Source organism: Kineococcus auxinigenes, from assembly GCF_050871525.1.
Taxonomy (GTDB): Bacteria; Actinomycetota; Actinomycetes; order Actinomycetales; family Kineococcaceae; genus Kineococcus.
Genome location: NZ_JBKBCT010000007.1, coordinates 1 through 56,839, shown reverse-complemented (window position 1 = coordinate 56,839; position 56,839 = coordinate 1). Strand labels below are relative to the sequence as shown.

Sequence of the window (56,839 nt, the reverse complement as noted above, 5' to 3'; positions counted from 1 at the left end):
CGTCCCGTGACCACCGTCCCGTGACGGTGCGCTGAGACGCTCTGACGTGCGAGGGGCGGCCCCCGGTGGGGGCCGCCCCTCGTCGTGCTCACGCGGGCAGCCGCTGCGCGAGCAGGTCCAGGAAGGCGCGGGCCGCGGCGGAGGAAGCCGCACCGGCGTGCACGGCGCACACCCGGCGCACCGGCGCGTCCACCACCGGGACCGCCCGCACCCCGCCGGCCGCGCGCGCCGTCGCGGCCGGCAGCAGCGCGACCCCCACCCCGGCGCGCACGAGGTCCAGCAGGAAGGCGGCCGAGGAGCTCTCCACGGCGACCTCGCGCGCCAGGCCGGCCGCCGCGAACGCCTCGTCGCTCTGCCGGCGCCCGCTGGTGCCGGCGGGGAAGTCCACGCCCGCCCGCCCGGCGAGGTCCCGCAGGCGCAGCCGGTGCCGGGCCGCCCACGGGTCGCCCTCGGCGACGACGGCCGCCAGCGGCTCGGTGGCGATGACCTGCACCTGCACGCCGGTCAGGGGCTCGCTGAGCGCGGTGCCGGTGAACCCCACGTCCAGGGTGCCGTCGGCGACGGCGGCCAGGGTGCGGCTGGAGGTCTGCTCCACGACGGTGGCGCGCACCCCGGGGTGCCGTTCGCGCAGCAGCGCCAGCAACCCCGCCAGGTCCACGTCGGCGAGGGTGGGGATGGTGCCGATGCGCAACGGCCCCTCGACGGCCCCGGTGACCGCGGCCACGTCCGTGCGCAGCCGGTCCAGCTCGGCCAGCACCGCGCGGGCGCGCGGCAGCAGCGCCTCGCCGGCCGCGGTGAGCCGCACGCTGCGGCTGGTGCGCTCGAACAGCGTCGTGCCGAGCTCGTCCTCCAGCCGGGCGACGTGGGCGCTGAGCGCCGACTGGGTGGTGCCCACCTCGTGCGCGGCGCGGGTGAAGTGCAGGGCGTCGGCCACGGCCAGCGCGCACCGCAGCTGCAGGGGCGTCACCGGCGCTCGGCCGTGCCCCGCCCGGCGGGGCGCTCGCGGCGCACCGTCGCCCGCCTGCCGCGCAGGGTCGCCGCGCGCAGGCCGCGGATGACCTCCTCGGCGCTGTCCGCGGGCACCTCGACCAGCGAGAACCGCTCCGTGATCTCGATGGCGCCCACGTCCCGCCCGGTCAGGGAGGACTCCCCGGCGATCGCCCCCACGAGGTCCTGCGGGCGGATGCCGGCGCTGCGCCCCGCCCCCACGTACAGGCGCGTCATCGGCTGCCCGCTCCCGCCGGGTCCCCGGCCCCCGCCGCGCTGGGGCCGGCCGCCCCGCCCGGTGGGCCCGGTGGCCCCGGCGGGCGCCGGCCGCTCGGCCGGGATGTCGGCCTCGTCGTCGTCGCGGCCGCCGGTGGCCTCGTGGGCGAGCTTGACCGCGGCCAGGGCGACCTGGACGAGGTCGAACTCGTCGCCGAGCGGCTCCACCACGCTGCGGAAGCGGTCGAGGTCGTCGGTGAGCAGGCTCTCGCGCAGCGCGGCGCGGGTCAGCTCCAGGCGCCGGGCGTGCAGGTCGGCGACCGTCGGCAGCGACTCGACGGCGATGCGCTGGCCGGTGACCCGCTCGATCGTCTTCAGCATCCGGTGCTCGCGGGAGTCGGCCAGGGTGATGGCCACGCCCTCCCGCCCGGCGCGCCCGACCCGGCCGATGCGGTGCACGTAGGACTCCGGCGCGCTGGGCACGTCGTAGTTCACGACGTGGGTCAGGTGCTCCACGTCCAGCCCGCGCGCGGCGACGTCGGTGGCCACCAGCAGGTCCGCGGTCTCCGCCCGCAGCCGGCCCATCACCTTCTCGCGCTGGTCCTGGCTCATGCCGCCGTGCAGGGCCTCGGCCCGGTAGCCGCGCCCGTTCAGGCTCTCGGTGACGGTGTCCACCTGCTCGCGCGTGCGGCAGAAGACGATGGCCGCGCCGGGCGCCTCCACGTCCAGCACCCGGCCCAGCGCGGCCGTCTTGTGGGCGCGGGGGACCAGGTAGGCGCTCTGGCGGACCTTCGGCACCTGCCCGGCGGGGACGGCGGCCCGCTCGATGCGCACCCGCACCGGCTCGCGCAGGTGCCGGCGGGCCAGCGCCGCCGTGCGGGCGGGCATGGTCGCGGAGAAGAGCACCGTCTGGCGCTCCTCGGGCGTGGCGGACAGCAGCGCCTCGATGTCCTCGCTGAAGCCCATGTCGAGCATCTCGTCGGCCTCGTCGAGCACGACGGTGCGCAGCGCCTCGAAGTTCAGCGCCCCGCGCCCGAGCAGGTCCAGCGCCCGGCCGGGGGTGGCCACGACGACGTCCACGCCGCGCGAGAGCGCCCGCAGCTGCTGGCCGACGGGGGTGCCGCCGTACACGGGCAGCACCCGGGCGCCGAGCTCGCGGCCGTACTTGTACATCGCCTCCGAGACCTGCACCGCCAGTTCCCGGGTGGGGGCCAGCACCAGGGCGGTGGGGGTGCCCGGCCGTTCGGGCAGCGGCGCGAGGACGTGCAGCAGGGGCAGCGCGTACGCCGCGGTCTTGCCGGTGCCGGTCGCCGCGACCCCGAGGACGTCGTGGCCGGCCAGCAGCGGCGGCACGGCCTCCCGCTGCACGGGCGTGGGTTCCTCGTAACCGAGCGCGGTCAGGGCCCGCAGCAGCTCCTCCCGCAGGCCGAGGCCGGCGAAGGCGGTGTCGACGGTGTCGGGGGTGTCGGCGGAGCCGGGGGTGTCTGCGGAGTCGGGGCCCTCGGGTGCGCTCATGCCCCGAGTCTGCCCCGTTGCGCGGAACCCCTCACGTCCCGTCCCCGTCCCCGTCGCCGGTCCCCGTGGCCCCGGCGCTCGGGGAGCTCCCGGCCTCGTGCAGGGCGGCGTCGGCGTCGGCGAGGAACTGCTCGACCCCGCGGGAGGGGACGTAGGTCGCGGTGCCGGTGGTGACGGTGACCGCCAGGCCGGCGACGGGGCGCTCCCGGACGGCGCGGCGCACGCGCTGCGCCGACCGGTCGGCGGCGGTGGCGTCGGCGTCCGGCAGGAGCACGGCGAACTCGGCACCCCCCAGGCGGGCGACGAGGTCCGTGCGGCGCAGCACGGCCCGCGCGCGGGCGGCGACCTCGGCCAGGACCGCGTCACCGGCCCGGTGCCCGGCGGTGCGCCCGGCGGTGCCGTCGACCTCCTCGAACCGGTCGACGTCGACGAGGACCAGCGACAGGGGAGCGGGTTGCCGCTGCAGGCGGGCGACCTCCTCGGCCAGGCGCTCGTCGAAGCGGCGGCGGTTGGCCACGCCCGTCAGGGGGTCGGTGCGCGACTGCTCGCGCAGTTCCGCGACCTGCCCGCGCAGCTGCGCGTGCGAGTCCTGCAGCTCCTGCAGCGCGATGCGCAGGCCCAGCTCCCCGGACACCGCGGCGGCGAGGTCCTCCAGCAGCTGCAGGTCGCCGGCGGACCACTGGCGCGGGACGAAGTCGGCCGCGCAGAAGGCCCCCAGCGTGTGCCCGCCGTGGCGCAGCGGGTAGCCGGCGTAGGCGCCGGCGCCCATCTCCACCACCGCCGCGTGCTCCCGGTAGGTGGGGTGCGTGCGGGCGTCGAACAGGACGACGGGACCGTCCAGGCGGACGACCTGGGCGCACAGGGAGTGGCTCAGCGGGGTGGAGCGCAGCGAGGCCCACGGCTCCGGCAGGCCGACCGCGGCCTCGATGATCTCGCGGTCCGCGGCGACGAAGGAGACCATCACCACCGGCACGTGCAGGACGCGCGCGGCCGTGCGCACCAGCCGCTGCAGCTGCTCGCTGTCCTCACCGGCCCGCACCGCCCGCGCCACGGCCGCGCTGCGCGTCGTCGCGAGCGGCTGCGCCGACGGCTCTGCTGACGGCTCGGAGGCCGGTGACATGCCGACATGCTCCCCACGGCGCCCCGGGAGGACAACCCGGGCCCCGGTCGACCGCGCGGTGCCGCAGGTGGCAGACCCATCGCGTTCCGCGATCGGTGCCCCCCTCCCGATCGCTTGGACGGCGGGTGGGGCGCCGGAGCACGCTGGGCACGTGCTCACCCGGTCCCTGCTGCTACTCATGGCCGTCGCGACCGGCTTGACCGTCGGCGGCAACTACGTCAACCAGCCGCTGCTGGACACCATCGCCGCCGACCTGGCGGTGCGGCAGGGCAGCGCCGCCACCCTGGTCACCACCGCGCAGGTCTCCTACGGCCTGGGCCTGCTGCTCGTGGTGCCGCTGGGCGACCTGCTGGAGCGCCGCCGGCTGCTCACCGCCCTGGCGCTGCTGGCCGCGGCCGGGCACGCCGTGTGCGCGGTGGCGACGTCGTTCCCCGTGCTGCTGGTGGGCACCGCGGTGGCGGGGCTGTTCTCGGTGGCCGCGCAGGTCCTGGTGCCCTTCGCCGCCGAGCTGGCCGAACCGGGCCGGGCCGGGCGCGCGGTGGGCACGGTGATGAGCGGCCTGCTCGTCGGCGCGCTGCTGGCGCGCAGCGCGTCGGGGGCGCTGGCCGACGTGGCCGGCTGGCACGCGCCGTACGCCGTGGTCGCCGCCGGGCTGGTGCTCCTGGCGCTGGTGCTGCGCCGCCGCCTGCCGGTGAGCGTGCCGCGGCGGGTGGGCGGCTACCGCGCCACGCTGGCCTCCACGGCGGCGCTGGTGCGCGCCGAGCCGCGGCTGCGCACCCGCGCGCTGCTGGGCGCGGCGGGCTTCGCGGGCGTCTCGGTCCTGTTCAGCACCATGACGTTCCTGCTGGCGGGGGAGCGCTTCGGCCTCAGCGACGGCGCCATCGGCCTGATCGCCCTGGTGGGGGCGGGCGCCGCGCTGGCCGCGTCGCTGGCGGGCCGGATGGCCGACGCGGGCCGCACCCAGCTGGCCACGGGAGCCGGCGCGCTGCTGCTGGTGGCGTCCTGGGCGGCCCTGGGCCTGTCCGCCTCGGACGCGCTGACCTCGCTGGTGCTGTTCGTGGCCGGCTTCGCGGTGGCCGACCTGGGCCTGCAGATGGTCCACGTGTCCAACCAGAACGTGATCTACCCGCTGCGCCCGGACGCCCGCGCCCGGCTGAACTCCGCCTACATGACCACGTACTTCACCGGCGGTGCGCTCGGCTCGGCCGCCGGGTCGGCGGCCTGGATCGCCGGCGGCTGGGGCGCGGTGACGGTGGTGGGCGCGGCGTTCGCGCTGCTGACGACCGCGCTGTGGCTGGTGGACGTGCGCGCCGGGCGCCGGGCGCGCACGGCGGCGGGGGAGGTCAGCCCCGCCGGCGCCGCCGCGCCACGATGACGCCGATCCCGGCGAGCACCGCCAGGACGGCCACCACCACGGCGACGACCACCCCGGTGCTCGTCCCGTCGTCGTCCGCGAGCGCGTCCGCGTCCCCGTCCGCGGCGGGGGAGCTCTCCGTGGCCGGGGCCGCCTCCGTCGCCGGGGACGAGGTCACCACGTCCGGCGTGGGGGCGGTGGTGGCGGCACCGGCCGCAGCGGCGGCCGCCTCGGCGGTGAAGGTGAAGGTGCCGGAGATCGGGTGCCCGTCGGAGGACGTCACCCGGTACTGCACCTCGTAGCTGCCCGCGGGGCGCTCGCCGCCCAGCGCCTGGGTGACCGTCTCGTCGACGACCTGCGCCTCGCCGGTGGACACGACACCGGTGGGGCCGGTGACCTGCACCTGCGTCCCGAGGCCCAGGGGCGCCGCCGACATCGTCAGCACCACCTGCTCGGGCGCCTGCTCCAGCACGGCGTCGGCGGCCGGGTCGCTGGAGACGAGGCGGTCGTGCGCGGAGGCGGCCGGGGCGGTGGCCAGCGCACCGCCGAGGCCGGCGCTCAGGCCGAGGACGAGCGCCGCGGCACCGCGCACGGTGCGGCGGGTGGCGGGTCGGGGGGCGGCCGGGCGGCGGGTGGCGGTGGCGGTGGCGGGCACGCGCCCACCCTACGGAGCGCGGGGTGAGCGGGCCCGGGCGCCCGATCCACGGCACCCACCCGCGGCACCGGTCCGATGGCACCGGGCCGCGGCGGTCGGTGCGCGCGGCGGCTGGCACAGTGGGCGGGTGGCTCAGCGCAGGAACCCCCGCCCCCGGCAGGCACCGCCGGTGCCTCCCCGCGAGCCCGAGGTGGCCGACCCCTCCACCGGGGCGATCGGCGCCACGATCGCAGCGGGGCTGTCGGTCCTGTGCTCGCTGGCCTACTTCCCCCTGGCGATCGCGGTCGCGCTGGTGGTGCTGGTGCTGTCGGTGCGGGCGCTGGTGCGCCGGGCCCCGCACCGCGCCTGGTGGGTGGCGGCCACCGCGCTGTCCGCCCTCTCCCTGGCGCTCTCCGCCCTGGGCATCGCGCTGCTGCTCGCCGAGCGGTGAGCGGACCCGGCGCGCAGCCCGGGGAACCCGACCCGCTGGTGCTGGCCCTGGCGCTGGACCCCGGCGACCAGCAGCACCTCGACGAGCTGCGGCGCCGGCACTTCCCGCCCGAGCGGCTGAAGGTCGGCGCCCACGTCACCCTGTTCCACGCCTTGCCCGGCGAACAGCTGCCGCTGGTGCTGGGCGAGGTGGCCGAGGCGTGCCGCCGTCCCCCCTTCGACGTGGAGGTCAGCGGGGTGCGCTCGCTGGGCCGCGGTGCGGCGCTGGTGCTGCGCTCGGCGCCGCTGGACGCGCTGCGCGCCGACCTCGCCGCCCGGTTCGCGCCGTGGCTGACCCGCCAGGACGCGCAGCGGTTCTCCGCGCACGTCACCGTGCAGAACTTCGTGCCCCCCGCGCAGGCGCGAGAGCTGGTGGCCGAGATGTCGGCGGGTTTCGTCCCCTGGACGGTGCACGCCGTCGGCGTGGAGGTGCACCGCTACGCCGGCGGCCCTTGGGAACTGCTGGAGACCGTGCCGCTGGGTTGAGCGCGCGCCACCCCGCGCCCGGTGCCGACCGGTCCCACGACCCACGAGGTCGAGCGCACGAGCGCCTGCCCGTGCGGGCCTACCCCGCGAACCGGTGCTGCACCCGGCGGACCTGCCACAGCGCGGTGGCGGCGCACACGGCCACCCAGCTCACTCGCGATCCCGGGGGCGCCACGCCCTTGAAGATCACGGGCCGCACCCCGAGGCTGCCGGCGGTGACCAGAGCCGCGGCCAGTGCGCCGACGGCAGCGACCCACCACGCCCCAGCAGCGCCGACGCGTTGCGCCGACCGGTGGACCACCGCTGTGACGGCACCGCACAGAGCCCCGGCGAGCGAACCGGTGAGGGCCCCCTGGTCCACGCGACGAGGGTGGCACGGGACCGGGCGACGGGGAAGAGGCGTCGCTGCGCCTGAAACCGCGGAGGGCGGTGGGAGGGTGGGTCCGTGAGCACCGCGGGGACCACGCCACGGGAACGTGCCGCCACCCGGCGCCGGGCGCGCCTGAGCGTCGTGGTGCGGCCCCACTGGGTGAACGCCTGGTTGCTGAGGACCGCCGCCAGGCCGTACCTGCGCCTGGACGGCACCGAGCACCTCCTGGAGTGGAACCGCGCCGGCACGTTCTCCCTCGAGCCGGGACCGCACGAACTCGAAGCGTTCTGGCGCTACCGAGGCACCCGGGTTCCCCTGGGGGCCGGCACCTCGCAGGTGCAGCTCCAGGAGGGTGAGGAGGCCCTCGTCGAGGCCCGCAACGGCCCGCTGAACCACCAGCCGCTGCAGTTGCGCCAGCGGCCGGCCCCCTGAGCCGACCCCCTCACCCGGCAACGGTCGTGCACCGCCACTCGGTCGGTTCTCGCCACTCGGTCGGTTCTCGCCCCGCGCTCGGCTCCCGCGAGCGATGATGGAACTCTCACGCACCTGAACGCGTCCTCGACGTGGTCCGGTTCCGTCGGCGGAGCGCGATCGCCCCCCCGCGGGGGGGCAGTGAAACTCGCGACCGCGACGCTCACCACTTCTCGAAGCGTGATCTGCATCACAGTCGACACGTCGATCGGCGAATCACCGCTTCTGCCACCCCGCCGCGTGGTCCTGTGTTCCCGGCACCTGGCCACCCGCGGGGGAGTGTCGTGCGCGCACGATGGTCACGCCCTCCCCGCGGGTCGCCCCGGTCCTCAGCGAGGCAGCTCACGAAGGAGACCGTCATGCACCGTGGAACCCGCCGCGTCCTCCTGGCCGCACCCCTGCTGGCGGCCGGTGTGCTGACCGCGTGCTCCGGCTCGCCCGCCGAGGCCGAGACCGAGTCCCAGCGGATCGGCCCCCTGGGTGCCTACTTCGAGTCCTTCTACGGCGGCGACCTCAGCGAGGCCGAGCAGCAGGCCCGGTTCGAGGAGCAGAACGAGCGCACGGAGGAGCTCATCGCCCAGTGCATGAGCGAGCAGGGTTTCGAGTACCGGCCCAACACCGGCAACGCGTCGTTCTCGGTCGGCAGCGGCGAGGAGTGGGACGTCGAGTCCCGTGACTGGGTGGCCCAGTACGGGTACGGCATGGTCACCTCGCCCGGGATGGAGGAGGCCGAGCAGGCTCCGGCCGAGGAGTACGCCGACCCCAACGCCGACTACGTCGCCAGCCTGACCGAGTCCGAGCAGATCGCCTACGGCGAGGCGCTGTCCGGCCCGATGCCCTCCGAGGAGGAGATGGCGGCCATGGAGGACGGTTCCTACGAGTGGGACTGGACCAAGAGCGGCTGCCAGGGCGAGGCCCAGCACGAGACGATGGGCGAGGACCCGTTGCAGGGCGACGAGTTCAAGGGGCTGCAGGAGGACATCAGCGCCTTCTACGAGGGGCAGCCGTCCTGGCCCGGGATGGCCGAGGTGGACACGGCCTGGTCGGAGTGCATGGCGGCGGCCGGGCACTCCGGTCTCGCCGTCCAGGCCGACGCGCAGAACTCCATCATCGAGGAGATGAACGGGGTCTACGAGACGATGGACCCCGAGGGCGAGGTCGACCAGACCGCCCTCGACGCCATCGGGGAGAAGGAGGTCGAGCTGGCGCTGGCCGACCTCGACTGCCGCGAGCAGACCGACTACCGCTCGAAGGTCGAGGACATCACCTTCGAGCAGGAGCAGCGGTTCGTCGACGACCACGAGGCCGAGCTGGACGCCATGAAGGCCGCCGCTGAGCAGGGGAACTGACCCGTGACGCTGCAGCAGGGGCCGCCGCAGATCGACCCCGGTGCGGACGACTCCCCCCTCGAACCCGCTGGGCCCGTCGAACCCGGTCCGGTGCGGCGTCGCGCGGTGTCGCGGGGGGCGGGCCCGAAGGGTTCCGGCCGCCGGGCCGTCCAGCAGAACCGGTTGTCCGCGGTGCTGCGGCGCAACCGCGTCCTGCTCGTCGTGGCCGCCGCGGCAGCGGTGAGCCTGGTGGTCGGCCTGCTGCTGGGCCGGTTCGTCCTGGCCGGCGACGACGAGGCGAGCGTTCCCGAGCCCGGTCTCATCACCGCCCCCGTGGGTTTCGGGGAGCTGAGCAACGACGTCACCATCCGCGGTGAGGTCGCCTACTCCGACTCGGTGGAGGTCCGCATCGACACCTCGGGCACCCCGGGTCCGGCCGTGGTGACCGGGCGAGTGCCCGCCGTGGGTGAGGAGTTCACCGGGCTCGCGGTCGCCCTCGAGGTCGCGGGCCGTCCCGTCATCGTCCTGCCCGGTGAGCTGCCGGCCTACCGCACGCTGCAGGTCGGGGTGTCCGGGCCGGACGTCGTGCAGTTCAAGCAGGCGCTACGCGCCGTCGGTCTGGACGGCGGCAACCCCGAGGACGACGAGTTCGACGCCCGGACGGCGAACGCTGTGACGGCCCTGTACGACCAGGCCGGCTACCCCGCACCGGCGGCGCCGGAGGGGAGCGCCGACGGCGTGCGCGCGGCCCAGGACGCGGTGCGCGGCGCCGAGCAGGCGCTGGCCGCGGCCCGCACCGAACTGGACCTGGCGCGCGGTGGCGCCGGAGCCGTCGAGGTCCGCGAGGCGGACAACGCCGTGGCCAGCGCCCGGCGCGAACTGGACGCCGCCCGGGCCCAGGACCCGGCCGACGCGAACCTCGTCGCCGACCTGCAGGACGCGCTCGGCCTGGCCGAGCTGCGCCGGCAGCAGCTGGACGCCCCCGCCGACACCAGCGCCCAGCGCGCCGCGGTCACCGGCGCCGAGCAGCAGCTGCGCGACGCCCGGTCCGGGCTCGCCACGGCGCGGGAGCAGGCCCTGCCGAACCTGCCCGCCGGGGAGGTCCTCTACCTCGCGGACCTGCCCCGCCGGGTGGACGCGGTGACCGCCACCCGCGGCAGCGTCCTGGAGGGCCCGGCCATGACGGTCTCCGGGGCGACGCTGCAGGTCTCCGGGTCGGCGGCCGAGGCCGACGCGCGCCTGCTCGCCGTCGGCGGCGAGGCGTTCCTGGACCTGCCCGACGGTTCCCGCCACCGCGCCGTCATCGCGGCCCTGGCCCCCGGCGAGGGCGACTCCTCCCGCTGGACGGTCAGCCTCACCCCCGACCCGCTGAGCCCCGAGCAGGTCACCGAGCTGCGCGGTGCGAACCTGCGGGTGTCCATCCCGGTCGGTGCCACCCAGGGTCCGGTGCTGGCGGTACCGCTCGCCGCGCTGTCCGCCGGGCCCGGCGGGCAGGACCGGGTCCAGGTCGTCGACGGCGACCCCCGCGACGGTGAGGACGCCGAGACCCGGATCGTGGTGGTGGAGACGGGGCTGGCCGCCGACGGAGCCGTGGAGGTCCGTCCCCTCGAGGGGGAGCTGGCCGAGGGCGACCTCGTCGTGGTGGGCCGCTGAGTGGGCGATCCGCTCGTCGAACTGCTCGACGTGACCCGCTCCTTCCCCGGCCCCCCGGAGGTGCAGGCGCTGAAGTCGGTGAACCTCGCGGTCCACGCCGGCGACTACGTCTCCATCGTCGGCCCCAGCGGGTCGGGGAAGTCGACGATGATGAACATCCTCGGCCTGGTGGACCGCCCCAGCGTCGGGGAGTACCGGCTGGACGGGGTGCTGACCGGGAACCTCGACGAAGCGGGCCGCTCGGCGCTGCGGGCCTCGCGGATCGGGTTCGTGTTCCAGGCCTTCCACCTGCTGCCGCGCCGGACGGTCCTCGAGAACGTCATGCTGCCGATGTTGTACAGCGGAACCCCGCGCGAGCACCGCGAGGAGCGTGCGCTGGCCGCCCTGGACCGGGTGGGGATGTCGCACCGGCTGGGTTTCAGCCCGGCGACCCTGTCGGGCGGTGAGCGCCAGCGGGTCGCCGTCGCCCGGGCCGTGGCTACCCGCCCGGGCCTGCTGCTGGCCGACGAGCCGACCGGGAACCTCGACGAGAGGACGACGGCCGACGTGATGGGTCTGCTGGAGGACCTGCACGACGACGGCATCGCCGTCGTCGTCATCACCCACGACGCCGACGTGGCCGACCGGGCCGAGCGCGCGCTGCGGATCGCCGACGGCCGGCTGAGCGAGGTGCGGTGAGCGCCGCGCCGGGGACCGGGACGAGGACGAGGGTGAGGCGCAGGGCCCGCGTCGCGCCGCCCGTGCCCGCCGTCGTCCGCGCCGACAGGTTCTCCGCGGGGGACCTGCTGTTCGAGGCGACCGCCGACCTCAGCAGCCGCCCGGGCAGGCTGGTGATGACGTTGCTGGGCACGGTGATCGGCGTCGCCGCGCTGGTGCTGACCCTGGGTTTCGCGCACACCACCGCCGCGCAGCTGGCCCGCCAGTTCAACGCGTTCGCCGCGACCCAGCTCGTCGCCGTCCCGGCGCAGGCGCAGACCGGCACCGACCGCAGCGTCGCCGCGGGCCCGTTGCCGTGGGACGCCGTGGAACGCGTGGAGCGCCTGGCGGGGGTGCAGGCGGCGGCCGTGGTCGCCGAGGTGGCGCTGCCGGAGGGGGCGACGATCACCGCGGTCACGGTCAACGACCCTTCGCAGGCGCAGGCGGCCCCGCCGCGCCTGTTCGCCGCCTCGGCGCAGCTGCTGGACACCGTGGAGGGCACCGTCACGGCGGGCCGGGTGTTCGACGCCGGGCACGACCGGCGCGGGGACCGCGTCGCGGTCCTCGGCGCCCGGGCCGCCCAGCGGCTCGCGGTGAGCGGGGTGGACACCCAGCCGTCCATCTTCGTCGACGGCGTCGCCTACGCGGTCGTGGGGATCGTCGACGACGTCGCGGCCAGGGCGGAACTCCTCGACGGCGTCGTGATCCCGACGGGCACCGCCCGCCGCGACTTCCGGCTGAGCGCCCCGGGGGAGGTGCAGGCCCGCATCGTGGTCGGTTCCGGTGCGCAGGTCGGCGCTCAGGCGGCGCTGGCCCTGGCCCCGGACGACCCCGGCAGCGTCGAGGTCCGCGCACCGGCCGCGCGTTCGGACCTGGCCCGGAACGTGCAGGCCGACGTGAACGTCGTCTTCCTCGTCGTGTCCGGGATCGTGCTGCTGGCCGGTGTGGTCGGCATCGCCAGCGTCACCACGCTGTCGGTGATGGAGCGCACGAGCGAGATCGGGTTGCGCCGTGCCCTGGGGGCGACCCCGCGCCAGATCGCCGGCCAGTTCATGGCCGAGTCGGTCGTCGTCGGGCTGCTGGGAGGTCTGGTCGGGGCCGCGGCGGGGCTCCTCGTCCTGCTGGCGGTGTGCCTGGTGCAGGGGTGGGCCCCCGTGGTCAACCCGCTCGTCGCCCTCGGCGGGGTGCTCCTCGGCGGGGTGGTCGGGGTGCTGGCCGGGGGGTTCCCCGCCCGCCGCGCCTCCCGCATCGAACCCGTGGCCGCCCTGCGCGGTTCCTGACGCGCGCAGGAACCACGCACGGCACCACGCACGGCGCCGGGGGCGGCACCGGGAGGGACAGGGACGCCGGCGCCGGGGCGACCACGTGCCGGGCACCCGCCCGCCACCGGCCGGTGGTCCGCTCGCGGGTCAGCCCGTCAGTGAGCGTCCTGCGGGGCCGGGGTGAGCGTGCGCAGCAGCGAGCCGGTGAACCGGTGCGCCGCCGCGCGCCGCGCCGCCTCCAGGGTGAGCACGTCGTCGCCCGCCGCACGCGCGCGCGGCAGCAGCTCCTGCGTAGCGTCCAGCACCGCGGCGCGCAGTTCGGTGTTGACGTTGACCTTCCCCAGCCCGGCGGCACCGGCGCGGGCGAGGTCGCCCTCGGGCAGGCCGGAGGCCCCGTGCAGGGCCAGGGGGACCGGGCAGCGCTCGCGGACCGCGGCCACCAGCGGCCAGTCCAGCCGCGGCTCGCCCGCGTAGCGGCCGTGGACGTTGCCGACGGAGACCGCCAGCAGCTGGGCCCCGGACGCCGCGACGAAGCCGGCGACCAGCTCGGGGTCCGTCCCGCCGGCCGCGTGCACGCTCAGGGCGCGGTCCTCGTCCCCGGCGATGTCGCCCAGCTCGGCCTCCACGACGGTGCCGGAGCCGGCGGTGAGCTCGCGCACGCGCGCCACGAGGGCGGCGTTGTCCTCCAGCGGGAGCTTCGAGCCGTCGGCGAGGACCGCGTCGGCGCCCGCGGCGACCGCCTCCAGCACCAGGCCCACGTCGGTGGCGTGGTCGAGCTGGACGCTGACGGGGACGCTCGCGCCGTCGGCCAGGGTGCGCAGGGCCGCGATCAGCCGGGAGCCGTCCCGGCCGCGGGCCGCGGCCGGCGGGACGAGCAGCGCCACGGGGACGCCGGCGTCCTCGGCGGCCGCGACGACGGCCAGGGCGGTGCCGAACTCGTAGCAGCTCAGCGCCGGCAGCGCGGCTCCCACCGCGAGACGGCCGGCGACGAGCTCGTCCAGCCGCGCCCTCACCCGGCGGCCCCGCCCGCGGTGCTCCCGCGCCGGGGGGCGACGACCTCGATCACCGAGGAGTCGTCGGCGGCGCCGCGCCCCTGCGCGGCTCCCAGCAGGTACAGCTGCTCGGCGGCCGAGGCCACCGGGGTCGGCAGACCCGCGGCGCGGGCGGCGCGGGTGACGATGCCCATGTCCTTGACGAAGATGTCCAGGCGGCTGAGGACCTCGGCGTCCTCGTCCTGCAGCGCCTGCAGCATGCGCGGGCCGCGGTTGGCGAGCATGAAGGAGCCCGCGGCACCGGCGGAGAGGGTCTCCAGGGTGGCGGCCGGGTCCAGCCCGAGGCGCTCGGCCAGCGCGAGCGCCTCGGCGCCGGCGGCGATGTGCACCCCGCACAGCAGCTGGTTGACGGTCTTGAAGGCCTGCCCCTGGCCGGGCTCGTCGCCGATGACGCTGAGGGTGGAGGCGAGCAGGTCCAGCACCGGCGCCGCCTTCTCACGGGCGTGCGGGGCGGCACCCACCACGATGAGCAGGTCGCCGGCGCCGGCGCGGGCGGGGCCGCCGCTGAGGGGGGCGTCGACGAGGTGGACGTCGTGCTCGGCCAGGCGCCGGGCGACGTCCACGACGTCGTCGATGCCGACGGTGCTGGTCATGACGACCACCGCGCCGGGGGCCAGGACGGCGGCGACGCCCTGCTCGCCGAACAGCACCTCGCGCAGCTGCGCGCCGTCGCGCACGGCGAGCAGCACCGCGTCGGCCCCCGAGGCGGCCTCGGGGGCGGAGGGGAAGGTCCGCACCCCGGCGCCGGCGGCCAGCTCGAGCCGCTCGGCGGAGATGTCGAAGCCGTGGACGGTCAGCCCCTCGGTGAGGCGGGTGGCCATGGGCAGGCCCATGGCGCCCAGGCCGAGGACGGCGACGGTGTAGCCGGGGGTGGTGGGCACGGGGTGCTCCTCGGGGGTGGTGGCTGGGTCGGGGGCGCTGGCGGGGCCGGTCACGGGGCGGTGAGGGTGCGCACGACGGCGGCCAGGGAGCCGTCGTCGCCGACGTTGCCGGCGAACACCACGTAGGGGGTGCCCACCGCGGGGCCGTCGACGGGCTCCCACAGCGAGACGATGCCCGGCAGCATCGGCCCGCGCACCAGGGCGCGGCGGATGCCGAGGCCGTGGGCGGCCACGTCGCTGGAGGTGATGCCGCCCTTGGCGATGACGAAGCGCGGCGGGTGGGCGGCGAGCACGCGCTGCACGACCTCGACGACGGCCGCGGAGACGCGACGGGAGATGTCCAGGCTCTCGGCGGGGTCGTCGGTGCGCCGCAGGTCGCGGCTGGTGTGCACGACGACGTCGCCGTCGGCGAGCAGGCGCACGGCCTCGGCGGCGACCTCGGCGACGTGCTCCCCGGCGCGCGCGGGGTCCAGGACCTGCGGCACCTCGACGACCAGGGAGCGCACGTCGGGGCGCTCGGCCTGCAGCACCGCCAGCTGGCGGCTGGTCAGGCCCACGTGCGAGCCGACGACGACGAGCCCGCCGCCGCTGCGGGCCGGGCGCTCGCCGAACACCTCCGCCGCGGTCAGCGGGGGGTGGACCTCCTGACCGGTGCGGGCGCGCACGAACGGCGGGCCCACCCGGTACAGCAGCTCCTTGCCGGCCTCCTCGGCCCGCTCCAGGCCCAGGGCGAGCAGGCGCATGTCGTCCTCGGTGACGACGTCGGCCACGACCGGGGCGCCGCCGGCGACGGGGGCCAGGGCCGCGGCGACGGCGGCGGGGCCGGCGCGCACGGTGCCGAGGTCGAGCACCACGACGTCCTCGGCGCGCACCCGGCCGGCGGTCTTCTCCGCCACCCACTCGCGCAGGTCGGAGCTGCGGTACCCGAACGTGGCGTCGCGGGCGAACTCGGTCTCGCCCGCCGGGACGAGCCCGTCGGGGGTGCGCAGGTAGTGCACGCCGCCGACGGTGATGCGCCCGGCGTCGGGGAACGCCGGCACGAGCACGACGCCGTCGACGGCCCGTCCGCCGTGCTCGGCGAGGGTGGCGGCGATGACGTCCGTCTCCAGCGGGAAGTGCCCGCGCAGGGTGGAGTCGCTGCGGCTGACGAAGCGGACCCGGGTCCCGGTGCGCCCGGCGGCGGCGAGCGCGGCGGTGACGACCTGCCGGTTGCGCTCGGCGGCCTGCGCGGGGTCCAGGCTGCGGGTGTTGGTGAGCACGTAGACCGCGGGCGCGCCCGAGCCGAGGGCCCAGGCGAGGTCGTCCTCGGTCCACGCGGTGAGCACGGGCAGCCCGGCGACGGACTGGGTGCCGGTGGGGTCGTCGTCGAGGACCACCAGGACGGTGCCGGTGCGCTCGACGGCCTCGGCGACGCGGGTGGCGGGCACCGCGACGGGGGAGGGGTGCTGCTGGAGGAGGCTGTCCTCGTCCACCATGAGAACTCCTTCGTTGTCAGATGTCAGACATCTTACGTCACGAGAGCCGTTCGTCGGGGTGCGCTCACCCGGGAGGGGTGGGCCCGGGCGGGGTGAGCACGTAGCGCCGCAGGTCGTCGGCCGTCTGCTGCAGGTGCGCGTCCATCGCCCGGCGGGCCCGTTCCGGGTCGCCCGAGCGCACGCCCTCCAGCACCAGGGCGTGCTGCTCGACGGCGTGGGCCTGGATCTGCGGGACCGCGGAGGTCTGCTCGCGCTTCTCGCGCAGCACGCGGGAGAGCGGCTCCAGCAGCACGGCCACGAACGGGTTGCGCGAGGCGCGCAGCAGCACGTCGTGGAAGGCGATGTCGGCGGCCACGAACCCCGGCACGTCCGCGCGCTCGTGGGCGCCGCGCATCCGCTCCAGCAGCTCCTGGAGCTGCTCCAGGTCGGCGGCGTCGTGGTGCGTCGCGGCCAGCGCGGCCGCCCCGGTCTCGATCATGCGGCGCACCTCGACGAGGTGCACGGGGGTCAGGTCCTCCCCGGCCCCGGCGGAGGTCGCCCGCAGCACCGCCTCCAGGCCGGTCCACTCCCCGACGGGGTTGACGTAGCTGCCCACGCCGGGGGCCGCGCGCACGACGTTCTGCGCCTGCAGCGTCTTCAGCGCCTCGCGCAGCGTCACCCGGCTCACGCCGTGGGCCTCGCACAGCTCCGCCTCGGTGGGCAGCGGGCCCCCCACGGGCAGCTCGCCCCGCACGATCTGGTCCAGGACCGTCTCGGCGACCTGGCTGACCAGCGACTTGCGCGGCAACGGAACCGCCCCTCCCACCCGGCATCGCGACCCCGGCGACCGGGCGCCGCCCGACTCTAGCGGCGCGCGCCCGTGCGGGCCGGGGTGCGCACCACGGCTCACCGGTCGGCGGCCAGGCCGTGCTCCAGGCGCTCCAGCAGCGCCCGGGCCTCGCGGGCGCCGGCGGGGTCCCCGCCCAGGGCGCGGTGCAGGCGCTCGGCCCAGTGGGCGCGCAGCAGGCCGAGGTTCCGGGCGGCCAGGGCGGTCGGGTGCAGCACCACCGCGCGCCCGTCGAGGTCGCCGTGGCCGCGCTCGACGAGGCCCTTGGCCTCCAGCGCCCGCAGGGCGGTGCTGAGGTTGCTGCGCTGCAGGCCGGTGGCGGCGGCCGCGGCGCTGGGGGAGGTGCCGGGGTGGCGGTCGAGGTGGCGCATGACGGTCGTCTCGGTCGCGGTGAGGGGGACCACGCCCTCGACGGCGGCGTGCCGGCCCTGCAGGTCCCGGGCGACGGTCATGAGCAGGTCCGCCAGGTCGGCGAGCTCGTCGTCGCGGGGCGGGGGCGGGGTGGTTGCCACGGGGGGGAGAGTACCGGTGGTTCTGTGGTTATAGTTATGCAGACATTATTTTCTGACGAGGAGCACCGTGCCCACCCCCGCCCCCGCCGACACCGTCGGCGCCACCTCCCTCCCGCCCGTGCAGGGCCACCGCGGCCTGACCCGCGGGCTGCTGCTCGTGCTGGCCCTGCTGTTCGCGATCGCCCCCTTCGCCACCGACCTGTACCTGGCGGCCTTCCCCCGGATGACCGCCGACCTCGGCACCGACGAGACCGGCGTGCAGCTGACGCTGACGGCGTTCCTCGTCGGCGCCGCCGCCGGCCAGCTCGTCTTCGGCCCCCTCTCCGACCGCTTCGGCCGCGTCCGCCCGCTGATCGCCGGCGCCGTGCTGTGCGTCCTGGCCAGCGCCCTGGCCGCCTTCGCCCCGACGGTGGGCGTGCTCGTCGCCGCCCGCGTGGCGCAGGGCCTGGGCGGGGCGGCCGGCATGGTCATCGGCCGCGCCGTCGTCGCCGACCTCGCCACCGGGGCCGCCGCCGCGCGCGCCCTGAGCCTGCTGATGATCGTCGGTGGTCTCGCGCCCGTCGTCGCACCGCTGGCCGGCAGCCTGCTCGTCGAGCCGATCGGCTGGCGCGGCATCCTCGGCGTCGTCCTCGCCCTGGCCGTCGTCATGCTGGTCGCGGTGCTGGCCGTGGTGCGCGAGTCGCACCCGCCCGCCCGCCGGGCCGCCGCGCGCGAGCTGCGCGCCCGCTCCGGCTCCACCGCCCGCGACCTGCGCTCGCGCACCTACGTCGGCAACACCCTGGCCTTCGCCTTCGGGTTCGCCGTGATGATGGCCTACATCTCCGCCTCGCCGTTCCTCTACCAGGAGCTCATGGGGCTGGGCGAGGTCCAGTACGGCCTGCTGTTCGGGGTCAACGCCCTGCTGCTCGCCGTGGTCAGCGGCGTCTCCGCCCGCCTGGCCGGCAGGTTCCCCCTGCACCGCCTGCTCTTCGCCGGCCTGGGCACCACCCTGGTGGCGTCGGTGGCGCTGCTCGCCCTCGTGCTGGCCGACGTGCCCGTCGGCTGGTTCGCCGTGCCGATCGCCGTGGCGGTCGCCGCCCTCGGCCTGGTCATGGGCAACGGCACCGCCCTGGCGCTGAGCGCGGTGCCCCGCGCCGCCGGCTCCGCCTCGGCGCTGCTGGGCGCCCTGCAGTTCGCCCTCGCCGCCCTGGTCTCCCCGCTGGTCAGCCTCGGCGGCGGCACGAGCCCGCTCAACCTCGCGGTCGTCATGGTGGCCTCGGCCGTCGTGGCGCTGGGCGGGGCGGCGTTCGGGAACAGCGTCCGCCGCACCGGCACCGGGGTGCCCGCGCAGCGCCGGCACGGCTGAACCCCGTTCGCACCGGGACCCGCGGGTCGCTCTAGGAAGCGGCCCCCAGATCCCGGTGCCCGCGCGCGGACCCGCCGCGGTTGCGCTGCTTGTCGGCGTACATGGCCCGGTCGGCGCGCTCCCACGCCTCGGCCAGGCCCCCGCCGGGGGCACGCACACCCACCCCGGCCGACGCCGCGATGCCGCGGGCGCGCAGCGCGGTGAGCACCCGCCGCACCACATCCTCGGCCTGCGCGCCCGAGGTGGCGGGGAGCAGGACGCCGAACTCGTCCCCGCCCAGCCGGGCCGGCACGTCCTGCTCGCGCAGGTGGGCGCTCAGCACCTCGGCGGTGCGGCGCAGCAGGTCGTCGCCGGCGGCGTGGCCGAGGGTGTCGTTGGCCAGCTTCAAGCCGTCCAGGTCGACGACGGCCACGCAGGCCGGGGTGCGCGCTCGCCGATCCGCCTCCTCCAGCAGCCGCTGCCAGCCCCGCCGGTTCGCCAGCCCGGTCAGCGCGTCGGTCTCGGCCTCGCGCAACGCCTCGCCGGCCGCGCGGTGCAGCCGCGCGGCGAGCTGCTCGCGCTGCAGCAGCGCGCTCAACAACGTGCCCACCAGCTGCAGCAGGGGGGCGTGCCGGGTCAGCGAGGCGTCCCGCACGGCGGGGTCCAGCCCGCAGACGGTGCCGAACAGGCGCCCGTCGGCACCCAGCAGCGGAACGGCCACGTAGGAGCCGATCGGCAGCAGCCGGCTCACCCCGGCCCCGGCGTAGGCGGGCACCGCCATCGCGTCCGGGGCGATGGCCGGTGCGCCGGCGAGCATCCGCTTGCAGAACGACGCGTCCCAGTCGTGCCCGTCGCCGGGCCGCGTCCCGTACACCTCGTCGCGCACGTGCACGGACACCTGGCGGTGCCCGTCGTAGCGGGTGATGGCCCAGAAGCCCATGGGCACCGTCTCCTGCAGGTGGTCCAGCACCGCCCCGCACGCCTGCCCGAACGTCACCGCCCCGCCCAGCAGCGCGCCCAGTCCCGGCGGCGTGCGCCCGGCCGGCGCGAGCGGGGCCGTGAGGACCGGCGCGGCGCCGGGGTGCTGCGGCGCCGGTGGTTCGCCGTCCGCGTCCAGCTCGCACCACAGGGTGGTTCCCCGGCCGTCGTCGCCGGCGTCCACGCCGTGGCGGTCGGACAGGGCGACGATCAGCGCCCACCGCCACGCGCCCGCACGACCCGGTGCGCCGGCGCGCTCGCGGGAGCGGTCCGAGCCGTCGTGGACGACCAGGCGCACCGTCGTGGCGGTGACGGCGACGCGCAGCAGGACCCGCGCGCCGGGGGCGGCCGGGTGCTGCAGCACGAGGTCGCCGACGAGCTCGGTGACCACCTGCTCGGCGCGCTCGCGCAGCGCCTCGTCCAGGCCGGGGACGTGCCGGCGCACGTACCGGCGCGCGCGCGGGGCGCTGTCGGCGCGTGCGGGCAGCTCGACCGAGACGTCCACGTGCACGCCCGTCGCGTCCAGTGCGGTCACTGTTCCCGCCGATGTCTGTTCATCACCATTTCAACTACGAAGTGTAGCTCCGCGTGACCGAGCGTCCTTTCCGGCCACGACCCGCGCAGCTCGGCCCTGCGGTGCACCGAGCGGGCGCGCCGAACCGTTCCTCCCTACTGTCGAGGCGTCGGCACCACCGGTCCGTGGAGGCGCCGGGACGTCGAGGAGGTGCGGTCGTGCGGTCGCGAGGGCTCAGCCGGTGCGGCGCGACGGGCTGCCCCGGGGGCTCCCGGTGAGACCCGCCACCGCGCTGCGCGTCGTCCACCAGCCGATCGTGGACCTGCGCACCCGTGAGGTCGTCGCCGTCGAGGGCCTGGTCCGCGGCACCCGGCGGACCGGTCCACCGGGGGGCGCCGACGCCGCCGACGTCCCTCCCCAGGAGCTCTTCGCCGCCGCCCGCGCCCAGGGCGCGGACGCCCTCGTGCGGCTGGACGAGGCGTGCGTCCGCGCGACCCTGGGCACCGCCGCCGGGCTCGCGCACCCGGCGACCCTGTTCGTCAACGTCGAGCCCGTCACCCTGGCCCGGCTCTCGCGCCCGGTGCTCGCCGAGCTCGCCGCCCTGCTCCCGCCCCACGTGCGGGTGGTGGTGGAGGTGACCGAGCGCGAGCTGCTCCGGCAACCGGCGCAGCTGCTGGCCGGGGTGGGACGGGTGCGGGAGGTGGGCTGGGCGGTGGCCCTCGACGACGTCGGTGCCGAGCCGGCCGCGCTGGCGCTGATGCCGTTCCTGCAGCCGGAGGTCATCAAGCTGGACCTGGAGCTGGTGCGCACCCGGCCGACGCTGCAGGTCGCGGCCATCGTCAACGCCGTCAACGCCCAGGCCGAGCGGACCGGCGCCCGCGTCCTGGCCGAGGGCATCGAGACGCAGGAGCACCTGCAGCGCGCCCTCGGCCTGGGGGCCGTGCTGGGGCAGGGCTGGCACTTCGGGCGTCCCGGCCCGCTGCCCGGGCGGTGGGGCACCCCCCTGCGGGTGGCGGCCGCGGCGCCCGGGACCGTCGAGAGCGGTGCCACCGCCTTCGGCCTGCTGGCCGGCACCGCTCCCGTCCAGCGCGCGGGCGTGGCGCTGCTGTCGGCCGTGACCCGGCAGGTCGAGCGCCAGGCGATGCTCCTGGACGAGATGACGGTCGTGCTGGCCTGCTTCCAGGACGTGGCGGCGCTGAGCGCGGGGACGCTGCGCCGCTACGAGGCGCTGGCGGCGACGACGGGCCTGACCGTCGTCCTCGGCCCGGGCGTGAGCACCAGCCCGGGCACCGGCGTGCACGGAGCCCCGCTGCACCCCGAGGACCCCCAGGCGCGCGAGTGGGTCGTCACCGTCGTCTCGCCCCACTTCGCCGCCGCCGTCGCCGCCCGCGACACCGCCCCCGCCGTCCGGGGCACGCCCCGGGTCCTGGAGTACGTGCTCACCTACGACCGCGAACGGGTGGTCGCCGCGGCCGGGCTGCTCATGACCCGGGTGGACGCCGGGCCCCGCCCCGTGACCGCCCGTCCCGGCCCACCGGTCGTCGCGGGCGGTGGGGTCGCGGCGCAGGTCGCCCCGCACGAGCTGCCCGACCTGCTGATCCGCGCGATCGCCACCGCGCAGAACGGCATCACCATCGCCGACGCCCGGTTGCCGGACACGCCCCTGGTGCACGTCAACGCCGCGTTCGAGCGCCTCACCGGGTACGCCGCCCACGAGGTGCTGGGGCGCAACTGCCGCTTCCTCCAGGGGCCGGGCACGGACCGGGACCAGGTGGCGGTGATCGCCCGGCGGTTGCGGGCCGGGCGCCCGGTGCGGGTCACGCTGCTGAACCACCGTCGCGACGGCAGCACCTTCTGGAACGAGGTCAGCATCAGCCCCGTCACGGCGCCGGACGGCACCGTCACCCACTTCATCGGCAACCAGGTCGACGTCAGCGACCACGTCGAGCGCCGGCACCGCGCCGGACCCGCGGCGCACCACGACCCCCTGACCGGGCTGGCGGGCAGGGCGCGCGCCCTGGAGCACCTGGACCTCGCACTGCGCCACCGGGCGCGCGGCGCCGCGGACCTGGCCGTGGTCCTCGTCGACCTGGAGGGGTTCGGCGCCGTCAACGACAGGCTCGGCCGCGCCGGCGGGGACCACGTCCTGATCGCCGCGTCCCAGCGACTGCGCTCGCTGCTGCGCGACGGCGACCTGCTGGCGCGCGTGGGCGGTGACGAGTTCCTCCTCGTGCTGCCCGGCCTGCCGCCCGGCGAGGACGCCGTGCAGCGGGTGCTGCGGGACCTGCACGGCGCGCTGAGCGGTCCCGTGCAGGTCGACGGGAGCGCCGTCGACCTGCGGGCCGGCACCGGGTGCGCCACGGCGCCCCGCGACGCCGGCGACGCCGCCACCCTCGTGGACCTGGCGCACTCGCGCGTGGTGCGCGGTGCGGGCAGGCGCGGGGACTGACCCGTGCGCCGGGCCGCCGGTTCAGGCCCCGGCAGCCGCCCGCACCGCCGCGGGCAGCACCCGCAGCACCTCCTCGACGTCCTGGGCGGTCGTCCCCGGGCCCATCGAGAAGCGCACCGCGGTGCGCGCGGCGTCGGCGTCCAGGCCGGTGGCCAGCAGCACGTGGGAGGCGTCCTCCGAGCCGGCCGAGCACGCCGACCCGCTGGAGCACACCACCCCGGCCGCCTCCAGCTCCGCCAGCACCGTCTCCCCGCCCACGCCGGGGAAGCAGAACGAGGCGTGGTGCGCCAGGCGCTGCACCGGGTGGCCGGTCAGCCGGGCGCCGGCCACCGCGGCCAGGACCCCGCTGACCAGCCGGTCGCGCAACGCGCCCAGCCGTGCGGTCTCCTCCTCGCGCGCCGCCTCGGCCAGGCCCAGGGCGACGGCGGTGCCGACGGCGCCGGCCACGTCCACGGTCCCGGAGCGGCGGCCGAGCTCCTGCCCGCCGCCGTGCATCAGGGGTTCCAGCGGCACCGAGCCGCGCACGAACAGCGCCCCGCACCCGCGCAGGCCGCCGAACTTGTGCGCCGACAGGGACAGGGCGTCCACGCCCAGCGCGTCCACGTCCAGGCTCAGGTGACCGGCGGCCTGCACGGCGTCGGTGTGCAGCGGCACGCCGTGCGCGCGGCAGAGGCGGGAGACCTCCGCCAGCGGCTGCACGGTGCCGATCTCGTTGTTCGCGAGCATCACCGACACCAGCGCGGTGCCGTCGTCGACCAGGCGCTCCAGCTGCTCCAGGTCCACGACGCCGAACTCGTCGACCCCCACCTCGTCGACGCGGAAACCCTGACGGGCCAGCGCCCGGGCGGTCTCCAGCACCGCCGGGTGCTCGATCGCCGAGACCACCACGTGCCGTCCGCGCGGGGCCGCGGTGGCGATGCCGGTGACGGCGAGGTTGTCGGCCTCGGTGCCGCCGCCGGTGAGCACGACCTCCCCGGGCCGGCAGCCGAGGACCTGCGCGATGCCGGCGCGGGCGGAGTCCAGGCCGGACTTCGCGGCACGGCCGGCCTCGTGCGCGCTGGAGGGGTTGCCGGTGACCTGCGTCAGGTACGGCCAGACGGCCTCCAGCACCTCCCGGCGCGGCGGGGAGGTGGCGGCGTGGTCCAGGTAGATCACGGCGCCACCCCCGCGGCGACCGCGACGTCCAGGCCGAGGTCCAGCGTGCGGGCGTTCTGCGTCAGCGCGCCCACCGAGACCAGGTCCACGCCCGTGGCGGCGATGGCCGCGACGGTGTCCAGCCGCACCCCTCCGCTGGCCTCGACCAGGGCGCGCGAGCCGGCGCGGACCCGCCGCACGCCCTCGGCGAGGTCGGCCGGGGAGAAGTTGTCCAGCAGCACCACGTCGACGTCGGCGGCCAGCACCGCCTCCAGCTGGTCCAGGCGGTCCACCTCCACCTCGATGCTCGTGGTGTGCGGGACCCGCTCGCGCACCCGGCGCAGGGCGGTCGTCACGTCCACGCCCTCGGCGAGCAGCACGGCCAGGTGGTTGTCCTTGACCAGGACCGCGTCCGACAGCGACCAGCGGTGGTTGCGCCCGCCGCCGGCGCGCACCGCGGCGCGCTCCAGCACCCGCAGGCCGGGGGTGGTCTTGCGGGTGTCCACCACGCGCGCGCCGGTCCCGGCGACGGCGGCGACGAACTGCGCGGTGAGGGTGGCGATCCCGGACAGGTGCTGCAGCAGGTTCAGGGCGACGCGCTCGGCGCGCAGCACGCCGCGGGCGGTGCCGCTGACGCGCCCCAGCACGTCACCGGCGGCGAACCGGGTGCCGTCCGCGGAGAACTCGCAGCGCAGCAGCGCACCACCGCTGAGGGCGGCGGCCTGCTCGAAAGCAGCGAGGGCGCAGGCGGTGCCGGCCAGCACGCCGGCTTCGCGGGCGCGCAGCTCGGCGTGCGCGACGGCACCGGGCGGCAGCAGGGCCTCGCTGGTGACGTCCCCCCAGGGAGCGTCCTCGGCGAGGGCGGCGGCGACGACCGCCGCGGGGTCTGACGGGTGGTTCACGCGGTCCTCCGCAGGGTGCGACGGCGCGGTGCGCCGGGGGTCTCGGGGTGGTCCTGGCGGTGGTGCGCGCCGAGGCTCTCCGCGCGCAGCGTCGCCGCCGTCACGAGCAGGCGGGCCACCAGCAGCAGGTTGGCGTCCTCGTGGGCGCGGCGGTCCGCGCCGGGCGCGTCCGCCAGGTCCAGGGGGTGCTCCTCGGGCGTGAGCAGCTTCGCGGCGACCTGCAGGCCGACCGCGTCGCGGAACAGCCCGGCGTGCTCCCACACCGCCGCCCGCAGGTCGCGGCGGGCCACGTGCGAGGCGGGCAGGCCGGCCCCGCCGGGCAGTTCCACCACCTCGTCGGCGGCGAACGGCGGCGGTGCGGCGTCCGCCCCGGCGCCGACCGCCGCGACGTCGGCGGCCACCCGGGAACCGGTGACCAGCGCTTCCAGCAGGGAGTTCGACGCCAGCCGGTTCGCGCCGTGCACGCCCGTGCACGCGACCTCCCCGGCCGCCCACAGCCCCGGCACCCCCGTGCGGCCGCGGGCGTCCGTGCGCACCCCGCCCATCAGGTAGTGCGCGGCGGGGGTCACGGGCACCGGTTCGCGGTCCGGGTCGATCCCGGCCGCCGCGCAGAGCGCGGCGATCCCGGGGAAGCGCCCGGCGAAACCCCGCGCGGTGCGCGCGCGCAGCCCGGTGGCGTCCAGCAGGGCCGGGCTCCCGCCGTGCGCGGCCACCGCCCGGGCCGTGGCGCGGGCCACGACGTCGCGGGGGGCGAGTTCCGCGCGCGGGTCGATCGCTGGCATGAACCGGTGCCCGGCCGCGTCGAGCAGCACCGCGCCGTCACCGCGCACGGCCTCCGAGACGAGGAACGGCTCGCCGACGGCCGCGACCGTGGGGTGGAACTGCACCATCTCCAGGTCCGCCAGGCCGGCGCCCGCGCGCCACGCGGCGGCCAGGCCGTCACCGGTCGCGACGGCGGGGTTCGTGGTGCGGCTGAACAACTGCCCCGCCCCGCCGGTGGCGAGCACCACCGCGCCCGCTTCGACCCGGTGCGGCACGTCCGCACCGCGGGCGTCGCGCAGCAGCAGGTCCGCGCCCACCACCCGGCCGCCGCGCACCACCAGGCCGGCGAGGAACGCCTCCTCGTGCACGGCGACGCCGCTGCGGCGCACGGCCGCGGCGAGCGCCGCCGTCACCGCCGCACCGGTGCGGTCCCCGCCGGCGTGCAGGATCCGCGGCCGCGAGTGCGCCGCCTCCAGGCCGAGGGAGAAGCCCCCGCCGGCGTCGCGGTCGAACTGCGCCCCGCGCCCCAGGAGCGCGCGCAGCGCCGCCGGCCCCGCCGCGCACACCGCCTGCACCGCACCCGGGTCGCACAGCCCGGCGCCGGCGGCCAGGGTGTCGGCCACGTGCGCGGCGACGTCGTCCGCGTCCGCGGCCACGGCGATGCCGCCCTGCGCCCACCGACTGCTGCCGTCGCCGAGGCTCGTCTTGGTCGCCAGCACGACCGACCCCGAGCGTGCGGCGTCCAGCGCCGCGGTCATCCCCGCGATGCCGGCACCGACGACGAGGACGTCGCAGGAGGTGACCGCGGGGCTCACGGCCGGACGGCCAGCATGCGCTCCAGCGCGGTGCGGGCGTCTGCCGCCACCTGCGCCGGGACGCTCACCCGGTTCACGACCTCGCCGCGCACCAGCGACTCCAGCACCCACGCGAGGTAGGCGGGGTGGATGCGGTACATCGTCGAGCACGGGCACACCACCGGGTCCAGGCAGGTGATGGTGAGGTCCGGGCGGGTGTCGGCCAGGCGGCGCACCATGTTGACCTCGGTGCCGATCGCGAACGCCGTGCCGGCGGGCGCCGCGTCCACGACCCGCTGGATGTACTGCGTGGAACCGCTCTCGTCGGCGGCGTCGACGACCTCCACCGGGCACTCCGGGTGCACCACGACCCGCACGTCCGGGTTCGCGGCGCGGGCCGCCTCGATCTGCTCCACCGTGAACCGCTGGTGCACCGAGCACCAGCCCCGCCACAGCACCACGCGGGCGCCGGTCAGCGCCTCGGGGGAGTTCCCGCCGCGCGGTTTGCGCGGGTCCCACAGCGGCATCGCCTCCAGCGGCACGCCCATCGCCTTGGCGGTGTTGCGCCCCAGGTGCTGGTCGGGGAAGAACAGCACCCGCTGCGCGCGCTCGAACGCCCACTCCAGCACCTCGCGGGCGTTGGAGGAGGTGCAGACGATCCCGCCGTGCGCGCCGCAGAAGGCCTTCAGCGCGGCGGCGGAGTTCATGTAGGTGACGGGCAGCACCGGAACCCTGCCGTCGGCGTCGGGTTCGCTGCCGTACAGCGCGGTGAGCTGCTCCCAGCAGGCGTTCACCGCGTCGATGTCGGCCATGTCGGCCATCGAGCACCCCGCCGCCAGGTTCGGCAGGATCACCGGCTGCTCGTCCGTGGTGAGCAGGTCGGCGGTCTCGGCCATGAAGTGCACGCCGCAGAACACCACCGACTCCGCCTCGGGGTGGCGCTGGGACTGCTGCGCCAGCTGGAAGGAGTCGCCGACGAAGTCCGCGTACCGCACGATCTCGTCGCGCTGGTAGGCGTGCCCGAGGATCGTCACCCGGCTGCCCAGTTCCGCCTTCGCGGCGCGGATGCGCCGGTCCAGCTCCTCCGGGCCGAGCAGCCGGTACTCGGCCGGGATCTGCTGCTGCACCGGTGTGGTGGCCGGGGCGGGGTCCTGCCGGGAGGCGCCCGCGCCGTACGTCGGCGCGGGCAGCGGCAGGCCGGGGACCGCGTCGAACTGCCAGGGGCCGCTGGGCAGGTCGGGGTCGCACGTCTCGTCGCCCGCGCCCTGCGGGGCGCGGGCGAGCAGGGCGATCTGCGTGGGGACGGACGCCATGGCGAGCTCTCTCTCGGGTTCGGCTCCCGCCGGGAGGGGAGCCGGCGGACGGGTGGGAAGGGTTTCAGGCCAGGGGGCCGGCGGTCTGCAGCGGACCGGCCGAACCCTCCGGGAGGACGGCCCGGTACAGCTTCGGCGGGCGGTGCCGCCCGCCGGTCTGCCGCTCCCCGGTGGGCACGATGGTTCCGGAGTGCTCCACCTGGCGGCGGAAGTTCGCCGGGTCCAGGGCGCGCTGCAGGATCGCCTCGTGCACCTCTCGCAGTTCCGCGAGGGAGAACCGCTCGGGCAGCAGGTGCAGCGCGACGTGGGCGTGCTGCACCTTGGTCCGCAACCGCCACAGGGCGTACCGGACGATCTCGTCGTGGTCGAAGGCCAGGCCGGTGCAGTCGTCGGCCGCGGTCCAGCGCACGTTCTCGCCCTCGACGGCCGCGGCCGCCAGGTGGCTGCGCACCAGCGCGGAGTAGACCACCGAGACCACGCGCCGGCCGGGCGAGCGGTCGGGCCGGCCGAACGTGTACAGCTGCTCCAGGTAGCTGGGGCGCAGGCCGGTGGTCTCGGCCAGGGTGCGCCGGCCCGCGTCGCTGAGGCTCTCGTCGTGGCGGACCCACCCGCCCGGCAGCGCCCACTGCCCGCCGAACGGGTCGCGCGTCCGCCGCACCAGGGGCAGGTGCACCCGCAGGTCCCCGCCGCGGTCGGGCAGCAGGGCGAAGATCACCGTGGAGACGGCGACGAGGATCGCCTGCTCGGACCGCACCACCGGAACCCCGCCACCCTCCGCGCGCACCCGGTCCGCCGCGGCGGGAGTAAGGGTGGTTCTGACATCAACTGCGGGGGAGAGTAGGGCAGGGCCGTGCGGGCTGGCAAGCGTCCTCTGCTCGGGGCGCCGTAGCTCGGTGCCGTGGTCGGGGGCCGTGTCCGGGTGCCGGGGCGTGCTGGTGCCCGGGCTCTCCGCCCGCTGCCGGGAGCACCGTCCCGCCGGTGCGCTGCGGGCGGGCTCCGGACGCCCGGGCACCAGCACGCCCCGGCACCCTCCGTCCTCACCCGCGCACGGGGTTCCGCGGCCTGCTGACCGGGTGCTCGATCCGCGGAGAGCCGGCCGGAGCACCCGCCGGCACCCGCCACCCGGCCACCGCGCAGCCGCACCGTGGTGGGACAACCGCCTCGTCGGTCCGCACCCGGGGCCCGCGCTCGCCCACGGCGAAACCGGGGTGACAACTCCCGGGGGGCGGACGTACCGTCGAGGTACACGGGAGAGGAGGTGGTCCGGTACATGAGTTCTCATCGGACGCGTGAGGTGGCTGCCCGCTAGCAGCCGCGCGATGGACGCGGACCGCTCTGGTCGCCCCGCGCGGCGCGGCGAAACCACGGCAGTCACCGGGTCCCCGGGCGCCGGCCAGTCCAGCCGGCCCTCTCCCCGCCGAGCGGGGGAGGAAGCGCCCGGGGGCCTTTCCGCGCCCGGCTCCCGCCGCAGGCGCCGTGGTGGCCTCGGCGCACCACCTACCCTCGTCGGGTGAACCCCCTCCCCGCCCGCCGGCGCTGGCTGGTGGACACCACCCCGCTGCGCGAGAGCCCCGCGTTCCGCCGGCTGTGGGTCGGGCAGTCCCTGGCCGGGATCGGCACCCAGCTCACCGTCGTCACCGTCGGCCTGCAGGCGTACGCCCTGACGTCCTCGACCTTCGCCGTGGGGCTGGTGGGCGTCTTCGCGCTCGTGCCGCTGGTCGCGCTGGGCCTGTACGGCGGTGCCCTCGTCGACGTGCACGACCGCCGCCGGGTGGCGCTGGCCGCCTCGGTGGCGCTGTGGGTCCTCTCCCTCGCGTTCGCCGCCCAGGCGTGGCTGGAGGTCGGTTCCCTGCACCTGCTCTACGGCCTCGTGGCGCTGCAGAGCGCCGCGTTCGCCGTGGGCAACCCCGCCCGCTCCGCGATCGTGCCCGGCCTGGTGCCCGCCGCGCACCTGCCGGCCGCCAACGCCCTGTCCGGGACGACCGGCGCCATCGCCCTGACCGTCGGCCCGCTGCTGGCCGGTGTCCTCGTCGACGCCGGCGGGTTCCGCGTCGCGTACACCGTGGACGCCGTCACCTTCGTGGCCGCGCTGGCCGGGGTGTGGGGGCTGCCGCCGATGCCGCCGGCGCGCGCCGCCGCGCCGCGCCGCGCGGGTGTGCGCTCGGTCCTGGAGGGCGTGCGCTTCCTGGGCACCCGGCCGAACGTGCGCATGACGTTCCTGGTGGACCTGTGCGCCATGGTCCTGGCCATGCCCCGCGTGCTGTACCCGGCGATCGGCGCCGTGGACCTGGGCGGGGGAGCGCGCACCGTGGGGGTCCTCGGGGCGGGTTTCGCCGCCGGTTCGGTGCTGGCCGGGCTGTTCTCCGGGCCGCTGGGGCAGGTGCGCCGCCAGGGTGCCGTCGTCGTCGGCTGCGTCGCCGTCTACGGCACCGCGGTGGCCGGTTTCGGTGCCGTCCTGGTGGCCGCGCCCGACGGCGCCGGCTGGCGCCTGGGCGCCTGCACCGCGCTGCTGGCCGTCTGCGGTGCCGCTGACGCCGTCAGCTCGATCTTCCGCGGCACGATCCTGCAGGTGGCGACCCCGGACGCGCTGCGCGGCAGGCTGCAGGGCGTGTTCATCGTCGTGGTCGCCGGCGGGCCGCGGCTGGGTGACGTCGTGCTCGGCGGCACCGCCGAGCTCACCGGCGAGGGGGTCGCCGCCCTCGCCGGCGGGCTCGCGTGCGTGGTGGCGGTCCTGGCGCTGGCGCGCGCGCAGCGGGGGTTCACCCGCTACGACGCGCTGCACCCGCAGCCCTGAGCGGGGTGGCTCAGACGGTGCGGACGACCTCCTCCGGCGCCAGGCGCGGACCGCGCGGCCGGAAGCCCGCCGGGTCGGGCACGCCGACGTTCACGACCGCCACGACCGCGTGCTCGCCGTCGGGGAAGAACTCCCGCTCGATGGCCGGTGCGTCGATGCCGGTCATCGGCCCCGCCCCCAGCCCCACCGCCCGCACGCTCAGGATCAGGTAGCCCAGCTGCAGGGCGGTGTTGAACACCGCCGTCCGCTCGCGCAGCGCGTCGTCGGCGAAGACCTCCCGCGCCCGCGGGGCGTGCGGGAGCAGGCGCGGCATCTCCTCGTCGAAGCGGCGGTCGGCGGCCACCACGACGCTCAGCGGTGCCGCTCTGGTCTTGTCCCCGTTGCCGCCGCTCATCATCGTCGCGAGCCTCTCGCGCGCGGCGGGGGAACGCACCAGCAGCAGCCGCATCGGCTGGGTGTTCATGCTGGTCGGCGGGTGCTTCACGAGCTCCACGATCGCGGCCACCTGCTCGTCGGTGACGGGCTCGTCCGTGAACCGGTGCGCGGTGCGCGCGCCGGTGAACAGCTGCTCCAGCGCGGCCGGGTCGAGGACGGGGCGTGGGCCGGGGACGGCGGGCGTGCTCACGGGGCTCCTCAGCTCTCCTCGGGTCGGGGTGCCACCACCGTCGCACGCGCTCCGCCGGGCCGGTGGACCGGTGCGTGCGGGCACGCCGATGACGGATGATGGGCGCCGTGAGCGACCTCATCGACACCACCGAGATGTACCTCAAGACGGTCTTCGAGCTCGAGGAGGAGGGCATCGTGCCGATGCGCGCCCGCATCGCCGAGCGCCTGCACCACTCCGGCCCCACCGTCTCCCAGACGGTGGCGCGCATGGAGCGCGACGGGCTGCTGCACGTCGGCACCGACCGCCGCCTGGAGCTCACCGACACCGGCCGCACCAAGGCGATGCGCGTCATGCGCAAGCACCGGCTCACCGAGCGGCTGCTCACCGACGTCATCGGGCTGGAGTGGTCGCTGGTGCACGAGGAGGCGTGCCGCTGGGAGCACGTCATCTCCGAGGAGGTCGAGAAGCGCCTCGTCGACATCCTCGACCACCCCCACTCCTCCCCGTACGGCAACCCGATCCCCGGGCTGGAGGAGCTCGGCGAGGTCGCGTCCACCGAGGACTTCCGCACCGGCGTGCAGCCCCTGACGACGGCCGGCGCGGACGGCGCGCCCGTCGTGGTGCGCCGCCTGGGCGAGCCGCTGCAGACCGACGTGGAGCTGCTGGCCCGCTTCGCCGGGGCGGGGCTGCGACCGGGCGCGGAGGTCGTCGTCAAGGCCTCGGCGAGCGGGTACGAGGTGGCCCTGGGGGACGCGGTGCTGGAGCTGAGCACCGCCGAGGCCTCGCACCTGTTCGTGGCCGCGCGGGGCTGAGCGCCGCAGCACGCTCGACGCCGGTTCGTCACGCGACTGCCACGTGGACGTCACCGGGTCGTGACATCGGGGGGCCGGAGGGGTTATGGTCCACCCGCTTCCGTGAACGTTCACGCGGGAGCCCTCGCACGGACGCCGAGCCCTGCCACCGCGTCGAGGTCCCACGCACACGTGTGGCAGGGACGGGGGAACCAATTTCCCGGGCGTGATCCGACGGCCAGCCAGGCCGGGGTGAGCGTCCTTGGGGTGAAGCCGGTGAGAACCGGCCGGGCGATACTCCCGCCCGAACCCGACAGCTCACCTCGCAGGCGTCGGAGAGGCACACCACCTTGACGACTCGCGTCCCGGCGCGCCACCGCGCGCCCGTCCGTCCCCGCACGCCCCTGACCGACCTCGGCGACGCCATCGGCCGCCGTGCCGGTGACGCCGGCCGCGCCGGCGCCGTCGTCGCCGCCGCCGGCGGGCTGCTCGTCACCGTCGCGGTGCCGGCCGGTGCCGCCCCCGCCGCGGCCCCCGCGGCCGTCGGCACGGTGAGCACCGCCGTCAGCGCTGAGCTGACCACCGCCGTCGACTCCGCCTTCGGCACCACCGCCGTCGGCGTGGTCTCCGCACCCGCCACGGCGGGTGTGGTCACCACCCTGGCCGCCTTCAGCACGGTGCCGACCCCCGCGCCGCCGCCCCCGCCGGTGGTCGTGGAGCGCAGCACCCGCAGCGCCGTCGACGCGCCCGTCGTGGAGGCCTCGGTCGACCAGGCCGTCCTCGACGCCGCCCGGGCGGTCCCCGCCGTCCAGGCGGTCGCCCCCGCCCCGGCCCCCGTGGTCGAGGCGCCGCCCGCCCCGGCCCCCGCCCCGTCGCTGGGTCAGCAGATCCTCGCCGTGGCCGACGACTACGCGGGTGTGCCCTACGTGTACGGCGGCACCACCCCGGCCGGCTTCGACTGCTCCGGGTACACGAGCTACGTCCTGCGCCAGGTCGGCATCTCCGTGCCGCGCACCGCCAACGCGCAGCTCGGCGCCAGCGCGCGCATCTCCCGCGGCGAGGCCGTGGCCGGCGACCTGGTCTTCTTCACCGACGGCGGCCGCGCGTACCACGTCGGCATCTACGCCGGCGACGGGATGATGTGGGACGCCCCCCGCAGCGGCAAGCCCGTCCAGCTCCGCTCCGTGTGGAGCGACTCCGCGGTCTTCGGCCGCGTGGCGCCCGTCGCCTGACGACGCCCCCTCAGACCGGGCCCGGCACCTCCTGCGAGGTGCCGGGCCCGTTCCACGTCCGGGTCCGGGTCCGGGTCCGGGCCCGGAGCGCGTTCACGCCCGGGAGGTGGGGTGCTCTCGTCGCCGGGCTCTCCGCCCGCGACCGGGTGCGCACCCCACCCGGGTGCGGAGGGCGGGCTCCGGACGCCCGTCGACGAGAGCACCCCACCTCCCTTCGACCGCACCACCGCGCGGAGCGGGCCTCGGCCCGGCGGCACCGCAGCACCCGCCGACGCCCGCACCCGGGAACCCCACGGAGTCGCACCAGGACGAAACACGTGTCCCAGCGCCCCCGCGCGACGTACAGTGCGGTCACGACGACAGCGGGAGCGGAGGCGAGCGTGTCCAGTCCGACGGCCGTGCAGCGCGCGCGCTCCTCCGCGCCACGTCCGTACCTGCCCCCGATGACAGTGGGGGTGCCCGCGGTGCGCCGGTGCGCGCACGTGCGCCAGCACGTGCATCCCACCGCGCACGTCGTCGCTCCCAGAGGCGTCGTCCCCACCGGGGACGGCGCCTCTCGTCGTCCGTGGAGGTGGTCGTGAGAACCCTCGTGCTGAACGCCGGTTACGAACCGCTCGCGGTGGTGTCCTTCCGCCGGGCGCTCGTCCTCGTCCTCGCCGGGAAGGCGTCGGTGGTGCTGGCCGACGCGGATCCGGTGGTGGGTGCGACGGTGAGCCTGGAACGGCCGTCGGTGATCCTGCTGACCCGCTACGTGCGGGTGCCGCGGGGGTCGGTGGTCCCGGTCAGCCGGCGCGGGGTGCTGCGCCGCGACCACCAGCGCTGCGCCTACTGCCGCGGTCACGCCACCACGGTGGACCACGTGCTGCCGCGCAGCCGCCGCGGGCCGGACACGTGGGAGAACCTCGTGGCCTGCTGCGTGCGCTGCAACAACGCCAAGGGGAACCGGACCCCGGAGGAGATGGGCTGGGCGCTGCCGTTCCGCCCCGGGGCCCCGCGCGGGGCGTCGTGGGCGGTGCGCGGGGCCGAGCAGGCGGACCCCCGCTGGGACGAGTACCTGGCCCAGGCCGCCTGAGCGGTGCCGCCGGCGGGTGCGTGGCCGGCGGGGCGGAAAAGGGGAGGAGGGGCGTCCGGGGGCGCGGATAGCGTCGGCGGGTGCTCACCTCCTCGCAGGCGCCGCCGCAGCGCGCCGTCCCGGACCGCGCGCGCCCCGGCGCGGGCCGGGACGCCCGCAGCCTGACGGCGTCGCGGCTGGCCGGACCGCGCGTGGCGGTGGCGGGAGCGCTGGCCGTGCTGGCCGCGGTGGGGGAGACCCTGGGCACCGTCGTGACCGGGCGCCTGGCGGAGGACCCCCGGCCCGCGCTCGTGGCGGCGCTGGCGGTGCTCCTCGTGGGGGCCGGGGTCCTGGACACCGCCGGGCGCACGGTGTTCGCCACCCGCGTGGGCCGCGCCGAGGGGCGCCTGCGCGCGGACCTGCTGGAGGCGGCCCTGGCCCAGCCGCTGCCGGTGCTGGCGGAGCAGGCCGTCGGGGAGGTCCTCGACCGCGTCGACGACGACCCGCGGCAGCTGGCGCGGCTGCTGCGGGAGACGGGCTGGCACCTGGCGCGCGCCCTGCTGCGCTCGTCGCTGGCGTGGGTGGTGGCGGGGCTGACGTGGTGGCCGGCGTGGATCGCGTTCCCGCTCGTGGCGGCCGCGGCGCTGCTGGTGGCGCGCCCGCTGACGGCGGAGGTCGCCCGCCGCAAGCTCGCCGAGGAGGCCGCCTGGACCGACCACGCCGCCGAGCTGGAGGAGGCGGTCGCCGCCCGCGACGACGTGCGCTCCAGCCTGGGGCGCCCGTACGTGCTGCGCCGCTACGCGCGGGGCTCGGCGGTGGTGCTGCGGGCCGTGCTGGCCACCAACCGGGTCGCGTCCTCGGTGGGGCTGCGCACGGCGCTGGTGCTGTCGCTGCTGCTGGTCTCGCTGGTGCTGGGCGGTGTCGCGCTCGTGCTGCGCGGCGACCTCGGCGTGGCGGACCTGGTCACGACGTGGCTGCTGATGGCCGGTTTCGTCGGGGGCCTCACCCAGGTCAGCGACCGGCTGCCCGAGGTGCAGGCCGGGCTGGGCGCGCTGCAGCGGATCCGGGCGCTGCTGACAGCACCGGCGGAGCCGGCGGGCGGGCTGGAGCTGCCGGCCGGCCCGCTGGCCCTGCGGGTGCGGGCTCTGGACTTCGCCTACCCCGGGGGCGGGTTCGCGCTGCGCGGGGTGGACCTGGAGGTGCCCGCGGGCACGACGTGCGCGCTGGTGGGGCGCAGCGGCTCGGGCAAGTCGACCCTGGCGTCGCTGTTCTCCCGCGCCGTCGAGCCGCCCGCCGGTGCGGTGCTCGTCGGGGGCCGCGACGTGCGCGAGGTGGACCTGCACGCCCTGCGCGGCGCCGTCGGCGTCGTCACCCAGCGCACCGAGCTGCTGGCCGCGACGCTGGCCGAGAACATCACCCTGACCACGGCGGTGCCGCGCGCCGTCGTGGAGGAGGCGGTGGACGCCCTCGGGCTGCGGGAGTGGGTGCGGGCCCTGCCGGACGGGCTGGACACCCCGCTGGGGCCGGGGGGCACGGTCCTGTCGGCCGGTGAGGAGCAGCTGGTCGCCTTCGCGCGGCTGCTGGTGCGCGACGTGCGCGTCGTCGTCCTGGACGAGGCGACGGCCCGCATGGACCCGGTCACCGAGCACCGCGTCACCGCGGCCGCCGAGCGCCTGCTTGCCGGGCGCACCGGGCTGCTCATCGCGCACCGGCTCAGCACCACCCGGCGCGCCGACGCGGTGGCGGTCCTGGACGGCGGCCGGCTGGTGCAGCACGGTCCTCGGGCGCGCCTGGCCGCGGCCCCCGGGCCGTTCGCCGACCTGCTCGCCGCCGCGGGGACCGTGGACCCGCTCGTGGACCCGGACCCGGACCCGGACCCGGACCCGGAGCAGGAGCCGGTCGCGGGACCGGGGCCCGGGCCCGCGGTCCCCGCCGCGCGCCGGCCGCGCCCGGCCGTGCCGGAGCCGTCGCCCCGCCTGGCGCGCACGGTGCTGCGGGCGATCACCCTGCACCGGCGCTGGGGCCTGGTGGGGGCCGTCCTGTTCCTGGCGATGTCGCTGCTCGGTGCCCACGGCGCCGTGACGGGCGCGCTGTGGGGCCACGTGGTGGCCGGCGCGTCCGAGCGGGCGGGCACCGGCAGCGCCGCGGGGGTGTGGCCGGCCGCGCTGGCGGTGTGCGTGGCGCTGCTGGCCGGGCCGTTCGCGCTGTGCGGGGCCCTGCGCGTCTACTTCTCCTGGTGGAACGCGGTGGCGCTGCGGGCCCGCTGCGCGGTCCTGGCCGGGCAGACCCGCCAGCACCGCCTGCCGCGGGTGCCGCCGGGGGAGGTCACGGCCCGGTGCCTGGACTCCGACCGCTTCGTCCTCTACGTCGACCGGTGGGTGGACGTCGTCCTGGGGTGCGTGGTCGTGGTGGTGACCTCGCTGCTGGCCGGCACCGCCGGTGCCGGTGCCGTCGTGGCGGCGGTGATGGCCTGCTCGGCGCTGGTGTCCGTGGCCGGCGCCGGGGTGGCCGGGCGCAGCGCGGCGGGCGCGGGGGACGCGCGCGCCCGCTTCGGCCGCTCCCTCGGCTCGGCGGTGGACGCCGCCCGCACGGTCAAGCTGGCCGCCGCCGCCCCCGCGGTGCTGGCCCACCTGCACCGCGTCGACGACGCCCGGGTGCGCGCCTCGGTGCGCGAGTTCCGGGTGCGGGCGGTGCTGGAGGGCGTGCCCGTCGTGCTCGTGCAGCTGGGGCTGGTCGCCACCTGGTGGCTGCACCTGCGCGGCACCTGGGGCCTGGCCACGGCGCTGCTGGTGTCCACGGCGGTGGCGGGCTCCTCCTACTACGGGCAGGTCGCCGGTGCCGTGGTCACCGAGGCGCCGGTGGCGCGGGAGTGGCTGCGGGCGGTGGCGGCCCTGGCCGGGCGCGCCGACGTGCTGGAACCGCCCGCCGGGGTGGACCTCGTCGCCGGCACCGCCCCGGTGCCGGACCCGGCACCGCGCCGGCCGCTGCGCGAGCTGGAGCTGCGCGGTTTCAGCGCCGTGCACGACGACGGCACCGTGGGCGTCGCGGACGTCGACCTGCGGGTGCGTGCCGGGGAGCTGGTGCTGCTGACGGGCCGGGTCGGCTCGGGCAAGTCGAGCCTGCTGGCGGCGCTGGCCGGGCTCGCCGACCACGAGGGCTCGCTGCGCTGGAACGGTGCGCAGGTGCAGGACCCGCAGGTGTTCCTGCGCCCCGGGCGGGTCTCGTACGTGGCGCAGCTGCCGAGGGTGCTGTCGGGCTCGTTCGCCGGCAACGCCACCCTCGACCACGCCGCGGCGCTGCCGCGGCTGGGGCCCGCGCTGGCCGACGCGCGGCTGGAGCAGGACGTGGCCGCCGCGGGCGGCCCGGACGCGCTGGTGGGGCACCGGGGGGTGCGGCTGTCGGGCGGGCAGGTGCAGCGCCTGGCGCTGGCGCGGGCCCTGGCCGCCGGCGCGGACCTGCTGGTCGCCGACGACGTCTCCTCCGCGCTGGACGCGCGCACCGAGGTGGAGCTGTGGGGGGCGCTGCGCCGCCGGGGGACCACGGTGCTGGGTTCGAGCTCGAAGCGCTCGGCGCTGGCGGCCGCCGACCGCGTCGTCGTCCTCGTGGACGGCCGGGTCGCCGCGAGCGGGCCGTGGTGCGAGCTGGAGCGCGACTGGGGCCACCTGGCCGGCTGAGGGCCACCTGGCCGGCTGAGGGCCGGCCCCCTCCCCGGCGGGGAGGGGGCCGGCCGCTCAGGCCTGCTCGGCCACCAGGGTCACCGGCACGTTGCCGCGGGTGGCCTTGGAGTACGGGCACAGCTCGTGGGTGCGCTCCAGCAGCCGCTGCACCTGCTCGGTGCTCAGGCCCTCCACGCTGGCGCGGATCGTCACGGTGACCGCGTAGCTCTCGCCCTCGGGGCCGAAACCGACCTCCAGGTGCAGGGTCGACGCCGAGGCGTCCACGCCCTGCTCCTTGGCGGCCAGCCCCATCGCGCCCTGGAAGCACGCGCCGTAACCGGCGGCGAAGAGCTGCTCCGGGTTGGTGCCGCCACCGGGGCCGCCGACCTCCTTCGGGGCCTGCAGCACCACGTCCAGGGCGCCGTCGTCGGAGACGGCGCGGCCGCCGCGGCGCCCGCCGGTCGTGGTGACGCGGGCGGTGTAGACGATCTTCTCGGGGGTGTCCGTCATGCCCGCGACGTTAGGTCGATCCCGTCCCGGCCGCACGGGGGAGGAGCGAGGCCGCGGCAGGTGCGAGGCTGTGGCCCGAGCAGACGGTGGACACGACGAGGACGAGGAGCACCCGGTGGGCGACGGCGGCAACCAGAGCAGGGGCGGCAAGCAGAACGCGTCGATCGACGCGGTGCTGCGCGAGGTGCTGCGCCAGGGGCGGCTGGACCCGGGCGCCGAGCGCCTGGCCGCGCAGGGCGTGGAGCGCCTGCGCACCTTCCTCACCGGCGACGCGTCGGTGAACGTCCCCACCCCGGGCCCCGCCGGCGGGGACGGCGCCGCGGTGGACGCCGAGGTCGTCGAGGACGTGCCGCTCGACGCGGCGGTGGCGGACCCGGCCGCGGGCGCCGGCCTGCTGCGGCACACCATCCCGCTGCGCGACGGCGGCCGCGCCGAGGTGGCCGTCCCCGAGCGCCTCACGCGCGCCGACGCCCGCCGCATCGCCGCGGTGCTCGACGCGCTCGCCCTGGACGACGAGGAGGTGCCCGGCGCGTGAGCACGCAGCGCGACGTGGAGGTCGTCGGCACCGTCCGCCTGGGGCAGTTCCTCAAGCTGGCCGGTGCCGTGGGGTCCGGCGGCGAGGCGCGCGAGGTCCTCACCGCCGGGGAGGTCAGCGTCAACGGCGAGGTCGACGACCGCCGCGGCCGCCAGCTCGCCGACGGGGACGTGGTGGAGCTGGGCGGGCAGGAGTGGCGGGTCCTGGTCAGCTGACCCCCGTGCAGGCCGCCGGTCCGCCCCGGCTCAGGCCCCGCCCAGCGCGTCGATCGCGGCGACCTGCTCGCCGGTCAGCTCGAAGCCGAGGACGTCGAGGTTGGCGGCCATCCGCTCGCGGTCGGCGGACTTGGGGATGACCACCACGCCGTGCTGCAGGTGCCAGCGCACCACGACCTGCCGGGTGCTGACCCCGTGCGCCGCGGCCGCCTCCACGAGCGGGGCCGCGTCCAGGTCGGTGGCCTTGAACGGGCTGTAGCCCTCCAGCACGACGCCGCGCTCGGCGTGCGCGCGCAGCAGGTCCGCGTCGTGCAGCGCCGGGCCCCACCGGACCTGGTTCACGGCCGGGGCGACACCGGTCGCGGCGATCAGCTCGTCGATCTGCGCGACGCTGTAGTTGCTGACGCCGATCGCGCGCACCAGGCCCTGCTCGCGGGCCTCGACGAACCGCTCCCACGTGTCCGGGCGGGCGAGCCCGCCGGGCGGCCAGTGCACCAGCCACAGGTCCAGCACGTCCAGGCCCGTCAGGCGCAGGCTCTCACGCACCACCTCGCGCTCGCTGCCGGCCTGGTTCTGGCGCAGCTTGGTGGTGACGAACACCTCGGAGCGGTCCAGGCCGCTGCCGCGCACGGCGGCACCGACCTCGGCCTCGTTGCCGTACATGGTGGCGGTGTCCACGAGGCGGTAGCCGAGCTCCAGCGCCTCGCGGACCGCGCGGTGGGCGGTCTCGCCGGTGGCCTGCCAGGTGCCCAGGCCGATCAGCGGCATCTCGATCCCCCCGCCGGCGGCGGTGATCGTCGTGGTGGGGCTCAGCGGCAGGGGCACGGTTCTCTCCGTCACGTCGTCGGGTCGGCAGTGCTCGTCGGATCGGCGGTGCGCTCACGCACCGTCGGCGACCGTACGGGCGGCGGCGCCCGCGTGCCCGGCCGGATGCGGCACCGCGCCAGTCGTGCCAGGTTGATGCGCGAGGACAGCGGACCCCACCACGAGGAGGAGCGAACGATGTTCGAGCGACTGAACAGCCCCGAGCAGATCTTCAGCTACAAGCTGGGGGCGGCGCTGACCATGGAGCGGGACACCCTGGAGATGCTCGGCGACCTCGAGGACGCCGCACAGCGCCCGGAGCTGAAGCAGCTGCTGCGCGAGCACGCCGCGGAGACCCGCGTGCAGATCGAGACCATCGAGCAGTGCTTCGCCCTGCTGGGCGAGGAGGTCGACGACTCCCCGTGCCCGGTGACGAAGGCGCTGGCGGCCGAGGCCAAGGCCAACCTGAAGAAGACCGACGACTCCCTCGTCGACGCGGTCATCCTCGCCGGCGCCCTGGAGACCGAGTACCACGAGCAGGCCGTCTACGAGACCCTCGTGATCCACGCCCGCGCCCGCGGCGCGGAGCGGGTCGCGGTCCTGCTGGAGTCCAACCTGAACGTCGAGCAGGGTGCCGGGGCGCGGGTCAAGGCCCTCACCCAGCAGATCGCCACCACGGGCGTGGCCACCACCCCCGCGAACGAGGGCATGGGTGGCGTCGCCAAGGCGGGCCTGGCGGCCGGGGTGGCCGCCACGGTCGGCGCGGCGGCGGCCGCGGCCTCCAAGGTGGCCGAGAACAAGGGCAAGGAGCAGGCGCGCGAGGCGGCCGAGGAGTCCCTGCGCACCCAGCCGGCCACCACGTCCACCACCACGACGGCCACCACGCCCGCCACCACCGGGGGCCTGGCCGAGGGCGAGGAGCTCAACGACGACGCGCTGCAGGACCGCACCGCGCACAGCGAGGCGCGCCCCGCCGTGGACGAGGAGCGGCCCGGCGCCAACCTCTGACGGCGCACGAGCGATGAGGAGGACCGCACCCGCCGGGTGCGGTCCTCCTGCGCGTTCCCGGGCGTGCGGGGTGGAGCGGGTCGCGGCGGCGCCCCCGGCAGGATTCGAACCTGCGACCGTCGGATTAGAAGTCCGGTGCTCTATCCACTGAGCTACGGAGGCCAGCGAGGGCACCCTACCCACGGCGGAGCGCGCCCGCCGCCGTCTCGACTAGCCTGGCCCCGTGCCGGAATTCATCTACGTCATGTCGAAGGCGCGCAAGGCGCACGGGGACAAGGTCATCCTGGACGACGTCTCCATCTCCTTCTACCCCGGGGCCAAGATCGGGGTGGTCGGCCCCAACGGCGCCGGCAAGTCGAGCGTCCTGAAGATCATGGCCGGTCTGGACCAGCCCTCCAACGGCGAGGCGCGGCTGGCGCCGGGCTTCAGCGTGGGCATGCTCATGCAGGAGCCGAAGCTGGACGAGTCCAAGACCGTCCTGGAGAACGTCCAGGACGGCCTGGGCGAGCTCAAGGTGAAGATGGACCGCTACAACGCGATCGCCGAGGAGATGGCGACGAACTACACCGACGAGCTCATGGCCGAGATGGGCGAGCTGCAGGAGGTCCTCGACCACGCCAACGCGTGGGACATGGACTCCCAGCTCGAGCAGGCCATGGACGCGCTGCGCTGCCCGCCGGGCGACGCCGACGTCTCGGTGCTCTCCGGCGGCGAGAAGCGCCGCGTGGCGCTGTGCAAGCTGCTGCTGGAGCAGCCGGACCTGCTGCTGCTGGACGAGCCCACCAACCACCTGGACGCGGAGTCCGTGACGTGGCTGGAGCAGCACCTGGCGAAGTACCCCGGCGCCGTCCTGGCCGTCACCCACGACCGCTACTTCCTCGACAACGTCGCCCAGTGGATCCTCGAGCTGGACCGCGGCCGCGCCTACCCGTACGAGGGCAACTACTCCACCTACCTGGAGAAGAAGGCTGCCCGCCTGGACGTGCAGGGCAAGAAGGACGCCAAGCTGCAGAAGCGGCTGAAGGACGAGCTGGAGTGGGTCCGCTCCAACGCCAAGGGCCGCCAGACGAAGTCCAAGGCCCGCCTGGCGCGCTACGAGGAGATGGCCGCCGAGGCCGAGCGCACCCGCAAGCTCGACTTCGAGGAGATCCAGATCCCCGCCGGCCCGCGCCTGGGCAGCACGGTCATCGAGGCGAGGAACCTCAAGAAGGGCTTCGGCGAGCGGACCCTCATCGACGGGCTGTCCTTCTCCTTGCCGCGCAACGGCATCGTCGGCGTCATCGGTCCCAACGGCGTCGGCAAGACCACGCTGTTCAAGACGATCGTCGGTCTGGAACCGCTCGACGGCGGCGAGCTGAAGATCGGCGACACCGTCAAGCTGTCCTACGTGGACCAGTCCCGCGGCGGCCTGGACGAGAAGAAGACGCTGTGGGAGGTCGTCTCCGACGGCCTGGACTTCATCCAGGTCGGCAACCAGGAGATGCCCTCGCGCGCGTACGTCTCCGCGTTCGGGTTCAAGGGCCCGGACCAGCAGAAGCCCTCCGGCGTGCTCTCCGGCGGTGAGCGCAACCGCCTGAACCTCGCGCTGACGCTCAAGGAGGGCGGCAACGTCCTGCTGCTGGACGAGCCCACCAACGACCTGGACGTCGAGACCCTCGGCTCGCTGGAGAACGCCCTGCTGGAGTTCCCCGGCTGCGCCGTGGTCGTCAGCCACGACCGCTGGTTCCTGGACCGCGTCGCCACCCACATCCTCGCGTACGAGGGCACCGAGGAGAACCCGGCGAACTGGTACTGGTTCGAGGGCAACTTCGCCGGCTACGAGGCCAACAAGGTCGAGCGCCTCGGCCCGGACGCCGCCCGCCCGCACCGCGTGACGTACCGCAAGCTCACCCGCGACTGACGCTCGCGCGACGGAGCCCGCACCACCACCGGTGGTGCGGGCTCTGCTGCGTCCGGCCGGTGCCGGCCTCGCCGTGTGCGGCGGGTGTCAGTTCCGCCGCCGCTGCGCGTGGCGGCTGAGGACGCGGTCGGCCCAGGCGGCTGCGGCCGCGATCCGCCGCGACCCGCAGCAGTGCCGCGGGGTGCACGGCGGGTGGTGCCGGTGGTGGCGGTGGTGCTGCAGGACGTGCATCGCGGTGACCATGACCTGCCTCCTCAGGAGCTCCGTCGCTCTGTGATGCACGTCACATCATCCTCTGACCGCCGTGCCGGCGCCACTCGACGGTCCCGCTCACGGCAGGCGCAGCATCCCCTCTTGCGCCACCGAGGCCACCAGGCGTCGCTGCCGGTCGTACACGCGCGCCGTGGACAGCCCCCGCGCCCCGCCCGCGGTCGGGCTCTGCGCCACGTACAGGAACCACTCGTCGGCGCGCGCGGGCCGGTGCCACCACATGGCGTGGTCCAGGCTCGCCACGTTCAGCCCCGGCGTCGCCCACACCAGGCCGTGCCGGCGCAGCACCGGCTCCAGCACCGTGAAGTCCGACGCGTACGCCAGCGCCGCCCGGTGCACCACCTCGTCGTCCGGCAGGCGCCCGTCCAGGCGCATCCACACCGCCTGCCGGGCGGTGCGCTCCTCACCCGGGCGCAGGTAGATCGCCGGTTCCACGTGCCGCACGTCGGTGAGGCGGCCGCGCCCCAGCTGCCGGGCCGCCGGGTGGTCCACGGCGTCCAGCAGCTCCAGGTCGCTGGTCAGCTCCTCCGGCTCCGGCACGTCCGGCGCCGGGTCGGCGTGCTCCAGACCCTGCGCCGGGGACTGGAACGACGCGATGCCCGACAGGATCGCCACCCCGTTCTGCAGGGCCTGCACCCGCCGCGCCGAGAAGGAGCGCCCGTCGCGCAACCGCTCGACCGCGAAGTGCACCGGCACCTCCGGGTCGCCCGGGCGCAGGAAGTAGGCGTGCAGCGAGTGCACCGGCCGGTCCGCGGGCACGGTGCGCGAGGCCGCCACCGTCGCCTGGCCCAGCACCTGACCGCCGAACAGCCGCGGCCGCCAGCCCGGCAGGTTCGGTGCGGTGAACACGTCGGCGGCGTCGGGGACGGGGCTGACGTCCAGGACGGGCAGCAGGGGGCTGAGCTCGCTCACGCCCGGAGGCTACCCAGGACGGCACCGCGCCCGTGCCGGTGCGCGCCCGTGCCGGTGCGCGCCCGCGGCGCTAGCGTCGCGCCCGTGCTCGCCGCCCGCGCCGTCCGCAGTTCGCCCGACGACCCGCTGTCCGCGCTGGAGGTGGGCGATGCGCCCGCCGTCGAGCCGCCGCCGGGCTGGGTGCGGGTCGCGGTGCGCGCCGCCGCCCTGAACCGGCACGACCTGTGGAGCCTGCGCGGGGTGGGCCTGCCGCCCGAGCGGCTGCCGATGGTGCTCGGCTGCGACGCCGCCGGCACCACCGACGACGGCACCGAGGTCGTCGTGCACGCCGTCGTCTCCGACCCCGACTTCCGCGGCGACGAGACCCTGGACCCGCGCCGCACCCTGCTGTCCGAGCTGCACCCCGGAACCCTCGCCGAGCACGTGTGGGTCCCGGCGCGGAACCTGCTGCCCCGACCCGCCGGGTGGTCCTCCGAGCGCGCCGCGTCCCTGGGCACCGCGTGGCTGACCGCCTACCGGATGCTCTTCACCCAGGCGCGCGCCGTGCCCGGCCAGACCGTGCTCGTGCAGGGCGCCGCGGGCGGGGTGTCCAACGCCCTCATCGCCCTGGGCGCGGCGGCGGGGCTGCGGGTGTGGGTGACCGGCCGCTCGCCGGAACGGCTGGCGAAGGCCGCCTCCTGGGGGGCGGCGGCCACGTTCGCGGCGGGGGAGCGGCTGCCCGAACGCGTCGACGCCGTCTTCGAGACCGTCGGGAAGGCCACGTGGAAGCACTCCGTGCAGGCGCTGAAGCCCGGCGGCGCGATCGTCGTCTCCGGCGCCACCACCGGCGGGGACGCGCCGGCGATGCTGGAGAACGTGTTCTTCCGGCAGTTGCGCGTGCTGGGTTCCACGATGGGCACCCGCGAGGAGTTCGAGCGGCTGCTGCGGTTCTGCGAACTGGCCGACCTGGCGCCCGAGGTGGACTCGGTGCACGCGCTGACCGACGCCCACGAGGCGTTCGCACGCCTGGAGTCCGGCGAGGCCGTCGGCAAGGTCGTCGTCACCGTCTGATCCGGGTACCGGAGGGGCGGGAACGGTTCGGGACGGAGGAGGTGGCGTGGCGGACGGCGTGGCGGACGGGGCGGTGCAGGGCGTGAGCACCGCCGAGGTGCTGCGCGGGCTGGGCCGCGCGCTCGCCGGTGCGGTGCTCTTCGCCCTGCCGATCTTCATGACCATGGAGGTGTGGTCGCTGGCCGTCAGCATCAGCCGGGTGCGCCTGCTCCTGCTCGTGCTGGCCGGCGTCCTGCTGTCGATCGGGCTGGCGCACTACTTCGGCTTCGTGAACGAGGAGCGCATCGGTGCGCTCGACGCCGTCATCGACGCCGGCGTCGCGCTGCTGGCGGGCGTCGCGGCCGCCGTCGCCGTCCTCTGGCTCCTGGCGGTGGTCGAACCGTGGCGGGGCTGGCAGACCGCGGTGTCGGTGGTGGCGCTGGAAGCCGTCCCGGCGGCCATCGGGGCGTCCTTCGCCCGTTCGCAGCTCGGCGCGGAACGCCGTCGGGCCCGCAAGCAGCACGCGCAGTGGCGCGAGGGGTTCCTCATGACGGCCGGTGCCGTGGTGGTCGCGGCGAACATCGCGCCCACGGAGGAGGTGGTCCTCATCGCGGCCCAGATGAGGCCCCTGCACGGGGTCGCGCTGATCGTCTTCGAACTGGTCCTGATGCACGCCTTCGTCTACGGCCTGCGGTTCCGCGGCACCGGGACGCTGCAGGGCGGCACCTGGAAGGTGCTGGTGGCCTGGACGCTGGTCGCCCACCTCACCGCCCTGGCGGTGAGCGCGTACCTGCTGTGGACCTTCGGCCGCTTCGACGGCACCGCGCTGTCGCAGGCCGTGATGGAGACGGTGGTGCTGGCGCTGCCGGCCGGTGTCGGTGCGGCGGCCGCCAGGCTGGTCGTCTGACCGGGCGGCCGCTCGAGGGGCGTGGCCGTTGGTGAGGAGGAGGGGACCGTGGAACAGCAGGAGCAGCAGCCCGGTGGGGGTGGGCAGCCCGGGGCGCGCGGGCGGTTGAACCGCCTGGAGGCGGCCCTGGGCGCCCTCGGGGGGGCCCTGGTGCTGGCGTTGCTGGCCCACCTCGGCCACGAAGCGCTCACCCGGGGCTCCGCACCCCACCTGCGGGCGGAGGTGCAGGACGTGCGCCGGGCACCCGGTGGCTTCGTCGTGCAGGTCGACCTGGTCAACAGCGGCGGGCGCACCGCCCAGGACGTCCAGGTCACCGGGGAGGTCGTCTCCGGCGACCAGACGCTGGCGGAGGCCGCGGCGACGGTGACCTACGTGCCGGCGGAGAGCCGCCGCCGGGTGGTGCTCGTCCTCGCCACCGACCCGGCCGACGGTCAGCTGCAGGTCCGCGCCGACGGGTACACCGTCCCCTGACCGCGCGGCCGTCGCCGCGCCCGGCGCACCGGGCGAGCTCCCGCCGCGGGTGGCCGGAACACCCCTGGCGTGGCAGTCTCCCCGCAGGTGGAGCCCCGCCCGACCACCGCCGCCCCCGCCGACCGCGACCGCACCGCCGAGCGCTGGTTCCTCACCGCCGCCGAGCGCGGCAACGACGCCACCCGCCTGCCGGCGTGGAGCCGGGGAAACAGGGTGCGTCCCCTCGTCGACGGTGCGACGTACTTCCCGGCGCTGTCGGCCGCGCTGGCCGCCGCGGGCGAGGGGGACCTGGTGCTCTTCGCCGACTGGCAGGGCGACCCGGACCAGCGGCTCACCGAGCACGGACCCACGGTCGCCGAGGCCCTCACCGCCGCCGCGGAGCGCGGGGCCCTGGTGAAGGGGCTGGTGTGGCGCTCGCCGCGGGAGTGGCAGCGCTTGGCGCCCACGCGCCGCCGCCACCTCGCCCAGCGGGTGCGGGGAGGTGCGCAGGTCGTCCTGGACCAGCGGGTGCGCAGTGCCGGCAGCCACCACCAGAAGTTCTTCGTCGTCCGGTACGCCGGCCGGCCGGACGACGACGTCGCCTTCGTCGGCAGCCTGGACCCCGCCCACAGCCGCCGCGACGACGCCACCCACGCCGGGGACCCGCAGCCGCTCGCCTTCGGGAAGGCGTACGGCCCCAACCCCTCCTGGCACGACATCCACACCGAGGTCCGCGGCCCCGCCGTGGCGGACGTCGAGACCGTGTTCCGCGAGCGCTGGGAGGACCGCGCGCCGCTGTCCCTGCTGCCCTGGCAGGCGTCCGGCGACCTGGTGCGCCGCGCGGTGCGCCGGCTGCGGCAGCGCCCGGCACCGCTGCCCCCGCAGCAGCCGGCGCCCCCGCCGGTGCCGGGCGGGAGCGGCTCCTGCGCGGTGCAGCTGCTGCGGACCTACCCGCCGCGCCGGCCCCGCTACCCCTTCGCCCCCGAGGGGGAGTTCAGCATCGCCGCCGCCCACGCCAAGGCGCTGCGCCGGGCCCGCAGGCTGGTCTACGTGGAGGAGCAGTTCCTCTGGTCGCGGCAGGTCGTGCAGGTCTTCGCCGACGCGTTGAGCACCGCCCCGCAGCTCCAGCTGGTCGTCCTCGTGCCCCGTGAACCCAAGCGCGGCGGGATCGCGGCGCCGCCCCTGCTGCTGGGCCAGGTGGACGCCCTGCGGGTGCTGCGCGAGGCCGGCGGGGACCGCGTCCACGTCTTCGACGTGGAGAACCACCGGGGCGAGCCGGTCTACGTCCACTCCAAGGTCAGCGTCGTCGACGACGTGTGGGCCTGCGTGCGCAGCGACAACCTCAACCGCCGTTCCTGGACCCACGACTCCGAGCTGTCCGTGGCGGTCCTGGACGAGGTGCGCGACCAGCGCGAACCCGCCGATCCCGCCGGGCTGGGCGACGGGGCGCGACGCTTCGCCCGCGACCTGCGCCTGCAGCTGGTGCGCGAGCACCTCGACAGGACCGGCCCCCACGGCGACCACGGGCACGACGACCTGGTCGACCCCGACAGCGCCGTGGCCGCCCTGCACCGCAGCGCCGCCGCGCTCGACGCCTGGCACGCCGGCGGGCGGCGGGGACCGCGCCCGCCCGGGCGGCTGCGCGTCCACGCCGACCCGGTGCTCACCCGCCGGCAGCGGGTCCTCGCGGCGCTCCCGTACCGGCTCGTCCTGGACCCGGCCGCGCCCCGTCGGCGCTGACCCCTGGCCGGCGCGGGCCGCCCGCGGGCGCATGGCCCGGCCGTCGGTGGGTACCGCTCCACGTGCCGGTGCGCCCGCGCCGGCACGGACGACCAGAGGAGATGGTTGTGGACCACTCGCGTGCACCGGTGCTCGAGGCTCTGCAGGCCTTCAGGCGGCGGGGGGACGCCGTGTACGGCCCGCCCGGCCACAAGCAGGGGCGTGGTGCGGACCCGCGCGTGGTCGAGGTGGTCGGGGAGGGCGTCTTCGCCTCCGACGTGCTCACCCTGAACGGCCTGGACGACCGCCGCGAGTCCCAGGGGGTCGTCTCGCAGGCCGAGGACCTCATGGCCGACGCCGTGGGCGCGCAGAAGGCGTTCTTCTCCACCTGCGGCAGCTCCCTGTCGGTGAAGGCCGCGATGATCTCGGTGGCCGGTCCGGGGGAGAAGCTGCTGATCTCCCGCAACGCCCACAAGTCCGTCATCGCCGGCGTCATCGTCTCCGGCATCGAACCCGTGTGGGTGCACCCGCACTTCGACGACCACCTGCACCTGGCGCACCCGCCGGAGCCGGCCGACGTGCGCCGCGCCCTGGAGGAGAACCCGGACGCGAAGGGGATGCTGCTGATCTCCCCGACCGACTGGGGCACCTGCGCCGACATCGCCGGTGTGGCCGACGTGTGCCACGAGTTCGGCGTCCCGCTCATCGTGGACGAGGCGTGGGGCGCGCACCTGCCCTTCCACCCCGACCTGCCCGCGTGGGGCGTGGACGCCGGTGCCGACGTCGTCGTCACCAGCGTGCACAAGATGGGCGGGGCGATCGAGCAGAGCTCCGTGTTCCACCTCCAGGGCGACCTGGTGGACCCCGACGTGCTCAAGGAGCGCGAGGACCTGCTGGGCACCACCAGTTCCTCCGCGCTGGTGTACCTCACCCTCGACGGCTGGCGCCGGCAGATGGTGGAGCAGGGCCGCGAACTCCTCGGGACCGCCCTGCAGCGCGCCGAGCGGGTGCGCGCCGCCGTGGACGGCATCGACGGGCTGGAGCTCATGGGGCGGGAGGTGGTGCGCCCGCAGGGCGCCTTCGACCTCGACCCCCTGGCCCTGACGATCGACGTGCGGCCCCTGGGCATCAGCGGTTACCAGGCCGGGGACTGGCTGCGCGCCGCCTGCCACGTCGACGTGGGTTCCGCCGACGCCTGCCGCATCGGGGTGCGCCTCACCCACGGCGACGACGACGACACCGAGCAGCGCCTCGTGGACGCCCTGCAGCGCCTGTCCGCCGCCGCGCGGGGCGGGGAGATCGAGCAGCAGCCGGCCGCGGACCTGCCCACGCCCGCAGGGCTGCAGCTGCGCAACGCGATGACCCCGCGCGAGGCGTTCTTCGGGCGCGTGGAGCAGGTCCCGATCCAGGACGCCGTCGGTCGCGTCGTCGCCGAGATGGCCTCGCCCTACCCGCCCGGGGTGCCCGTCCTCGCGCCCGGTGAGGTCGTCTCCCAGGAGGTCGTGGACTACCTCACCAGCGGCGTCGCCGCCGGGATGCTCGTTCCCGACGCGGCCGACCCGTCGATGAAGACGCTGCGCGTGGTCGCGAGTTGAGCGCGCGGTGAACGCCGAGGAGGCCGAGGAGCTGCTGCGCGAGGTCGTCGGCTTCCTCGTCACCCTCGTCGAGGCGTGCGGGGCGATCGTCATCGCCGTCGGCGCCGTGTGGGCGTTCACCCGTTTCGTCCTCGTGGCGGTGCGCGGCGGCGGTTCCCGGCGGTTCGTGCCCGTGCGGCTGACGCTGGGCCGGTTCCTCGCGCTGGGCCTGGAGTTCCAGCTCGCCAGCGACGTGCTGCGCACCGCCGTGGCCCCCAGCTTCGAGGAACTCGGCAAGCTCGCCGTGGTGGCGGCCATCCGGACGGCCCTGAACCACTTCCTGTCCAAGGAGATCGCGGAGGAGCGGCGGCAGGTCGCCGAGGAGCGCGAGCACGCCGGGCACGGCGACCCGCCCGCAGGGCCGGCGGTTCCGGAGCGCGGGCGGTGAGCTGGCCGCCCGCGGAACTGCCCGCGCTGCTCTCCCTCGGGGTGGCCGCCGCAGCGCTGGTGGCGGCGGTCGCGGTCCTGCTGCGCACCCGGAACCCCGCGCTCGCCCTGGGCGTCGGGCTGGACCTGCTGCTGGCCGCCGGCCTGCTGCGCCTGAGCGCCGAGCAGACGTGGCGGCAGCTGGCCACCGCCGCCGCCGTGGTGGCGCTGCGCCACCTCATCGGCCGAGGTCTGCGGATAGGGGGCGCCGCCTGGCGCGGCCCCCGGCCGCCGGGCACCACGAGCGGCGACGCGAGGGCGGCGGGTGCCTGAGCCCCGCGGTCGGTACGGTTCCGGTGACGGGGGAGGTCACGTGGACGCCGCTGCGCTGGACGCGCTCATCGCCGAGCTCGCGGACGTGGGTGACCCGCTCGCCGACGCCCTCGTCGCCGAGCTCGCCACCCACCCGGGGAACCGTGCCTCGCTGGATCGCGGGCTGCGCGAGGGGCGCGAGTCGCTGGGGGACCTGTCCGGAGCGCCGGCCCTCGCCGCGTACCTGACCGAGCTGGAGACCCTCACCGCCGCCGCACCCGACGACCTGCTCGAGAGCGCGTCCCTGCCGCACTTCACCATCAGCCCCGCCGAGCACGTCCTCGACCTCGGGGCCGCGGCGCTGATCCACTCCTACGCCCCGCCGCGGACCGCCGCCGTCCTGGTCGGCACCGGTGAACTCACCTCCCGCGCGCTGGAACGGGTCACCGACACCGGGCGGTGGAACGCCGCGGCCCTGGTGCCCGGCTGGTTGTGGCGCGGCGAACCCGGCTACGTCGCCACCGCCCAGGTGCGGCTCGTGCACGCCCGGGTGCGCCGCGCCCTCCGCCGCGCGGGCGAACCGCTGGACGGGGGATCGGCTGGTGTACCGCTGCACCAGGTCGACCTGGCCCGCACCTGGCTCGACTTCACCCTCGTGACGATGAACGCCGACGCCGCCCTCGGCCTGGACCTCACCGCGGACGAGCAGGAGTCGCTGTACCGGTACTGGCGGCACCTGGGGCTGCTGCTCGGCGTCGACGGGCGCCTGCTGGCCGGGGCCGTCGACACCGCCGGCGCCCAGCTGCTCGCCGAGCGCATCGCCGCGGTGACCGGTCCGCCGAGCGAGGACTCCCGGCGCCTGACCCGTGCCGGGCTGGAGGCGCTCGCCGGTGCGCTGAGCGACCTGATGCCCGTGCCCGCGCGCCTGGCCGGGCCGATGGTGCGCGCCGCCTGCCGGGCGATGCTGGGGGACGACCTGGCCGACCAGCTGGGCGTGCCCCGCTCGGCCGCCGCCGCAGCGGCCCTGCGCCCCCTGGTCGCCCTGACCCGCGTGCGGCGGCGCCGGCTGCGGCGCGACGCGGCCGCCTGGGAACGCCTCGTGCGGGCCAACGTCGAGGCCACGCGCGCCTTCGCGCTCGACGGCGGGCCCGCCGGGTTCGCGCGCTGAGGCGGCCGGGGACGTCCCCGCCCCCCCCAGCGCGCGGTGTGGCGTCAGTCCAGCGCGAACCAGGCCGCGGTGTCGGTGGGCACCGACCCGTCCACCAGCTCCCCGCTGACCAGCAGCGGCCGCGCCCCCGCGGGCGGCGCGACCGGGTCGCCCGAGAGGTTCAGCACCACCAGCACGCCGCGGGTGCGGAACGCCAGCACGTCGCCGCCGGTCAGCTCCTCGTCCCAGGTGAGGGAACCGCGCCCCAGCGCGCGCTCGCGGCGCAGCGCCAGCGCGCTGCGGTACAGCTCCAGGGTGGAACCGGCCACCCCCGTCTGCGCCGCCACCGACAGCTGCGCCCACTGCGGCGGCTGCGGCAGCCACGACGCGTCGCCCGGCCCGAACCCGTACGACGGCTCCTCGCCCTCCCAGGGGATCGGCACCCGGCAGCCGTCGCGGCCGCGGTCCTCGCCGCCCGTGCGGGCGAACGACGGGTCCTGACGCACTTCCGCCGGCAGGGTCGTCACCTCCGGCAACCCGAGTTCCTCGCCCTGGTACACGTACGCCCCGCCGGGCAGCGCCAGCATGAACACCGTCGCCGCGCGCGCCCGGCGCAGGCCCAGCTCCGCGTCCGGCTGCGGGTCGTCCGGGCCGACGCCCGAGGTGGGTTCGCTGCCCGCCGGGTACCCCAGGCGGCTGGCGTGGCGGACCACGTCGTGGTTCGAGAGCACCCACGTCGCCGGTGCGCCGACGACCTCGTGCGCGGCCAGGGTGGCGTCGACGACGTCCTTGAGCTCTCCGGCCCGCCACGGCGCGCGCAGGTAGTCGAAGTTGAAGGCCTGGTGCATCTCGTCCCCGCGCACGTAGCGGGCCAGCCGCTCCGGCGGCGTCACCCACGCCTCCGCGACGAGGATGCGCTCGCCCTCGTAGGAGTCCAGCACGCGCCGCCACTCGCGGTAGATCTCGTGCACGCCCTCCTGGTCCCACATCGGCGGGCGCTCGCCGGACGCCGCGGAGCCGTTCAGCAGTTCCTGGTCGTGGTCCCACTCGGGCAGGCCCTCGGCCTTGACGAGCCCGTGCGCGACGTCCACCCGGAAACCGTCGACGCCGCGGTCCAGCCAGAAGCGCAGCACGTCCACGAACTCCTCGTGGACCTCCGGGTTCGACCAGTCCAGGTCCGGCTGGCTGGAGTCGAACAGGTGCAGGTACCACTGGCCCGCGGTGCCGTCCGGTTCCGTCGCGCGCGTCCACGCCGAGCCGCCGAACACCGAGCGCCACGAGTTCGGCGGCAGCTCGCCGTCCTCTCCCCGGCCGTCCCGGAACACGTAGCGGGCCCGCTCCGGTGAGCCCGGGGCCGCGGCCAGCGCCTGGCGGAACCAGGCGTGGTCGGCGGAGGTGTGGTTCGGCACCAGGTCCATGACCACGCGCAGGCCCAGCTCGTGGGCGCGCGAGGACAGCGCCTCGAAGTCGGCCAGGGTGCCGAAGACCGGCTCGATGCCGCGGTAGTCGGCCACGTCGTACCCGGCGTCCTTCTGCGGCGAGGGGTACACCGGGGACAGCCACACGGCGTCGGCGCCGAGGTCGGCCAGGTGCGGCAGGCGGGAGGTGATGCCCGGCAGGTCGCCCAGGCCGTCGCCGTCGGCGTCGGCGAACGAGCGCGGGTAGACCTGGTAGATGACGGCGTCGCGCCACCACGGCGCGGCGGGGGTGGTCTCGGTGTCGCTCACCGGGCCCATCCTGCCAACCCCCGGCCGCGGGTGCACCGCCGCCGCGTCCCCCCGGCGAGCCCGGTGCCCGGCGGGACGCGGCGGCGGTGGGTCAGAGGGCCTGTCCGGCGGACAGGCGGTAGCGCAGCAGGTCGAGGTGACCGGTGATCTCGGCCGGCAGGCGCGAGCCGAAGCGCGCGAAGTACTCCTCGAGGTGGTCGGCCTCGGCCAGCCAGGCCGCGGGGTCCAGGGCGAACAGCTCCGCGAGGTCCTGCTCGGGCAGGTCCAGCCCGTCGAGGTCGAGCTCCCCGTCGGCGGGCACGTTGCCCAGCGGCGTGAAGCGGGCGCCGGCGCTCCCCTCCAGGCGCCGGCAGATCCACTCGATGACGCGGGAGTTCTCCCCGAAACCCGGCCACAGGAACCGGCCGTCCTCCCCGCGGCGGAACCAGTTCACCGAGTACACCCGCGGCAGCCCCTCCGCGGGGAGCCGGTCGCGCATCGACAGCCAGTGCCCGAAGTAGTCGCCCATGTGGTAGCCGGCGAACGGCAGCATCGCGAACGGGTCGTGGCGCAGCTCGCCCGGGACGCCCTCCGCAGCGGCGGTGCGCTCGCTGGAGACGGTCGCCCCCATGAACACGCCCTGGCTCCAGTCCAGCGCCTCCGCCACGAGCGGGACGTTCCCGGCGCGCCGGCCGCCGAACAGGATCGCGTCGACCGGTACGCCCTCCGGGGAGTCGAACTCCTCGGCGAGCGAGGGGCACTGCCGCGCCGACACCGTGAACCTCGCGTTCGGGTGGGCGGCGGGACGCCCGCAGCCCGGCGTCCAGTCCCGGCCCTGCCAGTCCGTCAGGTGCGCGGGCGGCTCGTCGGTCATGCCCTCCCACCACACGTCGCCGTCGTCGGTGAGGGCCACGTTGGTGAAGATGACGTTCTCGCGCAGCATCTCCATCGCGGTGGGGTTCGTCGACCACCCGGTGCCGGGCGCCACGCCGAAGAACCCGGCCTCGGGGTTGACGGCGCGCAGGCGGCCGTCGGGGCCGGGGCGCATCCAGGCGATGTCGTCGCCGATCGTCTCCACCCGCCACCCCGGCACCGTGGGGCGCAGCATCGCCAGGTTCGTCTTGCCGCACGCGGACGGGAACGCCGCCGCCAGGTGGAAGACCCTGTTCTCCGGGCTGGTCACCTTCACCAGCAGCATGTGCTCGGCCAGCCAGCCCTCGTCCCGGGCCATCACCGAGGCGATGCGCAGCGCGAAGCACTTTTTGCCCAGCAGCGCGTTGCCGCCGTACCCGGAGCCGAAGGACCAGATCTCCCGGCTCTCGGGGAAGTGCGCGATGTACTTCAGGTCGTTGCACGGCCACGCGACGTCCGCCCGGGAGCGGCCGATGGCGTCCACGAGCGGGAACCCGACGCTGTGCACGGCGGGCACGAACGGGGTGCCGGGGGTCAGCGCGGCCAGCGCCTGCGCACCCGTCCGCGTCATGGAGCGCATGCTCACCACGACGTAGGGGGAGTCGGTGATCTGCACGCCCAGCTGGGAGATCGGCCCGCCGACCGGTCCCATGGAGAACGGCACCACGTACATCGTGCGGCCCCGCATGCACCCGGCGAACACCCCCGCGAGCTCCTCGCGCAGCGCCTCGGGCTCGCGCCAGTTGTTCGTGGGCCCGGCGTCCTCGCGCCGCCGGGAGGCGATGATCGTGCGGGACTCCACCCGGGCCACGTCGCCGGGGGCGGAACGGGCCAGGAAGCCGCCGGGGCGCTTGGCGGGGTCCAGCGGGATCAGCGTGCCGGTCCGCACCATCAGGGCGGTCAGCCGGTCGAACTCCGCCTGGGAGCCGTCGCACCAGACGACCTCGTCGGGCTGGGTGAGGCGGGCGGTGTCGCGCACCCAGCTCAGCAGCGCCTGGTGGTCGGTGGGGGTGCCCGTCAGGCGGAGCGGGTCGAGGTCGGTGGAGCCGCCGGCGCCGGTGGTGCGAGCGGGGCCCCCGGGGGCGGGGACGGTGGCAGCGGGAACCCGGGTGGGGATCGGGTCGACGGTCACGGCGGGGGTCATCTCGGTCGTCACGGCGGCGGCTCCTCGCGATCGGCGGTGGTGCGGTGGCGTGCCTGCTGACTTCACGATGGAGCCTCGTGCGAGGGCGCCACAAGCAAGAAGTCTTGTGAAGATCTGCCGTTCTTCACCTATGGTGAATCCGTGCCCCCCTTGCGCGTCGCGGCGCTGGAGCCGCTGTCCGAGCAGAACGGTTCCGAGGCCCCCGGTCGCCGGGGCCTGGACGCCCTGTCCGTGGGTCGTCGCATCCGCCACCACCGCCAGGCCCGCGGTCTGACGCTCGCCCAGCTCGGCGAGGTCGTCGGGACCGCGCAGAGCCTGCTGTCGCAGGTGGAGAACGGCAAGCGCGAACCGCGCCTGTCGCTCATCAGCGCCGTCGCCGACGCGCTCGGCGTCCCCGCCACCGACCTGCTGGACCCCGCGCCGCCGCCGACCCGCCGGGCCGCCCTGGAGATCGAGCTGGAGCAGGCCCAGCGCAGCCCGCTGTTCCGCTCCCTGGGGCTGCCGCGGGTGTCCTCCAGCCGCAAGCTGCCGCTGGACGCGCTGGAGGCCCTCGTCGCGCTGCACGCGGAACTGGCCCGCCGCCACGACGCCTCCAACGCCACCCCGGAGGAGGCGCGCCGGGCGAACACCGAGATCCGGCTGCTCCTGCGCGCCGTCGACAACCACCTGCCGGAGATCGAGGAGGTGGCCGAGGACCTGGTGCGCGCCGCGGGGTACACCGTCGGTGCGCTCACGCACCGGCAGGTCGCCCGCATGGCCCACGACCTGGGTTTCGCCATCATCCACGTCGACGACCTGCCGCACTCCACCCGCACCGTCACCGACCTGGCCAACGGGCGCATCTACCTGCCGCCGGCCTCCATCCCCGGCGGGCACGGGCTGCGCTCGCTCGCGCTGCAGGCCATCGCCCACCGCGTCCTGGGCCACGAGCGCCCCGCCAGCTACACGGAGTTCCTGCGCCAGCGACTGGAGATCAACTACTTCGCCGCCTGCTGCCTGCTGCCGCGCAGCGCCGCCGTGGAGTTCCTCTCCGCCGCCAAGGCGGACAAGGACCTGGCGGTGGAGGACTTCCGCGACGCCTTCGGCGTGACCCACGAGGCCGCCGCCCACCGCCTGACGAACCTGCTGACCTCCCACCTGGGCATCCCGGTGCACTTCCTGCGCGTCGGCGACGACGGCGCCCTGTACCGGGGGTACGAGAACGACGGGGTGCCCTTCCCGCAGGACGCCTCCGGCGCCGTCGAGGGGCAGACCGTGTGCCGTCAGTGGACCGCCCGCACCGTGTTCGAGGTGCGCAACCGCACCACCGAGAACTACCAGTACACCGACACCCCCGCCGGCACGTTCTGGTGCTCCAGCCAGACCGGGTCCACGGAGGGAGGTGGTTTCTCCATCACGGTCGGCGTGCCGTACGCGCACGCCAAGTGGTTCCGCGGCAGGGACACCCGCGTGCGCCGGCGCAGCAGCTGCCCGGACGCCGCCTGCTGCCGCCGCCCGGACGTCGAGCTGGAGCGCCGCTGGGCGGACGCCGCCTGGCCCAGCGCGCGCCTGCACGCGCAGACCCTGGCCCCGCTGCCCTCCGGGCGGTTCCCCGGCGTGGACGACGTCGAGGTGTACGAGTTCCTCGCCTCCCACGCCCCCCGCCCCGACGCCACCTGATCCCCCGGACTGACCCCGCACGAACCCCCGCCGTGATCTTGCACGGGTGAAGGCTCAACCGTGCAAGATCAC

52 protein-coding genes, 1 tRNA gene and 1 riboswitch (1 of these 54 cut by a window edge) are annotated in these 56,839 nt (G+C 76.3%); of the genes, 29 read left to right on the top strand and 24 right to left on the bottom strand.

All coding sequences use genetic code 11. From position 1 onward, the window contains the following. On the top strand, positions 1 to 10 hold the end of the coding sequence (locus ACRYR9_RS04390; RefSeq protein WP_432492835.1) for a superoxide dismutase. The gene continues 614 nt to the left of window position 1, outside the view; only the last 10 of its 624 coding nucleotides appear in the window; its start codon lies beyond the left edge, outside the window; it ends in the stop codon at positions 8 to 10. A gap of 78 nt (positions 11 to 88) precedes the next feature. On the opposite strand, the gene ACRYR9_RS04385 is transcribed toward ACRYR9_RS04390, so the two are convergent. From ACRYR9_RS04385 to ACRYR9_RS04375, 3 genes are read right to left on the bottom strand one after another with little or no spacing between them, the layout of a single operon-like run. Then, positions 89 to 967 carry a LysR family transcriptional regulator gene (locus tag ACRYR9_RS04385; protein WP_432492837.1) on the bottom strand — a complete coding sequence of 293 codons (879 nt, stop codon included), beginning with the start codon at positions 965 to 967 and terminating at the stop codon, positions 89 to 91. Beyond that, on the bottom strand, positions 964 to 2,718 hold the full coding sequence (locus tag ACRYR9_RS04380; protein ID WP_432492839.1) for a DEAD/DEAH box helicase: 1,755 nt from the start codon (positions 2,716 to 2,718) through the stop codon (positions 964 to 966). Before ACRYR9_RS04380 ends, ACRYR9_RS04385 begins: the two co-directional genes overlap by 4 nt. Before the next feature lie 31 nt (positions 2,719 to 2,749). Beyond that, on the bottom strand, positions 2,750 to 3,838 hold the full coding sequence (locus tag ACRYR9_RS04375) for a sensor domain-containing diguanylate cyclase (RefSeq protein WP_432492841.1): 1,089 nt from the start codon (positions 3,836 to 3,838) through the stop codon (positions 2,750 to 2,752). 151 nt (positions 3,839 to 3,989) lie between these two features. Between ACRYR9_RS04375 and ACRYR9_RS04370 the strand changes: the two genes are divergently transcribed. Beyond that, positions 3,990 to 5,213 (top strand): MFS transporter, encoded by a 1,224-nt coding sequence (locus ACRYR9_RS04370; protein WP_432492843.1) that lies wholly within the window; start codon positions 3,990 to 3,992, stop codon positions 5,211 to 5,213. Here ACRYR9_RS04370 and ACRYR9_RS04365 read toward each other — a convergent pair. After that, positions 5,182 to 5,847 carry a copper resistance CopC family protein gene (locus tag ACRYR9_RS04365; protein WP_432492845.1) on the bottom strand — a complete coding sequence of 222 codons (666 nt, stop codon included), beginning with the start codon at positions 5,845 to 5,847 and terminating at the stop codon, positions 5,182 to 5,184. The genes ACRYR9_RS04370 and ACRYR9_RS04365 overlap by 32 nt on opposite strands. A 127-nt stretch (positions 5,848 to 5,974) precedes the next feature. On the opposite strand from ACRYR9_RS04365, the gene ACRYR9_RS04360 reads away from it, so the two are divergent. Next, complete coding sequence (locus ACRYR9_RS04360; protein WP_432492847.1) at positions 5,975 to 6,277, top strand: hypothetical protein; 303 nt, start codon at positions 5,975 to 5,977, stop codon at positions 6,275 to 6,277. Next, positions 6,274 to 6,801, top strand: coding sequence for a 2'-5' RNA ligase family protein (locus tag ACRYR9_RS04355; protein ID WP_432492849.1), 528 nt, complete (start codon positions 6,274 to 6,276; stop codon positions 6,799 to 6,801). The genes ACRYR9_RS04360 and ACRYR9_RS04355 overlap by 4 nt, the downstream gene beginning before the upstream one ends. Before the next feature lie 79 nt (positions 6,802 to 6,880). Here ACRYR9_RS04355 and ACRYR9_RS04350 read toward each other — a convergent pair whose 3' ends face one another. Next, positions 6,881 to 7,162: a hypothetical protein gene (locus tag ACRYR9_RS04350; RefSeq protein WP_432492851.1), complete on the bottom strand. Its 282-nt coding sequence runs from the start codon at positions 7,160 to 7,162 to the stop codon at positions 6,881 to 6,883. 84 nt (positions 7,163 to 7,246) lie between these two features. Here ACRYR9_RS04350 and ACRYR9_RS04345 point away from each other — a divergent pair, with 84 nt between their 5' ends. The 5 genes from ACRYR9_RS04345 to ACRYR9_RS04325 all read left to right on the top strand — a co-directional run bounded on the left by ACRYR9_RS04345 (position 7,247) and on the right by ACRYR9_RS04325 (position 12,599). After that, positions 7,247 to 7,603: a hypothetical protein gene (locus tag ACRYR9_RS04345; protein ID WP_432492853.1), complete on the top strand. Its 357-nt coding sequence runs from the start codon at positions 7,247 to 7,249 to the stop codon at positions 7,601 to 7,603. A gap of 398 nt (positions 7,604 to 8,001) precedes the next feature. Further along, the gene (locus tag ACRYR9_RS04340) at positions 8,002 to 8,991 is read left to right on the top strand and encodes a hypothetical protein (RefSeq protein WP_432492855.1); all 990 of its coding nucleotides are present in this window, start codon (positions 8,002 to 8,004) and stop codon (positions 8,989 to 8,991) included. A 3-nt stretch (positions 8,992 to 8,994) separates the two neighbouring features. Next, complete coding sequence (locus tag ACRYR9_RS04335; RefSeq protein WP_432492857.1) at positions 8,995 to 10,623, top strand: efflux RND transporter periplasmic adaptor subunit; 1,629 nt, start codon at positions 8,995 to 8,997, stop codon at positions 10,621 to 10,623. Next, entirely contained in the window at positions 10,624 to 11,301 is a 678-nt protein-coding gene (locus ACRYR9_RS04330) for an ABC transporter ATP-binding protein (protein ID WP_432492859.1), read from the top strand. 32 nt (positions 11,302 to 11,333) lie between these two features. After that, complete coding sequence (locus tag ACRYR9_RS04325) at positions 11,334 to 12,599, top strand: ABC transporter permease (RefSeq protein ID WP_432492861.1); 1,266 nt, start codon at positions 11,334 to 11,336, stop codon at positions 12,597 to 12,599. A gap of 137 nt (positions 12,600 to 12,736) precedes the next feature. Here ACRYR9_RS04325 and ACRYR9_RS04320 read toward each other — a convergent pair whose 3' ends face one another. From ACRYR9_RS04320 to ACRYR9_RS04300, 5 genes are all read right to left on the bottom strand, one after another. Further along, a complete protein-coding gene (locus ACRYR9_RS04320) occupies positions 12,737 to 13,594 on the bottom strand; it encodes a class II fructose-bisphosphate aldolase (protein WP_432492863.1) in 858 nt (285 codons plus the stop codon). Further along, on the bottom strand, positions 13,591 to 14,514 hold the full coding sequence (locus ACRYR9_RS04315; protein ID WP_432492865.1) for an NAD(P)-dependent oxidoreductase: 924 nt from the start codon (positions 14,512 to 14,514) through the stop codon (positions 13,591 to 13,593). The genes ACRYR9_RS04320 and ACRYR9_RS04315 overlap by 4 nt, the downstream gene beginning before the upstream one ends. Positions 14,515 to 14,564: 50 nt before the next feature. Next, positions 14,565 to 15,989, bottom strand: coding sequence for a four-carbon acid sugar kinase family protein (locus ACRYR9_RS04310; RefSeq protein WP_432492867.1), 1,425 nt, complete (start codon positions 15,987 to 15,989; stop codon positions 14,565 to 14,567). A gap of 64 nt (positions 15,990 to 16,053) precedes the next feature. Then, positions 16,054 to 16,776, bottom strand: coding sequence for a FadR/GntR family transcriptional regulator (locus ACRYR9_RS04305; protein ID WP_432492869.1), 723 nt, complete (start codon positions 16,774 to 16,776; stop codon positions 16,054 to 16,056). A 98-nt stretch (positions 16,777 to 16,874) separates the two neighbouring features. After that, entirely contained in the window at positions 16,875 to 17,327 is a 453-nt protein-coding gene (locus ACRYR9_RS04300; protein ID WP_432492871.1) for a MarR family winged helix-turn-helix transcriptional regulator, read from the bottom strand. Positions 17,328 to 17,394: 67 nt separating this feature from the next. Between ACRYR9_RS04300 and ACRYR9_RS04295 the strand changes: the two genes are divergently transcribed. Beyond that, entirely contained in the window at positions 17,395 to 18,672 is a 1,278-nt protein-coding gene (locus ACRYR9_RS04295) for a multidrug effflux MFS transporter (RefSeq protein WP_432492873.1), read from the top strand. A 31-nt stretch (positions 18,673 to 18,703) separates the two neighbouring features. Here the strand turns inward: ACRYR9_RS04295 and ACRYR9_RS04290 are convergent, their stop codons facing one another. Beyond that, the gene (locus ACRYR9_RS04290; protein WP_432492875.1) at positions 18,704 to 20,164 is read right to left on the bottom strand and encodes a diguanylate cyclase domain-containing protein; all 1,461 of its coding nucleotides are present in this window, start codon (positions 20,162 to 20,164) and stop codon (positions 18,704 to 18,706) included. A gap of 253 nt (positions 20,165 to 20,417) precedes the next feature. Here ACRYR9_RS04290 and ACRYR9_RS04285 point away from each other — a divergent pair, with 253 nt between their 5' ends. Beyond that, a complete protein-coding gene (locus ACRYR9_RS04285) occupies positions 20,418 to 22,592 on the top strand; it encodes an EAL domain-containing protein (protein WP_432492877.1) in 2,175 nt (724 codons plus the stop codon). Between the two features lie 21 nt (positions 22,593 to 22,613). On the opposite strand, the gene ACRYR9_RS04280 is transcribed toward ACRYR9_RS04285, so the two are convergent. The 5 genes from ACRYR9_RS04280 to ACRYR9_RS04260 all read right to left on the bottom strand — a co-directional run bounded on the left by ACRYR9_RS04280 (position 22,614) and on the right by ACRYR9_RS04260 (position 28,254). Next, positions 22,614 to 23,747, bottom strand: a complete 1,134-nt coding sequence (locus ACRYR9_RS04280) for a cysteine desulfurase family protein (RefSeq protein WP_432492879.1) — start codon at positions 23,745 to 23,747, stop codon at positions 22,614 to 22,616. Then, on the bottom strand, positions 23,744 to 24,628 hold the full coding sequence (gene nadC / locus ACRYR9_RS04275; protein ID WP_432492881.1) for a carboxylating nicotinate-nucleotide diphosphorylase: 885 nt from the start codon (positions 24,626 to 24,628) through the stop codon (positions 23,744 to 23,746). Before nadC ends, ACRYR9_RS04280 begins: the two co-directional genes overlap by 4 nt. Then, entirely contained in the window at positions 24,625 to 26,205 is a 1,581-nt protein-coding gene (gene nadB / locus ACRYR9_RS04270) for an L-aspartate oxidase (protein WP_432492883.1), read from the bottom strand. The genes nadC and nadB overlap by 4 nt, the downstream gene beginning before the upstream one ends. Further along, on the bottom strand, positions 26,202 to 27,497 hold the full coding sequence (gene nadA / locus ACRYR9_RS04265; protein WP_432492885.1) for a quinolinate synthase NadA: 1,296 nt from the start codon (positions 27,495 to 27,497) through the stop codon (positions 26,202 to 26,204). The genes nadB and nadA overlap by 4 nt, the downstream gene beginning before the upstream one ends. Positions 27,498 to 27,561: 64 nt before the next feature. Continuing rightward, complete coding sequence (locus ACRYR9_RS04260; protein ID WP_432492887.1) at positions 27,562 to 28,254, bottom strand: NUDIX hydrolase; 693 nt, start codon at positions 28,252 to 28,254, stop codon at positions 27,562 to 27,564. 753 nt (positions 28,255 to 29,007) lie between these two features. On the opposite strand from ACRYR9_RS04260, the gene ACRYR9_RS04255 reads away from it, so the two are divergent. Beyond that, positions 29,008 to 30,291: an MFS transporter gene (locus tag ACRYR9_RS04255; RefSeq protein WP_432492889.1), complete on the top strand. Its 1,284-nt coding sequence runs from the start codon at positions 29,008 to 29,010 to the stop codon at positions 30,289 to 30,291. 10 nt (positions 30,292 to 30,301) lie between these two features. On the opposite strand, the gene ACRYR9_RS04250 is transcribed toward ACRYR9_RS04255, so the two are convergent. Beyond that, a complete protein-coding gene (locus tag ACRYR9_RS04250; protein ID WP_432492891.1) occupies positions 30,302 to 30,916 on the bottom strand; it encodes a malonic semialdehyde reductase in 615 nt (204 codons plus the stop codon). 107 nt (positions 30,917 to 31,023) lie between these two features. Here ACRYR9_RS04250 and ACRYR9_RS04245 point away from each other — a divergent pair, with 107 nt between their 5' ends. From ACRYR9_RS04245 to ACRYR9_RS04230, 4 genes are all read left to right on the top strand, one after another. After that, positions 31,024 to 31,710 carry a metal-dependent transcriptional regulator gene (locus tag ACRYR9_RS04245; RefSeq protein WP_432492893.1) on the top strand — a complete coding sequence of 229 codons (687 nt, stop codon included), beginning with the start codon at positions 31,024 to 31,026 and terminating at the stop codon, positions 31,708 to 31,710. 154 nt (positions 31,711 to 31,864) lie between these two features. After that, positions 31,865 to 32,034, top strand: a riboswitch (cyclic di-AMP (ydaO/yuaA leader). Between the two features lie 5 nt (positions 32,035 to 32,039). Further along, the gene (locus ACRYR9_RS04240; protein WP_432492895.1) at positions 32,040 to 32,921 is read left to right on the top strand and encodes a C40 family peptidase; all 882 of its coding nucleotides are present in this window, start codon (positions 32,040 to 32,042) and stop codon (positions 32,919 to 32,921) included. Between the two features lie 577 nt (positions 32,922 to 33,498). Beyond that, positions 33,499 to 33,993, top strand: coding sequence for an HNH endonuclease (locus ACRYR9_RS04235; protein ID WP_432492897.1), 495 nt, complete (start codon positions 33,499 to 33,501; stop codon positions 33,991 to 33,993). 80 nt (positions 33,994 to 34,073) lie between these two features. Then, positions 34,074 to 37,646 carry an ATP-binding cassette domain-containing protein gene (locus ACRYR9_RS04230; protein WP_432492899.1) on the top strand — a complete coding sequence of 1,191 codons (3,573 nt, stop codon included), beginning with the start codon at positions 34,074 to 34,076 and terminating at the stop codon, positions 37,644 to 37,646. Between the two features lie 57 nt (positions 37,647 to 37,703). Here ACRYR9_RS04230 and ACRYR9_RS04225 read toward each other — a convergent pair whose 3' ends face one another. Further along, the gene (locus ACRYR9_RS04225; protein ID WP_432492901.1) at positions 37,704 to 38,138 is read right to left on the bottom strand and encodes an Ohr family peroxiredoxin; all 435 of its coding nucleotides are present in this window, start codon (positions 38,136 to 38,138) and stop codon (positions 37,704 to 37,706) included. A gap of 70 nt (positions 38,139 to 38,208) precedes the next feature. Between ACRYR9_RS04225 and ACRYR9_RS04220 the strand changes: the two genes are divergently transcribed. Then, positions 38,209 to 38,673, top strand: a complete 465-nt coding sequence (locus ACRYR9_RS04220) for a hypothetical protein (protein WP_432492903.1) — start codon at positions 38,209 to 38,211, stop codon at positions 38,671 to 38,673. Then, positions 38,670 to 38,888 carry an RNA-binding S4 domain-containing protein gene (locus tag ACRYR9_RS04215; RefSeq protein ID WP_432492905.1) on the top strand — a complete coding sequence of 73 codons (219 nt, stop codon included), beginning with the start codon at positions 38,670 to 38,672 and terminating at the stop codon, positions 38,886 to 38,888. The genes ACRYR9_RS04220 and ACRYR9_RS04215 overlap by 4 nt, the downstream gene beginning before the upstream one ends. Positions 38,889 to 38,918: 30 nt before the next feature. Here ACRYR9_RS04215 and ACRYR9_RS04210 read toward each other — a convergent pair whose 3' ends face one another. Then, positions 38,919 to 39,656 (bottom strand): aldo/keto reductase, encoded by a 738-nt coding sequence (locus ACRYR9_RS04210; protein WP_432492935.1) that lies wholly within the window; start codon positions 39,654 to 39,656, stop codon positions 38,919 to 38,921. Between the two features lie 234 nt (positions 39,657 to 39,890). On the opposite strand from ACRYR9_RS04210, the gene ACRYR9_RS04205 reads away from it, so the two are divergent. Further along, positions 39,891 to 40,700, top strand: coding sequence for a DUF892 family protein (locus tag ACRYR9_RS04205; protein WP_432492907.1), 810 nt, complete (start codon positions 39,891 to 39,893; stop codon positions 40,698 to 40,700). Positions 40,701 to 40,789: 89 nt separating this feature from the next. Here the strand turns inward: ACRYR9_RS04205 and ACRYR9_RS04200 are convergent. Beyond that, positions 40,790 to 40,862, bottom strand: a tRNA-Arg gene (locus ACRYR9_RS04200). A gap of 61 nt (positions 40,863 to 40,923) precedes the next feature. On the opposite strand from ACRYR9_RS04200, the gene ettA reads away from it, so the two are divergent. After that, on the top strand, positions 40,924 to 42,600 hold the full coding sequence (gene ettA, locus ACRYR9_RS04195; RefSeq protein WP_432492909.1) for an energy-dependent translational throttle protein EttA: 1,677 nt from the start codon (positions 40,924 to 40,926) through the stop codon (positions 42,598 to 42,600). 87 nt (positions 42,601 to 42,687) lie between these two features. On the opposite strand, the gene ACRYR9_RS04190 is transcribed toward ettA, so the two are convergent. Both ACRYR9_RS04190 and ACRYR9_RS04185 read right to left on the bottom strand, forming a co-directional pair. Continuing rightward, positions 42,688 to 42,843: a hypothetical protein gene (locus ACRYR9_RS04190; RefSeq protein ID WP_432492911.1), complete on the bottom strand. Its 156-nt coding sequence runs from the start codon at positions 42,841 to 42,843 to the stop codon at positions 42,688 to 42,690. An 87-nt stretch (positions 42,844 to 42,930) separates the two neighbouring features. Next, the gene (locus ACRYR9_RS04185; RefSeq protein ID WP_432492913.1) at positions 42,931 to 43,782 is read right to left on the bottom strand and encodes an acyl-CoA thioesterase; all 852 of its coding nucleotides are present in this window, start codon (positions 43,780 to 43,782) and stop codon (positions 42,931 to 42,933) included. 84 nt (positions 43,783 to 43,866) lie between these two features. On the opposite strand from ACRYR9_RS04185, the gene ACRYR9_RS04180 reads away from it, so the two are divergent. The 8 genes from ACRYR9_RS04180 (at position 43,867) to ACRYR9_RS04145 (ending at position 51,367) form a co-directional block, all read left to right on the top strand. Then, complete coding sequence (locus ACRYR9_RS04180; RefSeq protein ID WP_432492915.1) at positions 43,867 to 44,832, top strand: zinc-binding dehydrogenase; 966 nt, start codon at positions 43,867 to 43,869, stop codon at positions 44,830 to 44,832. Between the two features lie 46 nt (positions 44,833 to 44,878). Next, positions 44,879 to 45,718, top strand: a complete 840-nt coding sequence (locus tag ACRYR9_RS04175; RefSeq protein WP_432492917.1) for a TIGR02587 family membrane protein — start codon at positions 44,879 to 44,881, stop codon at positions 45,716 to 45,718. Between the two features lie 48 nt (positions 45,719 to 45,766). Beyond that, on the top strand, positions 45,767 to 46,189 hold the full coding sequence (locus tag ACRYR9_RS04170; RefSeq protein WP_432492919.1) for a hypothetical protein: 423 nt from the start codon (positions 45,767 to 45,769) through the stop codon (positions 46,187 to 46,189). A gap of 69 nt (positions 46,190 to 46,258) precedes the next feature. Further along, entirely contained in the window at positions 46,259 to 47,908 is a 1,650-nt protein-coding gene (locus ACRYR9_RS04165; RefSeq protein ID WP_432492921.1) for a phospholipase D family protein, read from the top strand. Between the two features lie 107 nt (positions 47,909 to 48,015). After that, positions 48,016 to 49,482: an aminotransferase class I/II-fold pyridoxal phosphate-dependent enzyme gene (locus tag ACRYR9_RS04160; protein ID WP_432492923.1), complete on the top strand. Its 1,467-nt coding sequence runs from the start codon at positions 48,016 to 48,018 to the stop codon at positions 49,480 to 49,482. A 7-nt stretch (positions 49,483 to 49,489) separates the two neighbouring features. Beyond that, positions 49,490 to 49,909, top strand: a complete 420-nt coding sequence (locus ACRYR9_RS04155; protein ID WP_432492925.1) for a DUF1622 domain-containing protein — start codon at positions 49,490 to 49,492, stop codon at positions 49,907 to 49,909. Next, positions 49,906 to 50,220 carry a hypothetical protein gene (locus ACRYR9_RS04150; protein ID WP_432492927.1) on the top strand — a complete coding sequence of 105 codons (315 nt, stop codon included), beginning with the start codon at positions 49,906 to 49,908 and terminating at the stop codon, positions 50,218 to 50,220. Before ACRYR9_RS04155 ends, ACRYR9_RS04150 begins: the two co-directional genes overlap by 4 nt. Positions 50,221 to 50,260: 40 nt before the next feature. Further along, positions 50,261 to 51,367: an oxygenase MpaB family protein gene (locus ACRYR9_RS04145; protein WP_432509296.1), complete on the top strand. Its 1,107-nt coding sequence runs from the start codon at positions 50,261 to 50,263 to the stop codon at positions 51,365 to 51,367. A gap of 44 nt (positions 51,368 to 51,411) precedes the next feature. On the opposite strand, the gene ACRYR9_RS04140 is transcribed toward ACRYR9_RS04145, so the two are convergent. Both ACRYR9_RS04140 and ACRYR9_RS04135 read right to left on the bottom strand, forming a co-directional pair. Beyond that, a complete protein-coding gene (locus tag ACRYR9_RS04140; protein ID WP_432496460.1) occupies positions 51,412 to 53,082 on the bottom strand; it encodes a glycoside hydrolase family 13 protein in 1,671 nt (556 codons plus the stop codon). An 82-nt stretch (positions 53,083 to 53,164) separates the two neighbouring features. Continuing rightward, a complete protein-coding gene (locus tag ACRYR9_RS04135; RefSeq protein ID WP_432496472.1) occupies positions 53,165 to 55,108 on the bottom strand; it encodes a phosphoenolpyruvate carboxykinase (GTP) in 1,944 nt (647 codons plus the stop codon). Positions 55,109 to 55,282: 174 nt separating this feature from the next. Here ACRYR9_RS04135 and ACRYR9_RS04130 point away from each other — a divergent pair, with 174 nt between their 5' ends. Then, complete coding sequence (locus ACRYR9_RS04130; protein WP_432496469.1) at positions 55,283 to 56,767, top strand: helix-turn-helix domain-containing protein; 1,485 nt, start codon at positions 55,283 to 55,285, stop codon at positions 56,765 to 56,767. The last annotated feature ends 72 nt before the right edge of the window (positions 56,768 to 56,839 follow it).

What these genes read in the sequence shown, in the direction of transcription:
- ACRYR9_RS04380 (WP_432492839.1), bottom strand. Translation starts at nt 2,718, where the DNA reads ATGAGCGCACCCGAGGGCCCCGACTCCGCAGACACCCCCGGCTCCGCC.
- ACRYR9_RS04375 (WP_432492841.1), bottom strand. Translation starts at nt 3,838, where the DNA reads ATGTCACCGGCCTCCGAGCCGTCAGCAGAGCCGTCGGCGCAGCCGCTC.
- ACRYR9_RS04340 (WP_432492855.1), top strand. Translation starts at nt 8,002, where the DNA reads ATGCACCGTGGAACCCGCCGCGTCCTCCTGGCCGCACCCCTGCTGGCG.
- ACRYR9_RS04310 (WP_432492867.1), bottom strand. Translation starts at nt 15,989, where the DNA reads ATGGTGGACGAGGACAGCCTCCTCCAGCAGCACCCCTCCCCCGTCGCG.
- nadA (WP_432492885.1), bottom strand. Translation starts at nt 27,497, where the DNA reads ATGGCGTCCGTCCCCACGCAGATCGCCCTGCTCGCCCGCGCCCCGCAG.
- ACRYR9_RS04225 (WP_432492901.1), bottom strand. Translation starts at nt 38,138, where the DNA reads ATGACGGACACCCCCGAGAAGATCGTCTACACCGCCCGCGTCACCACG.
- ACRYR9_RS04210 (WP_432492935.1), bottom strand. Translation starts at nt 39,656, where the DNA reads ATGCCGCTGATCGGCCTGGGCACCTGGCAGGCCACCGGCGAGACCGCC.
- ACRYR9_RS04205 (WP_432492907.1), top strand. Translation starts at nt 39,891, where the DNA reads ATGTTCGAGCGACTGAACAGCCCCGAGCAGATCTTCAGCTACAAGCTG.
- ACRYR9_RS04190 (WP_432492911.1), bottom strand. Translation starts at nt 42,843, where the DNA reads ATGGTCACCGCGATGCACGTCCTGCAGCACCACCGCCACCACCGGCAC.
- ACRYR9_RS04140 (WP_432496460.1), bottom strand. Translation starts at nt 53,082, where the DNA reads ATGGGCCCGGTGAGCGACACCGAGACCACCCCCGCCGCGCCGTGGTGG.
- ACRYR9_RS04135 (WP_432496472.1), bottom strand. Translation starts at nt 55,108, where the DNA reads ATGACCCCCGCCGTGACCGTCGACCCGATCCCCACCCGGGTTCCCGCT.